Raw genomic sequence first — 57,671 nt, 5'->3', positions numbered from 1 at the left:
CCACACCTCCAGCGGGCTGAAGTCCGCCGAAGCTGAGGCGCTTGAGCATCTACCCGATGGCGATGTCAAGCGGGCTTTGCAGGATCTACCCGAGGACTTCCGGATCGCCGTCTATCTCGCCGACGTTGAAGGCTTCGCCTACAAGGAGGTCGCCGAGATCATGGACACGCCCATCGGCACTGTGATGTCACGGCTGCACCGCGGTAGACGCCAGTTGCGTTCCCTGTTGGAGGAGTATGCCGTCGAGCGCGGCATTCTCTCCCGGGAGCTACATGAGTCGGTGGCTGTCAGCGCCGACGGGGCGCATCGGAGGGACGAGGGATGAGCTGCGGGAAGCCGCACCGCACGCCGTGTAGTGAGGTGCTGGCGCGGGTCTACACCTATATCGACGGGGAACTCGACGAAGCCGATTACGCGCTGATCCGCGAGCATCTGCACGAGTGTGCTCCGTGCTTGGAGGAGTACGGGCTCGAAGAGGCGGTTAAGAAGCTGGTCGCTAAACACTGTGGCGAAGATCCGGTGCCAGAGGATTTGCGGGGCAAGGTGCTGCGCCGGTTGGAGGCGGCCCGAGCTGATCTCCAGATCCGCGAGACCCACGCCGCGGACTAGCCGTCCTGCTCGCCGCTGGCCGCATCTGCGGGGACGCTGCCGCCTGTGGGAGATGCCGGCCAGGACAAGGGGGTAAGGCTGTGCTGGCGCTCGCCAGAGGAACGCCACCGCAGGCATGGGGGGAGGACGCCGCGGGGCGTGACCTCAGGGGCGAGGGGACGCCCCGTGGGACAGTGTGCGCCCGCCCCGATCTGGTGCTCTACCGCCGGGCCTTCCACTACGGTGGGCGATCGCCGGAAAACGGCGGTCGCCCGTTTTTTTCTATTTGTCGGCGTTAGTGTGAATTGCGAAAACACTGGCCCGCTTTTCGGGGGGTGGGAATCTGAAATCCCTAGAGTGCTCCCCGCGACACGCCCGAGATGAAGTTGATTCTTCCGTCTTCTCGCCGGCGGCTTTTTTGACATCCGTATCACGCGGTTACCTAGGGTGACTGGTGATCACTGTGTTGGTGCGCTGGTAGCGCGGCAGTCGCTTATTTTTCCGGTTTTACGCTCCGGCTTCAAAAATAAATCTGGATGCAGGGGGTTATTCGGTCAGCCCCTAAGTGGATTCGTATTTCCGCATTTTGAAATTTTGGCTCGCCTTGGTGGTATAAATTCCCACTGCCGGTATGGCAGTGGGAGTGTGGCAATGAATCTTGCGCGAGTTGCCGTTAAACTGACCGCTATATCTACCGTATGAGGCAATTCGCGCCCCGCCTCCGCGGGCGATGCTGGGCGCGCAAAGCGAGAAGAGCCGGGGAGTTGAGAGCTTCGTTGCCGCGTGGCCGGTCGTGGAACACACTGTTGGTGTGTCCGTGCCGGCACCGTCCTCGCGCCGCCACGAGCATCCATAGTCGGCTGCGACGCTAGAGCGTAATCTCGGAAAGTCACGAAGGATTCGGTCGCCAAATGGGGCGGAGGGAACGTCATTGCAGACGCTTCCGGCTGTCGCACGGTTGTATGTATGCCTGGTCTGCCTGGGCGCCACCGTCACGATGTTGCTCGGACCCTACACAGGGATCGACCCGCGAAGACTGGTGCTTCTGGCCGTTCTCTTCGTCATCGCCGAGTCGATCAGCACAATGGTCGACAGCGGTAAGACCGGGATATCTCCCAGTTCGTCGGCGTCGCTGGCGGCCGTCGTGCTCGTCGGGCCGGTGGGCGCGGCCATCGTCGGTTTCTCTTCTTGCCTGGTGTTACGACGCCAAGGCGCAGTCAAGCGGCTATTCAACGGTGCCCAGTTCGCGCTGGCCGGTTACGCCGGTGGCCATGCTTTCCAGTTGCTGGGAGGCGGGCGTGGCGTGCCCGATCCGGACAGTTTCCCGTGGATCGTCCTGCCCTTCACCGTGGCCACTCTCGTCCACACGGTCGTCAACGCCCTCCTAGTCGCCGGCTTGATGTGGTGTCTCGGCGTGGTGCGCTTCCAACGGCCGCGCAAGGTGCGTTGGCGCCCCTTGGCCACGCTGGAGCTCTCCTCGATCGGCTATGGCATGCTCGGGCTGTTCATCGCCGCCATCTGGAACGCGGTCGGCGCCTTCGCCGTGCTGCTGGTGCTGTTGCCGCTGTTCATCGCACGGTGGGCCTTCGACCAGTACGTCGCTGAGCAGCGCGCCCACGACGCTACTTTGGCCACGCTGTGTCAGGCAGTGGAGACCAAGGATTACTACACCCGCGGCCACTGCGTTCGCGTGTCCAAGGCTTCGGTCATGATCGCGGAGGAGTTAGGGCTACACGCCGAACGGGTGCACACGATCCGCTACGCCGGGATGCTGCACGACGTCGGCAAACTGGGTGTGCCGACCAAGGTGCTGCAAAAGCCCGGCAAGCTCACCGAGGAAGAGTTCGCGGCCATCCAGTTGCACCCGATGCGCGGATTCGAGATCGTGCGCGAGATCGGCTTCCTCGACGAAGCCCTCGAAGGCATCATGCACCACCATGAACGTATGGACGGGCGAGGCTACCCCATGGGGCTGGCCGGCAAGGAGATTCCGGAGTTCGCGCGCATCATCTCGGTGGCCGACGCCTTCGACTGCATGACCTCGACGAGGTCCTACCGCAACGCCCGTTCCGTCGAGGAGGCTTTCGCCGAGCTTAGGCGCGGCTCGGGCCCACAGTTCGACCCGGAGATGGTCGACGCGCTGATCAGAGCAGTCGGCCGGGACGGGTGGACGACCCCGGACGTGGTGGAGCCGCCCGACGACGATGTCGCCGAAGTCGCCCAGCAGGACCACGATGACCCCAGCGCGCCGCTACGAGTGGCCGGGGAGAAGGAATAATGATCATCCAGGGAGCGCCGCTGGGCATGCAGTGGCGCCAGCACCACGCGAGTGGGCACCACGCCCAGCTCACGCAGGCGCTGCTGATCGTCGTTACCACGATCGTGGCCGCTGTGTCCCTCCTGTGGACGGTGTTGACCGGTTTCGCCGAACCGCGTGCGGCTTTGGCCTTTGGGGTCCTCATCGCGCTGGGAGAGTTGGCGCGGATCGCGCTACCGGGCCAACGGGAGGTGGCCCCCATCGCCTCCGCCGGCGCCATCGGGTACACGTTCCTGCTCACCGCCGGCGGTGAGACCGTCCACCACCAGGCGTGGCAGGTCGTGGCTGTGGTTGCTATGGGGATGGTGTTGGGCGAGCTTCCCCATATCACTGTGGGGCGGCCGCCGCGTTGGGGGGATCTCGCCCGGCGGCTGTTCATCATCGAGATCCTCGCCAACGCCTTCCGCCCGCTCGCGGCTTCGCTTGACCCCCGAGACACCCACTGGTGGCCGGGGCTGGGGATCATGGCGCTGCTCGTCGTAGCCGTGTGGCTGATCGATTCGGTGATCGCCGGCGCCATTCGGGCCGAACGGCTACGCACGCCCCTTCGCGTGGCCTTTCGCGACGAGATCCGCGCCCAGATCGCCATTGGTATGGCGATCGGTGCCTCGGGCGTCCTCATCGCCCTCGCCGGCAGCGTCATGGGGATCGCCGCGCTGCTGGTCTTCACAGCGCCGCTGCTGGTGACCCAGATCGCCTTCCGCCGGTTCGCTGAGATCCGCCTAACCTACCTACAGACGGTGCGGTCGCTGTCACGGGTCACCGAAGTCGGTGGCTATGTCGAAACGGGCCACTCGCGTCGGGTGAGCCGCCTTGCCCACGCGATCGGTTGTGAGCTGGCTATGCGCGAGTCCGAGGTCTTGGAGTTGGAGTACGCGGCGCTGATGCACGACATTGGGCAACTTTCGCTGCGCGACCCCATCCCCAGCGGCGCGACCGTTTTGGCGCCTCCCCGGGAACAGCGGCGCATCGCTGAGTTGGGAGCCGCCGTGATTCGCGAAACCGGTGTCCTCGACAATGTCGCCGAACTCGTTCGCCGCCAGTGCGACCCCTACGACGAGACGACCGACTCCCCACCGCCGCTGGGTAGCCGCATCATTAAGGTGGCCAACGCCTTCGACGACCTGGTGGGCGAGTCCACCGATCGCGACCGGATCGAAGCTGTGGTGCAACGCCTGCGGATGGATAGCGGCAGTGAGTACGACCCCCGGGTGGTCAACGCACTGGCGCGGGTCCTCGAACGGGAACGCACTGACGGCGAACGCACCGGCCAATTTCGGATAGTCCCTTAAGAACTGCGGTCGGTGATAGATCGCCTCCTAGAGAGCGAAGGGGCACGAGATGGCCGAGGTTCGTGCGGAGATGGCCGCCAACGTGTGGAAGGTGGCCGCGGCACCGGGAGACACCCTCAACGAGGGGGATGCCGTGTTGATCCTGGAGTCGATGAAGATGGAGATCCCCGTCGTCGTCGAGAACCCGGCGGCGGTGGTCAGCATCGAGGTCGCCGAGGGCGACGTCGTGCGGGAGGGAGACCTGCTGGCCGTCGTGGCGGAATAGTCGGCATCGCCGCTGCCGCGCCACCGTGGCCGACTCCGGTAGGTTGCCCCCCATGGCGATCAGCGCAGGACTGCATGGCAATGCCGATCTCGATGTCACCACCTCCGATACCGCTGTGGCACTGGGCAGCGGCGACGTTGCGGTGCTGGGCACGCCCCGGGTGCTGGCACTGGCCGAGGCCGCCACGGTCGCGGCCGTGGCTGGTCACCTGCCGCAGGGCTGTACCAGTGTCGGAACCCAGGTCGAGGTCGCGCACACCGCCCCCACTCCCATCGGCGCGCAGGTGCATGCCGAGGCAGTGCTGAGCCACGTTGCGGGGGAGCAGCTCACTTTCGACGTGACCGTGACGCAGCAGGAGCGCACGATCGCCACGGCGACGGTGCGGCGCGTCATCGTCGAGCGCGAGCGGTTCCTCGCCAAAGCCACGGCGTGACCTCCCCCGTCCCGGAGGGGACGCGCTGGGCGTGGCCGCGCCGCGTCTCACACCCCCATGGTCGCGCGGGGATAGACGTTCTCGGGGTCGGTGGCGACGTTGACCATGTAGGGAACACCGGAGTCGAAAGCGCGCCGCAGCGCCGGAGCGATCTCCTCGGGGCGGGTCACGAGTTCGCCGTCGCCTCCCAAGGCACGGACGACCTCGTCGTAGCGGGTCTGAGGCGTAAGGTCGGCGGCGACGTCATAGCCGTAGATCAGTTGCATGGGCGCCTTCTCCAACCCCCAGATGCCGTTGTTGCCGCACACCATCACGACCGGTAGTCGGTGGCGCACCAGCGTGTCGACGTCCATCAGGGAAAAGCCCGCGGCCCCGTCGCCCAGCAAGGTGACTACCTGCGCCGACGGTCGCGACAGTCGGGCGGCGATGGCGTAGCCCATGCCGGTGCCCAGGCAGCCGAAGGGGCCCGGGTCGAGCCAGTTGCCCGGCGCGGCGGGCTCGATGTACTTGCCCGCGTAGGAGACGAAGTCGCCGCCGTCACCGATGACCACAGCGTCGTCGGCGAGGATGCGGGTGAGCTCGCCATAGATTCGGGGCGGCTGGATCGCCTCGGCGTCGCTGCGCATCGCCTCGACGTCGGAGGCGGTTGCGGCGCGCACCGCGTCTTGGAGCAGTTGGCGCCACTGCGCTAAGGCGGAAGGGGGTTTGGCGGCGTCGCCGATGCCGCGCAGCGCCGCGGCCACGTCGCCGGTTACCGATCCCGCTAGCCCCAGGTGGGTGGCGAGCTGATCGGCGGAGTCGACCACGTGGGCGACCTTGGCCAGGCCTGCGCCGTTTTTGCCGCCGAACAGGCCATGCCCCAGCCGGAAGTCCAGGGGCGTGCCCACGACCACGACGAGGTCAGCTTGGCCAAAGGCTGTGCTCCGGGCGCGGTTGACGAGCAGTGGATGGCTGCCGGGGAGCACGCCGCGGCCCTGGCCGTTGGTGATCACGGGAATGCCGAGTTCCTCGGCCAGGGCGCGGGCCGTCTCCTCGGCGCCGTCCAGCCACACGTCGGAGCCGTACACCAGTACGGGCCGCTCGGCCTCGCTCAGCAGGTGCGCCACCGTAGCGACAGCGTCCGGTTCGGGGGTGCGGTCGGTGGAGGGGGCGGGCAGCGGTGGTTCGACGTCGGCGTGGTCGTAGAGCCGGTCCATGGGGATGTCGAGGAAAACCGGCCCACGGTGGGCGCTGTTGGCTAGGGTGAACGCCTCGTGCACCGCCGAGCCGACCCGGGAGGTCTCGTGTACCGTCCAGGCCCGTTTGGTCACCGGCTCCAGGATGGGCGGCTGGTCGAGTTCTTGCAGCAGCCCCTGGCCCCAGCGGCCGTCGGGGGCGCGTCCGCCTAGCACCACCATGGGCGAGCCGTTGAAGTGCGCTGTCGCCATGCCGCTGATCCCGTTGGTCACCCCCGGCCCCGCGGTGAGCACGGCCCAGCCCGCCGTGCGGGTGAGTTTGCCGACGCCTTCGGCTGCGAACACGGCCGTTTGCTCGTGGCGGACATCCAGCAGGTTCATGACCGGCTCGGGGCGGACCGCGCCATCGTAGAGCGGGAACACGTGTCCGCCCGAAAGGGTGAACATGGTGGTGACGCCGTGGTGTCGGGCGACGGTGACGGCGTGGGCGCCGGCGTGGCCGGTCAGACGGCCGCGGAAAGGGGACATGCTCATCAGGGGTTTTCGGCGTGGCGCCGGTGCTGGCTCGTGGGAGGGCGCCGCCGAGTCCTCCTCTCGATTCGACCATCGGGCGCACGTGGGGGCGTCGTGGTTAACGCGCCTGCTCCCCTAACTTACCAGCTAGTAATAGCGACTCATGTGATTTGTCTCATATCGCGGTGGCCGACGGGTGCCTCTCGCTCGTCGGCCACCGCGCGAGGCCGACGTCTCACTCGTGTGGAGGGCGTAGCCGGGTGACGAATTTGTACCGATCGCCCCGGTACAGGGAACGCACCCACTCCACCGGGTGGCCTTCGGCGTCGAAGCTGTGCTGGCAGTGCAACACCAGGGGCAGTCCCACGTCGACTCCAAGGAGCCGTGCCTCGTTGGGGGTGGCGAGCACGGTCTCGATCGTGGCCTCAGCTTCAGCCAGCCGAACCTCATAGGCACTGGCCAGCGCCTCGTACAGCGATGCGTATCGGTCGAGTTGGCGACGCAGGCCGGGGAATCTGCGGGCCGCCAGGTGGGCGGTTTCCACCGCCATCGGCTCGCCGTTGGCCAGCCGCAGTCGCTCGATGCGCAGCACGCGCCCACCGGAGCGGATGGCCAACAGTTCGGCGAGGCTGTCGTCGGCGTTGATGTAACTCACATCCAGGATGCGCGTGGCCGGGTGCAGGCCGTGTGATCGCATCTCCTGGGTGTAGCTGGTGAGCTGTAGCACCTGGGCAACTTTGGGCTTGGCTACGAAGGTCCCTTTGCCCTGAATGCGCAGCAGCCGCCCTTCGACCACCATCTCGGTCAGCGCCTGGCGCACTGTGGTGCGCGAAGTATTGAACTGGGTCGCCAGCGCCCGCTCCGGGGGCACCGGGTTCCCGGCCGGCATGGTTTCGATGAGATCCAGGAGTTGTCTTTTGACCTGGTAGTACTTAGGGACTCGCTGGCCGTCCTCGAGCGTTCGCTGGGCCGTCACGTCAGTTTCCTCCACCGCTTCCCACCCGTTCAGCATTGCCCGCATCTTGGCAGTAGCCGGGCCCTCCTTCCCAGTAGGAGTACCCGTTTTGGCCCAACTGGTCTGGACCACAGGTACACAGATGCGTTCCTTGAGTATGCCTTCCTTCGTGGGATGATTTGTGAGTGCCTCACCTCAGTGATCTAATCCGAAGGTATACAGCGCTCAAGACGGTGGACCTGGAGTGGCTGCACGCGCTGGTCTCCGACTGGCAGCTTCTCGCTGATCTCTCCTTCGCTGACCTGGTGCTTTGGGTGCGCCTGCGCGATGACACCGGCTGGGTGGCCGTATCTCAGATGCGACCTACGACCGGTCCCACGGCGTTCCAGGACGATCTTGTCGAGACCTTCCTGCGTGATCCACATCACGCGAATGGCGACTCGGAGCTTACCCAGTCGGCGACCAAACGGGGACTGCTCGACCGCGCTTGGACCGAGGGCCGTATCTGCCGTGAGGGTGATCCTGACTGGTCAGGCGGGGTTCCGGTGCGAGAGGAGACCATTCCCGTCCGGCGTGAGGGGTGCACGATCGCGGTGATCCAGCGCAGTACCAATCTCAGTTCGGCGCGCACTCCGAGCCGGCTTGAGCTCACCTACCTGCAAAGTGCCGGCGATCTGGCACAGATGATCTCCGAAGGCGAGTTCCCCTTCAACGACCAGGGGCCACTCATGGTGCGTTCACCCCGGGTGGGTGACGGCCTGCTACGGCTGGACCAGGGGGGTCGGGTGGTCTACGCCAGCCCCAACGCCCTTTCGGCCTACCGGCGGCTGGGGCTTACCGCGGACTTGGTGGGAGCCGACCTGGCGCGCACCACCTTGGAGCTCTCCGTCGCCGCTGACGCGCGCGACGAGTCGCTGACGTGGACCGCGAGCGGCCGGGTCCCCCAGGAAGCCGAGGTCGAGGCGCGCGGGTCGACGATCCAGCTCCGCTCGATCCCGTTGGTCATTGGTGGGGCACGCATCGGGGCCCTGGTCATGGTGCGCGACGTCACCGAGTTGCGCCGACGCGAGCGCGAACTCATGACAAAGGACGCCACTATCCGTGAGATTCACCACAGAGTGAAGAACAATCTCCAAACGGTGGCCGCTCTGCTGCGGCTCCAGGCGCGCCGGCTCCAGGTTCCGGAGGGGCGTATGGCCCTGGACGAGGCAGTGCGCCGGGTCGGCTCCATCGCGATCGTCCACGAGATGCTCTCCCACACGCCCGACGAGATCGTCGACTTCGACGACATCGCCGATCGTGTGATCGAGATGGCCGCCGAGGTCTCTTCGACCGAGTCCTCCTCGGTGGTGCCGCGTAGGGTGGGCAACTTCGGGCTGTTGTCGGCATTGGTGGCCACGCCGCTGTCCATGGTGCTGGCGGAACTGGTCCAAAATTCCGTCGAACACGGACTGGGCTACGGTCCCGGTGTCATCGAGGTCGTCGCTGACCGTGACGCCCCGCATCCCGGTGCGGAGGAGGACGGTACCAGGCTGCGTGTCGAGGTCACCGATGACGGCGACGGCCTGCCCCCCGATTTCAACATCGAGGGCTCGACCAGTCTTGGCTTGCACATCGTGCGCGCACTGATCGTGGGGGAATTGGGAGGGACGTTGGAGATCAAACCCAAGCAGGAGGGCGGGACGAAGGTCTCGATCGATCTGCCCATCGAACGCGACTTCCAGCCCCACACCTGAGCGCGCTAGGGCCCTTGGGCGTGAGAGAGGCCGCCGCGGGGGTACGGTCGCCCGGCCGACCGTAGGGCCCCACGAGTCTCAGACGGCCGTCCGCTGCCGGCTCACCAGCTTGCGGCGGCGCTTGAGAGCACGGCGCTCCTCCTCGCTCATGCCACCCCAGACCCCGCCGTCCTGGCCGCTTTGCAGCGCCCATTCCAAGCAGGAGTTCATGACCGAGCAGCGGTGGCATACCTCTTTGGCCTCTTCGATTTGGATCAGGGCCGGCCCGGAATCGCCGATAGGGAAGAAGAGTTCGGGGTCCTCGTCACGGCAGGCAGCGTGGTGGCGCCAGTCCATGCGGATTCACTCCTTTAACAGCGCACGATCTGCAACGGGTCTTTGTGAACGAATTCACGAATATGAGCGTGTGTTTCGGGTCCGCCTCTTCGCTGGTACCCGCTTTGCGGTGTGCCCACCTGGGGGCTTGTTACGGCTCCCGCTCCCGCTTGTGCGCGGGTACGAGCGCCCTGACCTTGGAACAGTCCGTTAACCCACCCGTAACGTGTGGCGACACTTTGAGCCTGACAGGCTTATGGGGTGCATGCAAGAGTTCGCGTCGCCCAGCGCCTTGAATGCCGTGTCGTGTGCGTCACAAGACGCTTTTCTCTGAACCCCGAAAAAGCATCAATAAACCACTCGTAATGCTTTTGGAATAGAACAGAAATCAATCTGTTTTCGTTCTCCCAGGTATTCCCCATCTATCTGGAAGGCCCGGGGATGCTCACACTCGACCACGAATCTCGGCTGGTCGTGCCACGAGAGGTGCCCTAGGCCCTGCTCCGGTACGCCGCGCGGGGACAGCATCTGTCCCACCAGGCGCGCCGTGGTCAGGGTGTCGACGTGGGTGAGCGCGAAAGCGTCCAGTCCGAGGTGGAATCTGGAGCGCGGCGTCGGCTGCACCGGGAAGGCGCCGGCGTAGGTCCACGGGGTCGTGTTGGTGACCAGCATGGCGTGGAGCCCACGCACCGGGTCGCGGTCGGGCAGGTGGACGGTGAGTGAGGGGTCGCGGACCCGGTCGCCCTTGTAGAACAGATTGAGCGCCACGCTCATATACATCCCGGGAGAGGCCCGGTGGCCGTGGTGGCGGCGACGCTCCACCTCGCGCACGACCTCGGCGTCCCAACCAAACCCAGCGCAGAAGGTGAAGTAGCGGCCGTCGTCGTCGGGGCCGCTGACACGCCCCAGACCGACCGTGCGCCGCGCTCCGGTGCGCAGTGCCTCCAGTACTGCCCCCGTAGCCTCAACGGGGTCACTGGGCAGTCCCAGTGCCCGGATGAAAACGTTGGCACTTCCGCCGGGCAGGGCGGCGTAAGCCGGCTGGGGAAGGTGTGAAGGAGTTGTCAGGATGCCGTTGACGACCTCGTTGACAGTGCCGTCGCCACCGAGGCTGATAACCAGCTCGTAGCCCTCTTCGGCGGCTTGGCGAGCGAGTTCTTTGGCGTGCTCGCGGTACTGGGTCTGGCGTACGTCCAAGGAGAATTCGCTGGCCATAGCCCGGAGAATGACGTCTCTGGCCCGCGTGGTCGTCGTGGTGGCCTGGGGATTGGCAATGAACAGGGCACGCACGCCGTCAGTCTACGGTCCCTGCGGGGGGCGGAGCGTAGCCGGCCGGGCAGATAAGCTCGATGGTGTGTCCCAACGTCCGCTGACCATTGTCCTCGCAACCGGCCTACAGAGCCTCATCGCTCTCGCTCTGCTGCTCGCCGGGGGGTACGTGCTCATTGAAGTACTGCTCGGACGCGCCACCGACGTCGGTTACGCGCTGCCGCTGACCGTGTTCGCGCTGGGCGCGGGCGCCGCAGTGGGGTATACGGCGTGGGGGTTGTTCATGCTGCACAGTTGGGCCCGCACGCCGGTGGTCCTCACCCAGATCTTCGTCTGCGTCATCGCTTACTACATGTGGACCAGCCAGCAGTACGCGATCAGTGTGGCTCTGGCCGTCGTCGCCGCCGCGGCGCTTGTCCTCGCACTCGCACCGTCCACCACGGCCAGACTCTTCCCTGGTGAAAGCGGAAGGCACGACCGGCAGTCGTGAGGAAACGGGGCATCGAGTCCGCTCCATGCCCCGGTCCATGGATCGGGGGGCGATCGTCGGGGTGATCAGTCGTCTATGGTCAGTGCCTGACGAAGCTGAGCCAGGGTGCGCGCGAGCAGCCGCGAGACGTGCATCTGCGAGATTCCCAGTTCCGCCGCTATCTGCGACTGCGTCATGTTGCCGAAGAAACGCAGCAGCAGAATGCGTTTCTCCCGAGGCGGCAGTTGTTCCAGCAGGGGTTTGAGGGACTCCCGATACTCCACTCCCTCCAGCGAATCGTCGACGATGCCCAGCGAGTCGGCCACGGCCGGGGCATCCTCGTCGCCACTGTCGGGAGCGTCGAGAGAAACCGTGGAGTAGGCGTTGGCCGACTCCAGGCCCTCCAACACCTCTTCCTCGGACATCCCCAGGTGGTCGGCGAGCTCGTGCACCGTGGGAGCCCGCCCCTCGCGCTGCGACAGGTCGCTGACCGCTTTGGTCAGCGACAGTTTCAGCTCCTGGAGCCGGCGCGGAACCCGTACCGCCCACCCCTTGTCCCGGAAGTGACGTTTGATCTCGCCCACGATCGTGGGCGTGGCATAGGTGGAGAACTCCACGCCACGGTCCAGGTCGAACCGGTCGATGGACTTGATCAGGCCGATCGTGGCGACCTGCGTGAGATCGTCGAGCCATTCGCCGCGGTTGCGAAACCGCCGCGCCAAGTACTCCACCAGGGGCAGGTGCAGCTCGACGAGTTCGTCGCGGATGCGCTGCCGTTCCGGCGAGTCGTCGGCGAGCTCACCCATCCGCTCGAACAACTCTCGTGCACGCTCCCGGTCGGGCACCGCGTGCTCCGTTTTCGCCGTCAGAGCGGGCCCCCTTTCACTCACGCCGACTCCACCACGTCACGGCGCTTGTGGAGGACGATCGTCACCCGATCGTCCGCGCCGACATTGGCGTCGACATCACCGGCCAGAGCCGACAGGACCGTCCACGCGAAGGTGTCACGGGCCGGCAACCGGCCATCGGCGGTCAGTACCGACACGGCAATGCGCATGCCGTCGCCGGTAAGTTCGAATTCGGTCGTGAGGTCTGTACCGGGCAGAGCCTGGGAGAGCAACATCGCGCACGCTTCGTCTACCCCGATACGCAGGTCCTCGATCTCGTCCAGGGTGAAGTCGAGCCGGGCTGCCAGGCCGGCCGTGGCTGTCCGTAGGACGGACAGGTAGGCGCTCTCGGCTGGCATACGCACGGTCACCGCGTCTCGGACTCCCAGTGCGTCCGTGGTCGGCACAGCGGTTTCTTCAGTCACGTCCCTCCTCCGGGAAGCGAGGTTGCCGCTTGACAGCAATGTATCTTGTTCGCCCCCGCCGCGGTGCACGCGAGCACTCCCGTGTTCCGACAATGGACGCAGGGACGGTTGCCGGGTCGCCTCATGACGGTGCCTCCTCGCTGTCCTCGCGTGCCGCGAGTCTGGCGAGACTGTCACCACTGACGCGAAACACCGTCCATTCGTCCATCGCCACCGCTCCCAAGGACGTGTAGAACTCGATGGCATCACGGTTCCAGTCGAGCACCGACCACTCCAGCCGCGAGAAGCCGTGTTGCGCGCAGGTGCGCGCCAACTCGGCCAAGAGCGCACGGCCATAGCCTCGGCCCCGTAAGTGTGGCCGGACGTAGAGATCCTCCACATAGATTCCGTGCCGCCCGGTCCAGGTCGAGAAATTGCGGAACCACAGGGCGAAACCCGCCACAGTGTGTTCACCCTCCGGCGTTATGTGTTCGGCTATATGGGCGAAGGCGGCAGGGTGCTCTCCGAACAGCGCCTCGGCGAAATCGGCCTCGGTGGACACGACCGCCTCCGGCTCTTTCTCATACTCGGCCAACTCGCCTACGAGTTGACGGATCGTCGCGACATCGCCGGGACGGGCGGGACGGATCACGGTGCTCCTCAACGCAAAAGCGGACGGTGTTCGCGGCTACCGGTATTTCTCTTCAATAAGCACACACTGGGCCGAATGAATTCCGCGACACAGCATCCACGGTAGCCGGTCATGGCTGTCACCCTGCCCCGTACCACAGCGCGTCGCCGGGGCGCACGCACCATGGGCGAGCCGGCCGTCCCGAGGCGGGCAGCGGCCAGTCCCCTGGCGACAGCAGGGAAAACCCTCGTGACGATCCTGTGGTTTCACAGTCGGCATGAGCGCGCGTGAATCGTTGTGAGATGATTGGATAACGGGTCAACCCCGTGACATCGACAGCGCTCCGCTCCAACAAGTTTCGTGGAGATCGACGCTCGCCATTCGGTTCTGGCCGACCGGAGGCGCAATCCGTCCCCTAGCACACCGTCTCCACGCGCTGTCCTTGCAGATACGGCCGTCCGCGCTATGGCCGTCGCGGACGCGCACTACTACTGAGGGGTTTTTCACGGTGACCACTGATTCTCACGCGCACCTCGACGAGGATCCCGCCTTCGCCCTGCATCGCGGTGGCAAGCTGAACGTGCGTTCCTCTGTTCAGGTCCGTGACCACGACGATCTGGCTCTGGCCTACACGCCCGGCGTCGCCCGGGTGTGCGGGGCCATCGCGGACAACAGCGAACTCGTCGACACCTACACCTGGAAGAGCGGTGTCGTCGCCGTCGTCACCGACGGCTCGGCGGTTCTGGGACTGGGCGACATCGGCCCCGAGGCGTCGCTTCCCGTCATGGAGGGCAAGTCCCTGCTGTTCACCGAGTTCGCCGGCATCAATTCCGTGCCGATCGCGCTGTCCTGTCGCGAGGTCGACGACATCGTCGAGACCGTGGCGCGGATGGCTCCCTCCTTCGGCGGCATCAATCTGGAGGACATCTCTGCGCCGCGCTGCTTCGAGATCGAGCAGCGGCTGCGCGAGCGCCTCGATATCCCGGTGTTCCACGACGACCAGCACGGCACGGCGATCGTCGCCCTTGCGGCACTGCGCAACGCGGCCCGTGTCACCGGCCGTAGCCTTGGCGATCTGCGCGCCGTCGTCTCCGGCGCCGGTGCCTCGGGGATAGCCGTTACCAAGATGCTCGTCGCCGGCGGTATTGGCGACATCGCCGTGGCTGACAGCAAGGGGTTGATCTACGCCGGACGTGGCGGCCTGACCCCCGCCAAGGACGAACTCGCCGAAATCAGCAACAAATCCGGTCTGACCGGGTCAATCGAGACGGCGCTGGCCGGGGCCGACGTCTTCATCGGTCTCTCGGCGGGCGAGGTCTCCGAGGAGATCGTCGCGACGATGGCCGACAACGCCATCATCTGCGCCATGGCCAACCCCAACCCGGAGGTTCACCCCGACGTGGCGCGCAAGTACGCCAGCGTCGTGGCGACCGGGCGCAGCGACTTCCCCAACCAGATCAACAACGTTTTGGCCTTCCCCGGCGTTTTCAAGGGCGCGCTGGAGGTTCGGGCCGCTGACATCACCGAGAGCATGAAGATGGCCGCCGCCAACGCGCTGGCCGACCTGGTGGGCGATGACCTCGCCCCGGACTACATCATCCCGAGTTCGTTCGACACCCGGGTTGTCCCCGCTGTCGCCGAAGCCGTCGCCCAACAGGCGCGCGCCGAGGGTGTCGCTCGATCGTAGGTGAATGATCGCTTAACGTGACCGATCTGGAGCGGGAACCCCCGCTCCAGATCGCCGCGTGCGGCACTTCCAGCTTCCCCGTTCTCGCCGCCCCTCCCGAACCGCGGGATTGCCGGGGCAGCCGGTTCAGGGCGTGCGCGCGGTGGAGTCAGACACCCCCGCTCACAGCTACAAGGACGAACGCGATCCAGGCCAAGTGGGAGAAGGCCAGGATCAGCCCCTCCCGGTCGGTGGAGTCACGTACGGCGACCCCGCTTTGCAGATGGGCGAACTCCACGCACTGGCCGCCCGCCGTTCCGCTGTAGGAGCTCGTACGCCACCCGGTATCCGCCATTTCCAACGCGGCCATGCCGCGCCCACCTCCCTAGTCATTGACATCCTCCGTTTCCCCCGACCGGACCCTCTGCTCCAATTCGGTGAGCAACTCCCGGGTCTCCATAGGGTGTAGCGCCGCGGTCCGCAGGTGTTCGAAGGCCACGGTGTAGAAACGAACCTCTTTTGCCTTTTCGATGTAGAGGCTGCTCGTCAAATTTTCCACATGGACAAGCCGTGGCGCATAAATGTCGGACTCGGTGAACTCAAGAATGTCGAATGATCCGTTGACGCCCGGGTGTGCGCCACGGTCAAACGGGAGGACTTGTAGTGTTATATGCGGTTTATCGCCCATCTCTATGAGATGGAGGAATTGATCTGCTGTAACCTTTTTTCCGCCGATAGGGCGGTGTAGGGCGGCTTCGTCGATGACGACCCATACATCCGGCGGATCTTCTCTAAATAGGACCTCCTGGCGTCGGATACGCAATTCGGCGCGTCGGTCGACCTCGCTGGGCTCCACCGGAGCCACGTGAGACTGGAGCAGGGCGCGGGCGTAGGCCTCGGTTTGGAACAGACCGGGAACGATCTGGTTCTGATAGAAGCGCAGCGTGCTCGCTTCTGGCTCTAGCCCCAGGTAGACCTCGAACCGCTCGGGGAGCACGTCGCCGTAGACGTGCCACCACCCGCGGCGTCGTGACTCGCGCGCCAGCATGATCAACGACTGACGCAGGCCGGGATCTGTCACCTCGTACAGCTCCAGCAGGTCACGAACATCGTCGGAGTTCGTCGCGACCTGACCGCGTTCGATCCGGGAGAGTTTGCTCCCCGACCACGACATGCGCTCGGCCGCTTCCTCTCCGGTCAATCCGGCGTGCTCGCGCAGGCGACGTAGTTCCACGCCGAGTCGACGACGGCGGACAGTGGGGTTATAGCCGGCGGCCACCAGAGCCTCCTTATGGCACGGGGGAGAGGCTGCGTCGGGAACGCAAGAAGATTACTTCACCCAGCCGAGCAGCCAGGTCACTCGACGACGGCTGGTGGCCTGCGGCGGAAGGGGTCCGGTCTCCCGAACGTTTCCGTGCGGCTCCCATGCGCGGCCACCGCCACTGCACACCAGCGGCCCGGAGTAGGTGAGAACCGACGCATGGCATGTATCGTCCGCGCCGCTCGATCCGAAACCTGCCGCTCCATCCCTTTCGTGGTTTCCGTGTTCCGTCCGTGGGCCACCCGGGGTGACATAGCGCATGTTTCGGGGACGACCTGCTGTGACTCTGGTTACGGTGCCTCGCTACTGTCGGGGCATGTTCGCTATCACTGCCGCGCGTATCGATCCCGCGGACCCGCTTTCCTGCCTCGAAGCAGGGGAACGTCCCGAACCTACCCCCACCCAGGGGTGGACAGTGGTCACCGTCAAAGCGGCCTCACTCAACCACCACGACCTGTGGAGCCTACGCGGCGTCGGGCTGAGTGCCGACCGGTTGCCCATGGTGCTGGGCACTGACGCCGCCGGCGTGGACGAAGAGGGGAACCCCGTCATCGTCCACGGCGTCATCGGCGACGCCACGGACGGGGCCGGCGACGAGACCCGCGATCCGCGCCGTTCCCTGCTCTCAGAGGTCTACGACGGTTCCTTCGCCGAGAAGCTGGCCGTTCCCCGGCGCAATCTGGTGCCCAAGCCTGAGGGGCTGTCGTTTGAAGAAGCGGCCTGCCTGCCGACGGCATGGCTGACCGCCTACCGCATGCTGTTCGAGAAGGCGCAGGTGGAGCCGGGCGCGCGTCTTTTGGTGCAGGGGGCCGGCGGGGGTGTGTCCAGCGCGCTGATCAGGATGGCCGCGGTCACCGGCTACCGCGTCTACGTCACGGGCCGCTCCGAGACCAAACGGGCCCGGGCCGTCGAACTCGGCGCCTACGCCGCGTTCGAGCCTGGCCAGCGCCTCCCCGAGAAGGTGGACGCCGTCTTCGACAGTGTCGGTGAGGCGACGTGGGGGCATTCGGTGCGGTCGCTGCGTCCGGGTGGGCGGATCGTCACCTGCGGCGCCACCTCGGGCGATGCCCCTTCAGCCGAGTTGACCAGGATGTTCTTCCTACAGTTGTCGGCTGTGGGGTCGGCGATGGGCACGCGGGGGCAGCTTGCCCGCCTGGCTGAGTTCTGTGTCCGTACCGGAGTGCGCCCCGAGATTGACCGTGTGCTGCCCCTGAACCGGGCGGCGGAGGGCTTCGCCGCGATGTACGAGGGCGACCTTTTCGGCAAGGTCGTCTTCACAGTGGACTGACGCGCCACGGTGGCCCCAGGTGTAGCCGGTGCCGCCGCGGCGCGGCGGCACCGTTGCGGGGACGCTCAGCGCGTGGTCGTGTCGCCTCCAGGGTCCGTTGTGCCGGGGTCGTCGTCGGCGGAGCCGGTGGCCGGTTGGTCGCCCTCGTCGTGTGTCACCGTCTGCCACGGATCGGAGGAGCCGCCCTCCGCGTGCGGGGGCTCCTCCCGTGGGGAGCGTTCGCCGGCCTGCTCCGAGCGTGCCGCGTCCCCGTGGTCTGGAGAGCCTGAACTGTCGCCGGTGGTGTCCGTGCGGCTCTCCTCGCCGCCCGGCCCCCAACCGGCCAGGTCACGCCGGATGACCTCGATGGTGTCGTCGAGGATGCGTCGCAGGTCGTTGGCTGCCGATTCGCCGACCTGCCCGGCCTCGCGCATGACGCGGCTGACCCGTTCGCTGAAGTCACTCAGTGTCCGGTCGAATTCGGGGCCGCTGCTTTCGTCCTCGTGGCGACCGTGCTTGCTCCAGGGCGGCCCCCACGTGCTGAAGCCGCGCGCGAACTTTTCCCAATCGCGTTCCCACCAGGCACCGGTGTCGCGCTTGTCCGATGTGGCGCGCTCGTCATTGGCGGCGCCCTCTTCGCCGGTGTCACGCTGTTCGCCGCCGCGCGGGCCGAACTTCAGCTCCGCACGCAGCGAGCTGATGGTGTCACGGACGTCCTCCTTGACCGCGCGGGCGATGTCGCTGACCGAAGCGGTCAGCTCGCGTTCCAGCTCGTCGAGGTCGTCGCTGTGGCGGTGGAGTTCCTCCCGCCCTTTGTCGGTGAGCCGGTAGACCTTGCGGTCGTTGACCTTCTCGTGGGTCACCAGCCCCTCCTCCTCCAGTCGGCTCAGCCGAGGGTAGATGGTGCCGGGGGAGGGCGAGTAGACCCCGAGGAACCGGTCGCGCAGCAGGCTGATGATTTCGTAGCCGTGCCGCGGGTTCTCGTCCAGCAGTTTCAGCAAGTACAGCCGGAGCCGGCCGTGGCCAAAGATCGTGCTCACGTTGTCCCCCTAGGAATCGCGGCCGGGGCGTCGGGTTGGCGGCGCAGCAGCGAGACGCCTCCGGAGACGCTGGTGGTGGTGACGGTGGCGGGATCGATCCCGTCGCCGATGTTTCCGCTCATAGTGCTTCGACCGCGCAGGTCGCGCCGGTCGAGCCCGAACGCGGAGTCCACTCGCCCCATAGCCGAGCGCAGTTCCACCGTGGCCGCTGTCTCGGCCGGCACGCGCAGGGCCACATCGCCCGAGACCGAGGCCAGCCGTACCCGGGCCGCCGCGGTCAGGTCGACGTCGGCGAGGAGCCGCCCCGAGCCGCTGCGCGCGGAGAAGTCCGAAACCCGGCCGCCGGCGACGGCGACTTGGCCACTCACGGTGTTGCAGTGCAAGCTTCCGCTGAGGTCGCGTCCGGCGATGTCGCCGGAGACCGTGTTGACGTCGATCTCGCCGTTGATGTCGTCTAGCGTCACGTCCCCGGATGCGCTGCGGACGCGGGTTTTGGCGCTGCCACCGGCGATGACGACCGGTGCCGAGACCGTGGTCAGTTCGAGCGGGCATTCGCGCGGTACCCGCAGGTCGATCATGGCGCTACGCCGCCCCACACCACGGTATTTGGACAGTTGTGAGGGCCGAAGCCGTTCCAGCAGCCCGCTGCGGGTGAGGTCGTCGTAGGTGATGGTGAGGATGCCGGCCTCTTGTGTGACCAGCAGCGGCTCACCGGAGATCTCGGAGATGTCGAAGGTCACCGGATCGTCGGTGGGAAGAATGTTGAGGTGACCACCGACGATGCGCACTCGTAGGGCCACGATTCCGTCGAGGGTGCGCGTCGCCGGCTGGTCGATGGTCCATTGTGCCATCGCAGTCCCTTTCGACTCAGTGTCCTAACGAGAGACACGATATGTCGCGAGAGCCGGCGACTCAAGATATGTCGCAAACTATCGGGGGTTCGTCAGGGATGCCCCTGAGGACCCCCCGTACCGTGGCTGCGGCACCTAACGCGAAAGAGGGCTCCGGGATCTCCCGAAGCCCTCTTTGGTACGTCACCCGCGTGGCGCGCCGCTTACTCCTCGTCCCCCTCGTCGTCGAGGCGGGCCAGCCAGGTGGCCAGCCGGTCGACGGGCGTCTCGAACTCTGGGTTGAGATCGGTGAAGGTGCGCAACTGGTCGGCGAGCCACGCTAGGGACACCTCTTCCTCGCCGCGGCGCTTCTCCAGCTCTTCGATACCACGATCGGTGTAGTACATCCGGTCCATTCCCCGCTTGACTCGTTGTTCTGGCTCCGCCGCCGCGCCGTCGGTCGCCGGCGCAGCGCCGGAGCCACCCCGCGCTGCTCTATTCGGCCGGCGGGAACACGGTGTTGACCAGGGCCTGCTGTTCCACGTCGTGGCGCTTGGCCGACCCGGCGGCCGGGGAGGAACTGGCCGGCCGCGACACCCGCGTGAAGGGGCGGTCGAGCTGTTCGGAGAAGACCAGCGCCACGAACGGCCACGGCCCCATGTTCGCCGGCTCCTCCTGGACCCACAGCACTTCGCCGGCGTTGGGGTAGGCGGCCAGTTGCTGGCGGATCTCGTCGATGGGCAGCGGGTAGAGCCGCTCCACCCGGATGACGGCGGTGTGCTGATCGTCGCCGCGGCTGCGGGCGTTTTGCAGGTCGTAATAGACCTTGCCCGAGCACAGCACCACCCGGCGCACGTCCTTGGGGTCGGGCGCTGCGGGGTCGGGCAGAAGCGGCTGGAACGACCCGGACGTGAAGTCCTGCGTTTTGGAGGTGGCCGCCTTCAACCGCAGCATCCACTTGGGGGTGAACACCACCAGCGGACGGCGGTAGGGCGACTTGACCTGCCAGCGCAGCAGATGGAAGTAGTTCGCCGGCGTCGTGGGCATCGCGGCCGTCATGTTCTCCTGAGCGCACGACTGGAGGAAGCGTTCGATGCGCGCAGAGGAGTGGTCGGGGCCCTGCCCCTCGTAGCCGTGCGGCAGGAGCAGGGTGACGCTGGAGCGCTGCCCCCACTTCTGTTCACCGGCGCTGACGTACTCGTCCAAGATGGTCTGGGCGCCGTTGACGAAGTCGCCGAACTGGGCCTCCCAGCACACCAGCGCCTCGGGGCGCACCGACGAGTAGCCGTACTCGAACCCCAGTGCCGCATACTCGCTCAGCAGCGAGTCGTGGACGTAGAACTTCGAGGTGCCCTTGTCGAACTGCTTGAGCGGGGTGTGGACCTCGCCGGAGTTGCGGTCGACCAGGGCCGCGTGGCGCTGCCCGAAGGTGCCGCGGCGACTGTCCTGGCCCACCAGCCGCACCGGGTGCTCCTCCAGCAGCAGCGACCCGAACGCCAGCGTCTCGCCCATGGCCCAGTCGATGGTGTCGTCCTCGACCATCTGGGCGCGGCGCTGCAACTGGGGCTGGAGTCGCGGGTGCGGAGTGAAGCCCTCGGGCAGGTTGAGCTGGGTGTCGACCACCCGCTTGACCACCTCGGCCGAGATGGCCGTCTCCACGCTGCTGTGGTCGATCCGCCCTTCGTCGAAGACCTCGGGCTTGGTCACCGCGCCCGGCTCGATCGGCTTCTTGCCCGCCTCGCGGGTCTCGGTGAAGGCGCGCTCCAACTGCTGCTGGTAGTCGCGTAGCGCCTGCTCGGCCTCCTCCACCGTGATGTCGCCCCGCCCGATGAGCGCTTCGGTGTAGAGCTTGCGGGTGGAGCGCTTGGTGTCGATCACGTCGTACATCAACGGTTGCGTGAACGAGGGGTTGTCGGCCTCGTTGTGACCGCGGCGCCGGTAGCACACCAGGTCGACCACGACATCCTTGTTGAAGGCCTGCCGGTAGGCGAAGGCGAGCTGGGCCACCCGCACGACAGCTTCGGGGTCGTCGCCGTTGACATGGAAAATCGGCGCCTGCACCATGCGCGCGACATCGGTGGCATAGACACTGGAGCGGCTGTCGGCCGGCGAGGTGGTGAACCCGACCTGGTTGTTGACGATCACGTGCACGGTGCCGCCGGTGCGGTAGCCACGCAACTGCGAGAGGTTGAGCGTCTCGGCCACCACGCCCTGGCCGGCGAAGGCGGCGTCGCCGTGGATGAGCAACGGTAGGACGGTGAAGCCGTGCTGGCCCTTGTTGAGCAGGTCCTGCTTGGCGCGCACGATCCCTTCGGCGACGGGGTTGACCGTCTCCAGGTGGCTGGGGTTGGCCGACAGGGAGATGGCGATCTTTTCGCCTTCAGCGGTCTCGAACGTGCCTTCGGTACCGAGGTGGTATTTCACATCGCCGGAACCGTGGGCGCTGCGCGGGTCGATGTTGCCTTCGAACTCGCCGAAGATCTGGCCGTAGGACTTGCCGCAGATGTTGGCGAGCACGTTCAGCCGGCCCCGGTGGGCCATGGCGATGACGACCTCGTCCAGCTCGGCCTTGGCGGCCTTGGTGATGACGCCGTCGAGCAGCGGGATCAGCGACTCGCCGCCCTCCAGTGAGAACCGCTTCTGGCCCACGTATTTGGTCTGGAGGAAGGTCTCGAACGCCTCGGCGCTGTTGAGCCGGCGCAGGATGTGCAACTGTTCGTCGCGGCTGACCTTCTCGTGCTCGCGCTCGACGTGGGACTGAATCCAGCTCCGTTCCTCCGGACTCTGGATGTGCATGTACTCGATGCCCACGGTGCGGCAGTAGGTGTCACGCAGCACGCCGAGGATGTCGCGCAGCTTCATGACCTGCTTGCCGCCGAACCCTCCGGTGGGGAACTCGCGCTCTAGGTCCCACAGGGTGAGGCCGTGTTCGAGGACGTCGAGGTCGGGGTGGCGCCGCTGCTTGTACTCCAGCGGGTCGGTGTCGGCCATCAGGTGACCGCGCACCCGGTAAGCGTGGATCAGCTCTTGGACGCGGCTGGCTTTGTCGAGCTGGTTACTGTGGCTGATGGAGATGTCCTGCACCCACCGCACCGGCTCGTACGGGATGCGCAGCGACTCGAAGATCTCGTCGTAGAAGTCGTCCTCACCCAGCAGCAGCCGGTGCATCTGACGGAGGAACTCCCCCGACTGCGCTCCCTGGATGATGCGATGGTCGTAGGTGGAGGTCAGTGTCATGACCTTGCTGACCGCCAGCCGGTCCAGGGTCTCCGGCGAGGCGCCCTGGAACTCGGCGGGGTACTCCATAGCCCCTACGCCGATGATGGCGCCCTGCCCCGGCATCAGGCGAGGCACCGAGTGGACGGTGCCGATACCGCCCGGGTTGGTGAGGCTGATCGTGGTGTCCTGGAAGTCGGCCACCCCGAGCTTTCCGGCGCGCGCCTTGCGCACGGTCTCCTCGTAGGCCGTCCAGAACTCTCGGAAGTTCATCTCGTCGGCGCGCTTGATGCTGGGCACCACAAGCTGGCGCGAGCCGTCGGACTTTTGCAGGTCGATAGCAAGACCCAGGTTGACGTGCTCGGGCTTGGCAATGCCTGGCTTGCCGTCGACTTCCACGTAGGAGTAGTTCATGTCCGGCATCGCCTGGAGCGCCTTCACCATGGCGTAGCCGATGAGATGCGTGAAAGAGACCTTCCCGCCTCGGCCGCGCTTCATGTGGTTGTTGATGACGATGCGGTTGTCGAACAGCAGCTTCACCGGCACCGCACGCACGCTCGTGGCGGTGGGCAGTGACAGGCTGGACTCCATGTTCGCCGCAGTGCGGGCCGGGGCGCCGCGCAGGCGCTCCTCACGCACCCCGGAACCGCCGGAGTCGCCGCCCTCGGGCGCGCCCGTACCGTTGGGCGAGGATGGAGTGGCCGGCTTCGCGGCCGTGCTCGCCTTCGTTGTGGCGCCATCGCCCGACGTAGCGGCGGTCTTCTTTTCGGAGGCGGTGGCGTTGCCGGCTGCCTTGCCGGGAGCCGCGGTCTGACCGCCGCTCTCAGTGCCATCGGTGGCCTTGGTGGACCCGGACTTGTAGTCCGCGAAGAAGTTCCACCATGCCTTGTCGACCGAGTTCGGGTCGTTGACGTACTTCTGGTACAGCTCGTCGACCAGCCACTCATTGGGCCCGAAATCTGACAGGGGTTGAGATGCCTCAGACGACACGGCGGAGATCGCCCTCTTCCGCAGCTCGCTTGTGAATGTGATGGAGAGATAGCCACAGCGCTGGACGCGCGTCAGTCGTGGCGGCCCACTTCGGTCGCGTTAACGCGCCCGGCTGGCGATCTCGTCTCATAGGCTACTTCTCCTAGCGTTCGGATGGGGCCCGCGGATGGTCACCCCGGTGGGATATACCTAACAATTATTCACATAATCGAGATCTCACAGTACGTCTGAGCTGCGGGGTGAGCAGTAAGAAACCCACGTTACGCCCTTATCGCCCCCTCACACCTTGGTTCCTCCGCTTGTGCGGGGAACCCGTGCCATCAACGCGACGTCTCAGCCGTGAATGCGCGGCCGAGCAGGACGGCTGGGCGCGTTCCGGCGGACCCCGGGGGCACCGCCGGGCCGTGTCCAGGCTCGGCCGCGCATACCGTGTGGGCCGCGTCTCCTATTCCGGTGGTGCCTGTCGTTAGAGTCGGAATGTCCCGCCCGCGTCGGGGTGAGCGGGGGCGCAAAAAGGCATCTGAGGAGGAGACATGAGCGACCTCCGGTTCGATGGGCGCGTTGCCGTCGTCACCGGCGCCGGCCAAGGTCTGGGCCGGGCCCACGCGCTCGCGTTCGCCGCGCGTGGCGCCAAGGTCGTTGCCAACGACGCCGGCGAGGAGGTCGACGGCACCGCCCGCGAAGAGACCGGTGATCGCGCCGCCGCGGTGGTCGCCGAGATCCAACGCGCCGGGGGCGTGGCGCTGGCCGACACCAACGACGTCGCCACCCCCGACGGGGCGCGCGGGCTCATCGAGGCGGCCCTCGACACCTTCGGTCGCATCGACATCCTGGTCAATAACGCCGGCATCCTGCGTGACAGGTCGTTTCAAAACATCACGGTCGAGGAGTGGGACGCCGTCCTCGACGTTCACCTGCGGGGAGCCTTCCTCGTCTCCCGCGCCGCGTTCGAGCACCTGCGCGAGCACGGCTACGGCCGCATCGTCAACACCACCTCCTCCTCGGGGCTGTTCGGCAACTTCGGGCAGAGCAACTACGCCGCGGCCACCATGGCTATCGTCGGGCTGACCAAGACCCTCGCGATCGAAGGCGCTAGTTACGACATCAGCGCCAACGCCGTGGCGCCGCTGGCCCACACTCGTATGACCAAAGACACCCTTCCGCGCGAGGGCGCAGCCAAGATGGCCCCGGAGCAGGTCACGCCCTTGGTGGCGTGGCTGGCCCATGAGGACTGCCCGACCACGGGCGAGATCTACTCCGCGGGAGGTGGACGCTTCGCGCGCGTCTTCATCGCTGAGGGAGGCGGGGTCGTGCTGCCCAACGCCTCCGTAGAGGACATCAGCGACAACTGGCCCGACATCAACGCCGAGCGCCCCTATGTGATCCCCCGCGACCGCAGGGAGCAGGTCGAGGCGCATATGCAGACCTTGAAGTAGTCGCTGCGTAACCGTACGGCTACGAAACGGCGGTCGCCTCCGTCGAAATCAGCGTCCGAACCCGGTAAAGGACGATTGTTCCGATTCCTTCGCCGTGGGTGCGGTGTGGATTCTGTGCGCTTGCTCGAATTCGGCCACGAGACGCCCGTTCTCCTCCCTAGCATGTCAGAACGCATGTGGGGGAGGTTGACAGAGGTGGGGAAGACGACCGTGAAAGAGTTCGGCGAGCTCGAATCCGCGATCATGGACAGCCTGTGGGAAGCCGACCGTCCACTGGTGGTGCGTGAAATACGCGAGCGGATGACCTACGACCGCGAGATCGCCTATACGACCGTGATGACAGTGACCAACATCCTGTATCACAAGGGGTTGCTCCACAGAGAGAAAGCGGGGCGGGCATGGCGCTACTGGCCACGGGAGTCCCGCGCCGAGCACACCGCCCGTGTGATGAGCGAAGTTTTCAGCGGCAGCGTTGATCGTGGGGCCACCATGGTGAGTTTCCTCGAACGTTTCAGCGACGAGGACATGGCGCGCCTCCACGACGTCCTTCGCGAGGTCCGTGCGCGGCGGGAGCTCGCCTCGTAGGCCCGCCGCAGCCACACCTGCCGCCGTTGTCTATGCTGGCGTGCTGTGGATGAACGGCTTGTCGCGCGCATGCGGGGATTCGGTGAGACGGTCTTCGCCGAGATGACCAGGCTCGCCACCGATACCGGCGCCATCAACCTGGGACAGGGCTTCCCCGATACCGACGGGCCTACCTCGCTGCTGGAAGGGGCGGCCCGGCGGATTCGAGACGGTGGCGACAGCGTCAACCAGTACCCGCCCGGGCTCGGCCGCCCGGAGTTGCGCGCGGCCGTCGCGGCCGACCGCTCGCGTCGCTACGGACTCGACTACGATCCCTCCGACGAGGTCTACGTGACCGTCGGTGCCACGGGCGGTATCGCCGCCGCTGTTCTTAGCACCGTCGAGCCCGGCGACGAGGTCGTGCTCTTCGAGCCGATGTACGACTCCTACCCGGCGGTCATCGCCATGGCCGGCGGAGTGCGGCGTCCGGTCACACTGCGCCCCACCGGCCCCGCGGGCCGGTTCACCTTCGACCCCGAAGAGCTGCGCGCGGCCGTGGGGCCTCGGACCCGCATGATCATCGTCAACTCCCCGCACAATCCCACGGGTACGGTCCTCACCCGCGAGGAGCTCGCGGTCATCGCCGACCTGTGCCATGAGCACGACCTCATCGCGCTCACCGACGAGGTCTACGAGCACCTCACCTTCGACGGAGCCGAACACGTCCCGCTGGCCGCCCTGCCCGGGATGCGTGAGCGCACGATCACCGTGTCGTCGGTGGGCAAGACCTTCTCCGTCACGGCGTGGAAGACCGGATGGGTGACCGGGCCCCGCGAGCTCGTCCGTGCGGTGCGTACCGTCAACCAGTTCCTCACCTTCAGCGCCAACGGGGCGCTGCAACTCGCGATCGCCGACGCGCTCAGCGACGTTAGCGGCGAGATGGGGTGGGTGGGCCAGCTCCGCGCCGCGCTCGCCGGCAAGCGCGACCGGCTTTCGGTCGGCCTGCGAGCCGCCGGTTTCGACGTCACCCACACCCAGGGCACCTACTTTGTCATGGCCGACATCGGCCCCCTTGGCGGCACTGACGGCATCGAGTTCGCCCGAGCCATGCCTCGGGAAGCGGGGGTCGCCATGGTTCCGGCCCAGGTCCTTTACGACCGCCCAACCGAAGCGCGACACCTGGTGCGATTCGCCTTCTGCAAGCGTGACGAAGTCCTGGACGCGGCGATCGCCCGGCTCGGCGAATGGTCCCGTACCGGCGCCCGCCCTTCCCGGGCCGCTCAAGGCTGATTCTCACCGCTGCCGGTTCCCGCCCGGCAGCGACGGTCCCATGCCCGCCACGGTCGCCACAGACCTATGAGACACGAGAGGGTGGTGTCACCGTGACCACGCCCCCCACCCCCGTGATGGATGAGCGGCTGCTGCGCGTGGCCGCCCAGACCAAGGGGTTCATGCCCGACGACGAGGGGCGCGCGCTCTTCGAGGCGGCGTTTGCCTACGCTGCGCTCGGCCCGGTGATGGAGATCGGCAGCTACTGCGGCAAGTCCACCGTCTATCTCGGCGCAGCCGCGCTGCATTCGGCGGCCACCGTGTTCACCGTCGACCACCACCGCGGTTCCGAGGAGCACCAGCCCGGGTGGCAGTACCACGATGCGAGCCTGATCGACCCGATAACGGGACGGTTCGACACCTTGGGGGCGTTCCGCCAGACCATGGCGGCCGCCGACCTTGAGGAGACCGTCATCGCCATCGTCGGGCGTTCCGCCACCCTCGCCGCGTTCTGGCGCACCCCCCTGGGGATGGTCTTCATCGATGGGGGGCACACAGAGGAGAGCGCCCAGGCCGACTACGCCAACTGGAGCCCACACCTGGTACCTGGCGGCGCGCTGGCCATCCACGATGTCTTTCCGAATCCGGCCGATGGGGGGCGTCCCCCTTACCACATCTACCGTCGCGCGCTGAGCTCTGGCGAGTTCGTCGAGGTCGCCCACCAAGGGTCACTGCGCGTACTGCGTCGCCGTCCCTGAGTGGGGTGCGTTCGTCCGCTACTGCGCAAACCCCGGGAGTCCGCTGGGACTCCGCTGAGAATCTTTAGGCTGTGTTCTCATGCTTACTTTCGGAGGTATTGGCGCTGATCGGCCGATTCGCGGCTTTCTCTCAAGGGAGGGCCGGCGGTACCGTCGCTGTCATCGCCCGAGGTCATGGCTTTTTCGCGTCGTGTGCCTCCGAAGTCGGTGTCTAGGCGCCCGCTACCTTGTGCAATCGCCTGCTGTGGCGGTGGAGCCGGGTATCGTGTGCCGAGGGTCTCGGCGTCCCCCCGACGCGCCGACCCGAATGGGATTCTGGTTAAACCAAACCGCCCCACCTTCGCGTCATAGTTATGGCAGCTCTATGGCAACCGCCGTATAGGGGGGAACGAGCACTCCAGGGGGCGAGGAACTGAGCGAGAGCACCTACGGCGGCGGCGACAACCAGCCGCGCCCTGAAGCTGAAACGTCTGACACCGGTAACTCTTCTGCGACGAGCGACGTGGATTCCAAGCAGCCTGAACCCAACGACCACACGGACGAGGGCAGCGACGCGCGCCCAACCACGCCTGGCGACACGAGCGCCGAGGCGACCTCGCGCGCCGTCAGCAGCGATGTCTTCGGAACCGACGAATCACCCGCCGACAGCGGCACCGGCACCGCCGGGCACCAGAGCCTCGGAGGAGAGGACGCTTTTGCCGCTCCAGCGAGCGGCACCGCCCCCCAACCTGAGTCAGCGCCCGGTGATGTGCATGACCCGGAGGCGAACCACGCCACCCAGTCCTACGACCATCAGACCTATGCCGGTTCCACCACCGGTTTCGACTGGTTCGGATCGACCGAGTCCTTAGGGGAGGAAGGCACCGAATCGACGGCTCAACGCGAGCCCTCCGAAGAAGCGACCGCTACCGATGACTCGCCCTACACCGGAGCGAGCGCCTTCAAGGACAGCGGCAGCTTCTTTCGGGACAAAGTAGCGCGCAACCTTGCTGAACAGTACGGCCTGACCCTGGACGAGGAAGGCCGCATCACCCAAGCGGAGGACACGGCAGACGCCCCCGCCTCCGCAGCCGAAACCTCCGTTGCTCCCGACGCCGCCGGCGAGGAGCCCGACGGCACGGCTTCCGACTCTTCCACTTCTTCAGTGTCGGGCTCGTCTGATCCGCAGGAGGAGACGGTTCGGCTGAGTCCCGGCGATGAGGCTGGTGGTGGGGAGGCTGAGCCGGTGGGAGTCGAGCCTGAGACGGTTCGGCTGAGTCCTGGCGGCGAGGCTGGTGAGGATGTTGATGCGACGGCTACGGCTTCTTTCGCGATTCCTGCGGAGTTGCGTGGGGAGTCGTCCTCGGATGTCTCTGGTGGGGATGCGGGGGTGGAGTCGTCTGATCCGCAGGAGGAGACGGTTCGGCTGAGTCCCGGCGATGAGGCTGGTGGTGGGGAGGCTGAGCCGGTGGGAGTCGAGCCTGAGACGGTTCGGCTGAGTCCTGGCGGCGAGGCTGGTGAGGATGTTGATGCGACGGCTACGGCTTCTTTCGCGATTCCTGCGGAGTTGCGTGGGGAGTCGTCCTCGGATGTCTCTGGTGGGGATGCGGGGGTGGAGTCGTCTGATCCGCAGGAGGAGACGGTTCGGCTGAGTCCCGGCGGCGAGGCTGGTGGTGGGGAGGCTGAGCCGGTGGGAGTCGAGCCTGAGACGGTTCGGCTGAGTCCTGGCGACGACGGCATTGCGGAGGCCGCGGACGAGGTCGGTGCGGTCGCTGCCGACCCTGCGGGAGCCGAGCCTGAGGCGGGTCAGCCACCCCCCGGCGATGAGGACGGCGTTGGGGGGACTGCGAGTGAGGTCGGTGCGGTTGCTGGCGACCCTGCGGGAGCTGATCCTGAGACGACGTGGCTGAGCCCGGCTGTACCGCAGTCGGAATCTCCCGCGGCCACAGCGGCCTTTGACGCGACGGAAAGTCCGCACTCACCGGCGAACGCACCGACTCCCGAATCCGGGCCGTCCGATTCCGCTGAGACCACGGTCCGGAGCTTCGCCGGTCAGGAGCCGACTGCTGAGCACACGGTCGCCGCAACGGGCGCCACGCCGGAGCCCGAGACTGACTCCTCGCGCTATGACGGCTGGGACCCGGAGGGCACGGCCGCCTTCACCCCTGTCTTCGACGACGCCGACGACGCCGACGACGCCAACGACGATGACGACGGCGAGCTGGCAGGCTCTCCGACCACTTCGCCCTCGGAAACTCGCCCGTCGCCCGACACCACCCCCGATCGCCGGCACGGGCCTCCCTCACGCGATGAGCCGACCGCTGGCTCCCATCCGTCAGCAGAGCCACCCGCGGCGGAGAGCGCGACGGCGACCTCGGGAGCGACCGACACCGAATCGCAGTTCGACGGCGCGGCGACCAGCGGTGCCGCTCCCACCGAAACCACCCTCTCGGGCATCCCCTCTCGGCCCGCAGGGCGGGGCGATCCCGCAAGCTCCCAACAGCGTCGAGACGAAACCATCGCTTCGCAACGGGCCGCGGGTGCCGACACCACCGAAGCGAGCTCTCCGGCAACGACCGCTGCCGGCGCCTCCCAGGGGCGAGGTGGTCCCCCCGAGCCGCCGTCTCCCACCCCCTCCGGTGGTGCCGACGACAACGGTTCCACCGCGTCGCTCACCAAGACGCGCCCCCCGAAGTCCGGGGGTACCAAAGCCGGCAAGAACGGCAAGCGCAAGCGTCCGCTCTGGTTCCGGTTGACCAGGGCCGGCATCTTCACGGTCGCGGTCATGTTCGTGTTGGCCACGATCGGTTTCGGTGTCGCCTACGCCACCATCCCGGTACCCAACGCCACCCAAGCCCAGGTCATGTACCAGGGCTCCACCTTCTACTACTCCGACGGCGAGACGGTGTTCTCCGAGCGCGGGGTCAACCGTGACCCGGTGGATCTGGAGGAGGTGCCCGAGCGGGTCCAAAACGCGATCCTCTCCGCGGAGAACCGGGGCTTCTGGGACGAGCCGGGCGTCTCCATTACCGGGACGATGCGGGCGGCTTTCTCCACGCTGACCGGGCAGCAGGTGCAGGGCGGGTCGACCATCACCCAGCAGATGGTGCGCAACTACTACGAGGGGCTGAGCCAGGAGCGCACGGTCAGCCGCAAGATGCGGGAGATCATCATCTCCCTCAAGGTCGACCGGTCCCAGCCCAAAGAGTGGATTCTGGAGCAGTACCTCAACACGATCTACTTCGGTCGCAACGCCTACGGCATCCAGGCTGCCGCCCAGGCTTACTACCACAAAGACGTCGGTGACCTGACCAGCTCCGAGGCGGCGCTGCTGGCGGCGGCCATCCAGCAGCCCACCAAGTTCGGGCTGGCCGACAGCGAGACCACACCGGAGATGGAGAACCGGTGGGGCTACGTAGTCGATGGACTCGTCAGCATGGGCACCATCTCCCAGGCCGAGGCCCAGGAGTACGAGTTCCCCAAGCCCAACGAGCAGATCCCACAGGAGGGCGTCGACCTCAGCGGCTACAAGGGCTACATGTTGCAGCAGGCCATGGCGGAGCTCAAGGAGCTCGGCTATGACGAGGACAGCATCAACCGCGGCGGCTACAAGGTCGTCACCAGCTTCGACAAGCGGCTTATGGAAGCGGCCAAGGAGGCGGTCAACACCCACGTCCCACCCGAGGACCGCTCCGAGGGGGTCAAGGTGGGCCTCACCGCCGTCAACCCGGCCAACGGCGAGGTCGTCGCCTTCTATGGCGGCGAGGACTATATGGCCAACCAGTACGACACCGCTTTCAACGGCACCGCCCAGATCGGGTCCTCGTTCAAGCCCTACGTCTTGGCGACGGCGCTCCACCAGGGCTACAGCCTCAACTCCATGGTCGACGGCTCCTACCCGCAGACGTTCAACGGTAAGTCGATCACCAGTCACGGGCCCAACCGTCCTATCGACCTGATCGAGGCCACCGCCTTCTCCAGCAACACCGGCTACATCAACCTCGGGTTGAACGTCGGGCTCAAGGAGGTCCGGCAGATGGCCTACGACATGGGCCTGCCCGAGGGCAGCATCAAGGACCACCAGCTCGTGCCGGTCATGCCGTTGGGGGTCTCCAGCGTCAGTCCGTTCGACCAGGCCAGCGCGTACGGGACCTTCGCCAACGGCGGGGTGCGCGTCGAGCCGCACGTCGTCCGCGAGGTCATCAACCTCGACGGTGAGAACGAGCGTCCCGAGGTGGGCAGCAATCGGGTGCTCAGCCAGGACGAGGCGGCAGACGCCACCCACGCCCTGGAGCAGGTGCTCAACTACGGTACGGCGGCCGGCAAGAAGCCGGGCCGTCCCGCCGCGGGCAAGACCGGCACCACCGACGGGAACGTGGCCGCGTGGTTCGCTGGCTATACGCCGCAGCTTTCCGCGGCGGTGGGCATTTACAGCGCCGACAACAAGTCAACGGTCTCGCTGCCCTACTACGGCCCTATCTCGGGAGGCAGCGCACCAGCCGATGTCTGGGAGACCTTCATGACCACCGCCCACGAAGGCAAGGAGGTCAAGGAGTTCCCCGATCCGCCCTTCGGCGGCGAGACGGAGTACTGGGCCGAGCCAGAGCCAGAGGAACCGGCCACGCCGGGCCCCCAGGAGCCGCAGCAGCCTGGCCAGCCCGAGCCCGGCGCCGGAACGGGTGAGCCGGGCACCGGCAACCCCGGTGACGGTGGCGGTACCGGTGATGGCGGTGACACCGGTGGTGACGGTGGCGGTACCGGTGACGGTGGTGACACCGGTGGTGACGGTGGCGGTACCGGTGACGGTGGTGACACCGGTGGTGACGGTGGTGACACCGGTGGTGACGGTGGCGACACCGGCGGTGGTGGTGGCACCGGCGGTGGTGGCGACACTGGCGGTGGTGGTGGCACCGGCGGCGATACCGGCGGTGACACCGGCGGAACCGGTGGTACCGGCGGTGAAACCGTCTCGGGTGCGAGCTCCGACTTCTGACCACGGCGCGGGGCGGTCTACCCAACGGGGGACCGCCCCGCGACCGGGTTCTGTTCTCGGCCGGCTGGGGTGTGGGCCGTGGGGGTGTTCTTCGTTCGCTCGTGCCTCGATCGCTTCGCGATCTCGGCAGCCTGTGGGGCGGCAGCGAAGGCGCCCGCCTCCTTCCACCCACCGCCGGCCCTCACCGCCCTTGCCAAAGAACAGAACCTGAACACAGGGCTGGCGGTCGTTTTGGGGCAGTGACAGCGCGACCGCCGGCCTAGAAGGTGGTTGGCCGACGCTCGTGCCTTCCTCGCTTCGCTCGCTCGGCAGCCTCACCGGGATGCGAGCGCGGGCGCACGTCATCGATGACGGGGGGCGTCGGGGGAGTTCTGAGGGCGCTGCGAGGCTGCCTCCGCGCGTGTCGTGGTCCCTCGGCCGCTCCGCGTCCCGTACCCGCCCGGTGCTCTTGCGGGCTGCCGAGATCGCGCAGCGATCGAGGTGGAAGTGAACGACGGCTCCCTCAGTCGCCGGCCACCAACGCTTCGCCCAGCGGTCGCATACCCGTGAAGGCCACGTCCGCCACCACCGTCGCGAACGACCGGTCTCGCGGGCGGCGCGAACGGCACCCGGCCCCACACCCGTACTCCTCCCGAGAGACAGAACTCAGCCCACGATGTCCCCGCACCCGCATGCCTCGGGCACGGAAAACGCCCCGTCCTGGCAGGGGACGCGGGTGAAGGCGGTCGCTCCCGCTGTTGTCTCGGTCAGCGCGTCCACAGCCAGGATGACCGCGGCTGCCGTCCAGGTGCTGCGTTCGACGGGCCACCGGACATCCTCGGCGAACTGGTAGCCGGTCCAGTAAGCGCCGTCGTCGGGGTCGCGTAGATGCTGCATGTCGGCGAGGAGGCTCGTGCCGCGGTCGCTTTCGCCCATGGCGGCCAGCGTCATCACGAGTTCGCAGGTCTCAGCTCCCGTGATCCACGGCTGGTCACTCACGCACCGCGTTCCCAGGTTCGGCACGACGAAGGTGTCCCACCGGTCGGCGACCCGTTCCTTGGCCTGTGCATCGCGCACGGCGCCGCCCAGAATGGGGTAGTACCAGTCCATCGAGAACCGGCCGCGGTCGGCGAACACGGATTCGTGATCGGCGACGAGGTGGCCCAGCCGCGCCGCCGCCGACTCCCACTCCTGCTGGGGCTGATCAAGGTGTCGAGCCAGGGCCGAAGCGCACCACAGGGCGTGGTGGATGCTCGCGCACGCCGTCAGAAGGGCGTGGTCGCCGGCAGTGCCGTCGGGGGAGCGGGACCATTGAATCTCGCCGCGGCGGGTGCGTAGCCCCAGCGCGAATTCGATCCCGCCGCGCACCGTCGGCCACAGCCGCCGCGCGAACGCCGTATCGCCGGTGACGAGGAGGTGCTGCCAGACCCCTACGGCGGGGTAGGCGGCGTGGTTGGCCTCGCGCAACGGGTTGATCACCGTGCCGTCGCGGATCTTGGCCGGCCACGAGCCGTCGGGCGACTGGGTGGCGGCGAGCCAGTCGTAGGCGCGCTCGGCGGCCGTGAGGTGCCCGGTGGCCGACAGCGCCATGGCGCACTCCACGTGGTCCCAGGCGTCCACATGCCCGCCGGGGAACCAGGGGATCGCGCCGTCGCTCTCCTGGCAGCCGCTCAGGTAGCGCGCGGTCTGGGCGATCTCCTCGGCGCTGAGCACACCGGGCAGTTCCAGGGGGGCCGGTTGTCGGGGGGTGGGCGGCGCCGTCACGTGCCGGCTCCCAGTCCCTCGTCTCCGCTGCCGGCCTTGGCGGGCTTGCGCAGGTAGACGACGACGCTTTTGCCGATCAGCGGGTTGAGGAGCCGTTCGGTGGCGCGGGTGACCTTGGGGGCGCGCAGGATGTCCCACACCAGGAGCCGGTGGTAGGAGGCGACGAGCGGATGCTTCTCGTTGGCGGTGCCGACGGCGCACTTGAGCCACCAGTAGGGGGTGTGCAGCGCGTGCGCGTGGTGGTGCGGGCCGATCTCGAAGCCGGCTGCCTTGAGTTTGGCTTCCAGTTCGGCCCGAGTGTAGATGCGGACGTGGCCGCCCTCGTTAGTGTGGTAGTCCTCCGACAGGGCCCAGCACAGTCGCTCCGGTAGCCAGCTCGGTACCGTCACCGCCGCGATCCCCCCGGGGCGCAGCACGCGGTACAGTTCGGCGATCGCCTGCGTATCGTGCGGGATGTGTTCGAGGATCTCGGCAGCGACGACCCGGTCGAACGTGCCGTCCTCGAACGGCATGTCGAGAGCGTCTCCTTTGACGGTGTCGGCCTGCGCGCCGGCCGGAGCCTCTCCGGCGGTGCGCATCGCGGAGAACATCGTGGCGACCTCGGCCAGGTCGTTCTCATTGTGGTCGAAGGCCACCACATCGGCGCCGCGGCGGTAGGCCTCGAAGGCGTGTCGGCCGTTGCCGCAGCCCACATCGAGGACCTGCTGCCCGGGGGTGATGGGAAAGAGGGTGAAGTCGACGGTGATCAGGGGGCACTCCTTTTCTCGGGCCTGACCGGCCGGTTCGTCGGGGCGCGACCACCCGCTGTGCGGGGCGGGAGCAGGCGCGCGACGACGGCGCTGTTACAGCGAGCTGAGGCTCGGCGACCGGTGGTGGGTCGTGGCGATCGTCGCGGCGTAGCGCTGCGCGGTGGCCGCCGCGACCGCTCGCCAGCTAAACCTTTCCCGCACGCGGGTCCAGGCCGCCTCTCCGAGCCGGGTGCGCTCCTTCTCGTCGTCGAGCAGCGCGGCGATCGTCGCGGCGAGCTCGGCCACGTCGCCGGGGGAGACAAGCCGCCCCGCCCCGCTGTCGCCGACGACTTCCGGCAGCGCGCCGGCGCGGCTGGCGATGAGGGGGGTCGCGCAGGCCATGGCTTCCACCGCCGGCAGGGAGAACCCTTCGTAGAACGAGGGGACGACCGCGATCTCCGCTGAGGCGAGCAGGTGGGCGAGTTCGGTGTCGTCGAGACCGTTGCGGAAGGTGACGTGCTCGCGCAGGCACAGTTCGTCGACGAGCCGCTCGACGGGGCCGTCCGGCCGCGGTTTACTGACGATGGTCAGCGAGATCCGCCGTTCGGTAGCCAGCTTGGCCGCAGCCCGCAGCAGGGTGGCCACCCCCTTGAGCGGGCTGTCGGCGCTGGCCACGCAGACGATGTGTCCGGGGAGGCGGGGGATATCGGGGCGAGGGTGGAAGAACCGGGTGTCGACGCCGAGGGGCACGACGTCGATGCTGGAGCGGCGCACGCCGAACTCGCGCACGATGTCGTCAGCGGAGGCGTGGGAGGGCACCAGGATCGAGTGGAGGCGCCGCGCCACGCGGCCCTGCATTCCGACGAAGCTGTACCAGCGGCGCTTGGACAGCTTCATCCAGCCTTGGGCCTCCTTGATCTCGATGCGGCGGTCCACGGTGATGGGGTGGTGGATAGTGGTCACAAGCGGGACCCCGAAGCGCTGCACGCCCAGCAGGCCGTACCCCAGGGTTTGGTTGTCGTGGATCACGTCGAACTCGCCGTGGCGCGAGCGCAGCGCCCGCAGGACCCGCAGCGAGAAGGTCAATGGCTCGGGGAAGCCCGCCGTCCACATGGTGCCGACCTCTAGGGCGTCGATCCAGTCGCGCCACTGCCGTAGCGGTGGGGTGGTGAAGGGAGCTTCGTCGTTGTAGAGATCGAGGCTGGGGACCGTTTCTAGTTCGACGCCTTCGTCGAGCTCGGGGTAGGGCTGACCGGAGAAGACCCGCACGTGGTGGCCGAGCGCGGCCAGCTCACGCGAGAGGTGCCGGACGTAGACGCCCTGGCCACCGCAGTGCGGCTTGCTGCGGTAGGACAGCAGGGCGATACGCAGTGGGTGATCGTGGTGCGGCATGTGGCTAACCCATCGGCGTCGGGACACGGTGAGCGGGAGATGTCGGCGGCGCGGTTGACGCGCGGCGACGAGGAGAATCGGGGGCGTGGCTTTTTGCCGGCAGAGCCAACACATCACCTCGTCTGTCGCTCGCTGGTCCCGCCACCGTTGGCGACTGAAGAGCCGGACGACCATGCCGCCTGCGCGGTCGACCGTTAGGCGGCATGGGGGGCACGTCCGGGTGATGCCCGCCCCCGTAGGTTACTGGCCAGTTTAATACCTGGCCGGTGGCGCCGAACTGCCGGTTAACGCTAACGAACCGCTGCGCAACGAGGCCCGGTTGCGTCGTGCTGGAGCCACCTCAGCCGCGGTCGGGGGAGTTGGGAAGCCGGTTCAGGAGAGCCTGGCAGCCATAGCGGGCTTCTCGGCGTGCCAGGGGCTGGCTGGGGCGCCAAAGCGTGCGCCCGGTGGCGAGGCGGGACCGGGCGGCCCCGTGGGGCTGGCCGGCCCTGCCTCGCCTGAACCGCTGCTCAGCCTGGCCGGTGCCTGCGATGGGCGCTCCTCTGCTCCTGTCCACCGGCGCCCGGTGGGCGGCGGCGCCTACAGCCGTGGGTGCGCTGCTCAACCGCTCCTGGCATTCGGCGCTGGGGAGGTCGGCAGCGAACCTGTGCCGGTGCCGCCCCACTGGCCTGGTTCAGACCTGGCTCAATCGTCTTGGAACAGGTCCAAGATGCCGCCGAAGAGTCCTCGGATGGGACCGTCGTGACGGTCCGCTTCACTCGCGCTGGGAGAGGGGGAAGCCGGTTCGGGGGAGTCGTCGCCGAGGTCGCCGCCGGTCGAGGCGGCGGTGCTGGGAGTAGCGCTCTGTTGGGAGGTGGGGGCCGCGGCGACGGTGGAGTCCTCTGGGGTGGGGTGGCCGGCTCTCTCGGGGCTGCCGCCGGCCGAGCTTTGCGGGCGCGGCGTCGGAAGGGAGCTCGCCTCAGCGACCGAGGCGGTCTCGACGTCGGTGGGGGGCTCGCTCGGCGAGATCTCGGTGGTGAGGGAGGCCGTTGAGGGGGAGGGGCTGGCGGGTGCGGTCGCCACGGGATCGGGGGGCGGCGAACCGGCGATCCTGATGGCGGGGCCGCCTGCCATCGTGCTGCCCAGCACCCACAGTCCCAGAGCCACGATGGCCGTCGCCAACCCAGCCAAGGCGGGGGTCAGCCAGCGTCCCCACCGCACGTGCTCCTCGTCGCCGCCGCCTTCCCCGCCCCCCACTTCGGCCACGGGCTCTGCGGCGTTCACGAGTGGGACGTCGGCGGTGGTGAGGCGGTCGCGGGGCAGTGTCTGGGTCTCCTCCGCCTCGCGCGTCGCGCCTTTGTCGGTTTCCTCAGCCAGGAGGCCTTCCCCGGCCAGCAGAGTTGCCCCGGCACCGCGTTCGCAGTGGAGCGGGAAACCGTCCGCTCCCAGCGGCGCCACGATCTCGGCAGCTCGTGCCCGCTCGTCAGCCAGTTCGGCGAGGCGGCAGCCGGCCAGCGTCTCGACCCGACACCCGGCCGGAGGGTCGGGTGGGTTCACGGTGGCCAGCAGCTCCGTGACGTCCATCAGCGTCCACTGGCTGGCACCGGGGCGGTCAGGGCGGGCCATGCGTTCTGACAGCAGGTCGACGACCCTGCGCAGGGCTGCTCGGCACAGTTCGCTCGCGGTTTCGGGAGCGAACCCCAGGATCAGCCCGATCTGTGACGGTGTCAGTTCCTGGCGTAGGTACAGCTCCAGCAGTTCGCGGTAGCTGGGAGGCAGTTGCAGCAGCGTCGAGACGGCGAGGCGTTCCTCGTCGGCGACCACCAATTCACCGTAGGGCGAGTGCGGAGCGAAACCCCGGTTTTGGCACGCGGTTCGCGCCAGCGAGAACAGCCAGGGGCGCAGCAGTGAACGGTCCTGTAGCCGGTCGATCAGCGTTACCGCCGCCAGAAACGTTTCGCAGGCAGCCGCGCCGGCGCCGTCACGGTGCTCGTGTGAGCCGGCGCCGATCAGTGTCCAGCAGTACCGGTAGACCCCTGGGGCGAAGGCGTCGTACCACTCCTCATAGCCGCGACCTTCGGAGACCAGCACGGCGAATTCGGTGTCGGTCGGTGGGGAGGAGCCCCCGCCCGGTTCTGGTCGCGCAGTCAAGATCCCCTCCTGAAACCCACTGCGGCGGTGCGGGCATCCAGCGGAGTGGAAAAGTAGAAAAGCCGGAGTCGCCCGAAACACCAGTGGTCATGTTTCCGCTAGCAGCGCAGATCCCCCCGGATTGCGGTCACGAGCATAGTCCTTTTACTCCTTCGATTAGGCGTATATGCCCGGTTTTGTAGAGGTAGCGCTGTGTAACTGCGGTTGTGTGGGGGTACCTGGATGTGACTTCAGACGGTTTTCGCTGGTAAGCGCGGCGTATTGGCGTCGGTGACGTGACGCGGATCTCGGGGACGCTGCGACCGGCGGCCGTGGGCGCGGGACCTTTATGTTTTTGTCCAGCGAGAGGGGGAGAGGGCGGCGTTCGCTCGCGCCTCGATCGCTGCGCGATCTCGGCAGCCTAAAGGGGGCACGGTGGCTGGGGGTACCACTGAGGCGGGCGGCCACCGGGGCGAGACAACGACGCTACATTTGGGGCACGACAAGGGGTGACACTCTCCCGGACACGGGGCAGGGTGCGCCGAGCCCTCCGACATCCTTCACACAGGCGAAGAAGGCGGGGCGGCGCCGGGACCGCATCCCCTTCCAGGCACAGGTCCTCCTGGGGCGGTTCACGGGGAAGGGCAGCGGTTTTTGGCCGTGGCCCCGGGGCGGCACCCGCTCCAGGCACAGCCCGCCCCTGAGGTCGCCGAGATCGCGCAGCGATCGAGGTACGAGCGGCGGGAAACCCCACCTGCCCTCCTCCCCCAAGGCCCCGCCCGCGGGGGCATACCAGGGACTCTTCGCCGGAGCGGACTCCTGGCGCGGGCCTGCTACGGGGCGTGCTCTCGTTGGGCGGGCCGACAGCGGAGAAGGGGCGGTCGCCGCGGTATCGCCCGGGAACGGCCAGGAGGGCAAAGGCGGCTTCAGCCGTGTCGGGGGCGAGCGCGAGGAGTAGGGCCGACGGGCGGTGCGGTCGCAGCGTGACCGCACCGCCCGGGTGGCTGATGGGGCGTGGGGGCGTTACTCGCCGCCGCGCCCAGGCGAGCCAATGGCAACCATGCGTTCGACCGAGGCGCGGGCGCGTTCGGCGACTCCGTCGGGGACGGTGATCTCCGTGGTTGCCGTGCGGAGCGAGTTGAGCAGCTTGTCCGCGGTGATCATCTTCATGTACCGGCATTCGGCGCGCGAGTTGACCGGTTCGAAGCTCGTGGTGGGGTTCGCCGCGCGCAACTGGTGCAGCATCCCGGTCTCGGTGGCGATGAGGACCTTGTCGGCCTTGGTGTTTTCGGCCGCGGTGAGCATGCCGCCCGTGGACAGTACCTTCACCCGGTCCTGCGGCACCGTGCCGGCGCCCACCAGGTACAGCGCGGAGGTCGCGCAGCCGCACTCGGGGTGAACGTAGAGTTCGGCGTCGGGCTCGGCGTCGACCCGCTCGCGCAGCGTCGCACCGTCGATCCCGGCGTGCACGTGGCACTCGCCCATCCAGACATGGATGTTGTCGCGCCCCGTGATCCGCTTGACGTGGGCGCCCAGAAACTGGTCGGGCAGGAACAGGATCTCTTGCTCGGCGGGGATGGAGCGGATGACGTCGGCAGCGTTGGACGAGGTGCAGCAGATGTCGGTTTCGGCTTTGACCGCCGCGCTGGTGTTGACGTAGGCGACGACGGTGGCCCCCGGGTGCTCGGCGCGCCAGGCGCGGACGTCCTCAGCGGTGATCGTGTCTGCCAGCGAGCAGCCCGCTTTGGGTTCGGGCAGCAGCACCGTCTTCTCGGGGGAGAGGATCTTGGCCGTCTCCGCCATGAAGTGCACGCCACAGAAGACGATCGTGCTCGCCTCCACCTGGGCCGCCAGTCGCGACAGGGCGAGGGAGTCGCCGGTGTGGTCGGCGACGTCTTGGATCTCGGGGCGCTGGTAGTTGTGGGCGAGGATGACCGCGTCGCGTTCCTTGGCGAGGCGGCGGACCTCCGTGGCCCACTCGGTCCCTTCGGGGCGCTCGTCGGGGGAAGGCGAGTTCGTCGATGCGATGGCCGTTGCCATGTGTGTTACTTCTTCCTTCGGCTGGTTCGCTCGCCGGCCGGCCGATCGGACCGGGCGCGGCGACCGGAGGTATGTGCCGCTGTGGTCACATCCAGTTTTTGTCTTGTAGGCAAAAACTGGTGGCAGCCTAACATGGGCGTAATGGAAGGTATAGAGGCAGGCATCGACCACGTGAGTGGGAACACGGCCGGCGCGCCTGCGCTGGCAGCGACGGCGCGTGACCATGTGGCAGCCCACGAGGTGCTCGCCGTCGTCTTCCAGGTTCGGGCCGATCGTCTCTGTGTCCTGGTGTGGCGGCGCGCCCGGCCGCCGTTCGAGGGCGACTGGGCGCTGCCCGGCGGACGGTTGGGAGCTTGGGAAGGACTCGACGAGTCCATCCGCCGGCAACTCGCCCAAAAAGTCGACGTGCGCGAGCTCACCCACCTGGAACAGCTCGAAACCCGGGGCGCCCCCGAGCGCCATCCGCACGGACGTGTCCTGGCCACCGCCTACCTGGGCCTCGTGCCGGCCGACAACGACCCGGTGACCCCCGCCGACACTCACTGGCACCCGGTGACGGATCTGCCCACGATGGCCTTCGACCACGCGCTGATCATCGGCTCCGGACGCCAGCGGCTGCGGGCCAAACTCTCCTACACCAACGTCGGCTTCGCCCTCGCCCCCGGCGAGTTCACCATGTCCCAGCTTTCCCGCTACTACAGCGCCGCCCTGGGCCACGAGGTGGCCGCCACCAACTTGCGGCGCGTCCTCCTGCGCCGGGGCCAGATCGAAGAGACGGGCGCGTTCGTGCCCTCAGGGCGCTCAGGCGGGCGTCCCGCCGCCCTGTTCAGATTCCGCGCCCGCCGACTGGAGATCACCGACGCCTTCGCGGTGCTTCGCCCACCCGAGTACAGGTGAGGGCACACGCGTGCGCAGCGGCAGAGAAGCCGCCATGTTAACGTCCTTTTTGTGCAGATCCGTAGCGTAGTGTTCGACGTCGGTGAGACGCTCATCAACGAGTCGCGTATCTTCGCCCGCTGGGCGGATCGGCTCGGCGTGCCGCACCTGACCTTCTTCGCCATCATCGGCGGGGTCCTCGCCCAAGGGCGGCCACTGGGCGACGCCTTCGACGTCATCCGGCCCGGCATCGACGTGAACGCCGAAATCACCGCCTGGCGGGCCGAGGAGCCGGAATCGCTGCGGGAGAACTTCGACGCCGAGGATCTCTACCCTGACGTGCGCCCCACCCTGCGGCGACTGCGCGAGACCGGCCTAGGGGTCCTGGTCGCGGGAAACCAACCCACCCGCGCCGAGCCTGCTCTCGTCGCGATGCGCCTGCCCGTTGACGCGATCCACGTCTCCGACGTGTGGGGCGTAGCCAAACCCGATCCCGCGTTTTTCGACCGCGTCCGCCACGAGGCCGACGTCAAGCCCGAGGAGATCCTCTACGTCGGCGACCGGGTCGACAACGACGTCCTCCCCGCCAAGGCCGCCGGCATGCGGGCGGCCCTGCTACGCCGGGGGCCCTGGGGCTACCTCCACGCCGAGCTTCCCGAAGCCGCCCACGCCGACGTGATCCTCGATGGGCTCGCCGAACTGCCCGCCTGGCTCGCCGACCATGCCCGATGAGCAGCCACCGCCGGGCAAGACCACGGCCTCGCCCGGTGCGCGCTCCAGCCGCCTCGGTTGACGTGGAATGTGGCGAGCGTGCGCGACGGCCTTTCGATCACCCGATCGAGGAGATCCCCCACCGATGAGGACATGACACGTTCCCATGATCACCTTTGAGGGAGTCACCAAGCGCTACCCCGATGGCGCGGTCGCTGTCTCCGGACTCGACCTGCACCTGCGAAGCGGTGAGATCACCGTCCTCGTCGGGCCCTCCGGCTGCGGCAAGACGACCTCGCTGCGCATGATCAACCGCATGGTTGAGCCCACCGAGGGGCGCGTAAGCATCGACGGCTCCGACGTCAACGACAGCGACCCCGTCCACCTGCGCCGGTCGATCGGCTACGTCATCCAACACGCGGGCCTGTTCCCGCACCGCACCGTCCTCGACAACATCGCCACCGTCCCCCTCCTGCTGCGATGGGGCAAGCGCCGCGCCCGCGGGCGCGCCCGAGAGCTCATGGAGATGGCCGGCCTCTCCCCCCAGCTCGCCCACCGTTACCCCCACCAACTCTCCGGCGGCCAACAGCAGCGCGTCGGCGTCGCCCGTGCGCTGGCCGCCGACCCGCCGATCCTGCTCATGGACGAGCCCTTCAGCGCCGTCGACCCGATCGTGCGTAGCAGCCTGCACGAGGAGCTGCTGCGATTGCAGGGGGAACTGCGCAAGACCATCGCGGTCGTCACCCACGACATCGACGAAGCCGTCAAGATCGGCGACACGATCGCGGTGCTGCGCCCCGGCGGCAGCCTCGCCCAGGTCGACCGTCCCGAGCGGCTGCTCGCTGAACCGGCCGACGAGTTCGTCGCCTCGTTCCTCGGCTACGACCGGGGAGTGCGGCGACTGTCTTTCTTCCCCGCCCACTCTCTACCGCTGCGCGGGGATACGGTGCTCTCCGCGGCGACCTCGGTCGAGGCCGCACGCGCTATCGCACTCGGCCAAGGGGAACCGTGGGTGTTCGTGGTCGATGAGCGCCGCCGACCGCGCGGGTGGGTCCATGTGACCGCGCTCGACGCCAGCGACCCCACTATGCGCCTCGAACAGCTCGAACTCGTCTCCTACGGCCACGTCTTCAGCGTCGTCACCGACTCGCTGCGCGCGGCGCTGGACGCGGCCGTGCTCTCCCCCACCGGCAGAGCGGTGGGGGTCGATGCCGATGGCAAGGTCGTCGGCGTCGTCGCCCAGTCCGAATTGGGCGCCGCCATCTCGTCTGTGGGCAACGACGCCACGCCCACCGTGCCTCCGGTCGGCCACGATGGGTGAGGCGCCGCTGATCAGTTGGGAGTGGATCGCCGCCAACCTCGCCGACCCCATCGGCACCCGCCTGCTGGAGCACCTGCAACTGTCGGTGATCCCGCTGCTGCTGGGCCTGCTCATCGCGCTACCGGTGGGGATCGCCTGCGTGCGTTGGCGGTCGCTGTATCCGGCCACGCTCACAGCGGTCAACGTCGTCTACGCGATCCCCTCTATCGCGCTGTTCTTCCTGCTGCTGCCCTACACCAGCTTCAGCCTGTGGACGGCCGTCATCCCGCTCACCCTCTACACGCTGGCGATCCTGGTGCCCAACGTCGTCGACGGCCTGCACCACGTGCCCGAGCACGTGCGCCAGGCCGCCACGGCCATGGGGTTCGGGCCGCTGCGCCAACTCCTGCGCGTCGAGCTCCCGATCGCGGTCCCGGTGATCGTGGCCGGCCTGCGCGTCGCGGCGGTCGCCACCATCAGCATGGTCAGTGTCGCCTCCCTCGTGGGGTTGGGTGGGCTCGGCCAACTCATCTTGACCGAGGGGTTCCGCCGCCAGTTCCCCACGCCGATCGTCGTCGGAACCGTCCTGTCGGTGCTGCTCGCCTTCTGCGCCGATGCGTTGCTGGTGCTGTTGCAGCGCCTGTTGACGCCGTGGCGACGCGAGCGTGCCGCCGGGCCGGTCGACGAGCCCGAACAGCCACGGTAGGGAGTCCAGACGATGGTGCTGTGGTTTTGGGAATGGTTCGCCGACCCGGCGCAGTGGAGCGGCCCGGCCGGTATCCCCGTGCGGCTGGCCGAGCACCTTGGCTACTCTGGCCTGGCGCTGCTGCTCTCAGCCCTCATCGCGGTCCCCGTGGGGCTGCTCACCGGCCATACCGGCCGAGGCGGGTTCCTCACCGTGTCCGTGGCCAACTTCGCCCGCGCGTTGCCCACGATCGGTGTTCTCATGCTCGTGGTGCTGGCCGCCGGTATCGGCCTGCTGCCGGTGATGGCGGCCTTGGTGGCGCTGGCCGTTCCTCCCATCCTCGTCAACACCCACGAGGGAGTGCGCGGTGTCGATCCCCGTGCGCGCGACGCCGCCCGGGGGATGGGGATGCGGGAGCGTCACGTGCTGTTGCGGTTGGAGGTCCCCGTCGCGCTGCCGCTGATCCTCCTCGGGTTGCGGACAGCCGCCATCCAGGTGGTCTCCACCGCCACGATCGCCGCCTACGTCGGCATCGGCGGGCTCGGCCGTTTCATCGTCGACGGCCAGGCCCGGCAGCGTTTCGAGATGGTCGTGGGCGGCGCGCTGCTCGTCGTCGCCCTCGCTGTGTTCGTCATCGTCGTCTTCGCTGCGCTGCGCCGCGCGCTGGTCGCGCCGGGGCTGCGGCAGTCGAAGGCGCGATGATCCCTCCCCGGTCCTCACGTGAGAGAAGGTACGCCATGCGCAGCCCCCGCAGACTCGCCGCCGCCACCGCCCTGCTGCCCCTCATACTGACCGCGTGCGGCAGCTCCGACCCCTACGAGGAGGGGGGAGGCGGGGGCTCCGCCGACCCGTCGCAGGAGGCGGTCGTCGTGGGATCGGCCAACTTCCCCGAGAGCACCCTGCTCGGCAACATCTACGCCGAGGCGATGCGGGCGCAAGGGGTGCCGGTGCGGACCCAGTTCAACATCGGCAGCCGCGAGGTCTACTTCCACCAGATCCAGGAGGGGGAGCTGTCGGTCTTTCCCGAATACAACGGTGCGGTCCTCTTCCACCTCGACCCGGAGGCCACCACCGGCGACACCGAGGCCACCAACGCCACCATCGAACAACAGCTCCCCGATAGTCTCGCCATCCTCGACTCCGCACAGGCGCAGAGCAAGGACTCGCTCACGGTCACAGCCGAAACCGCCCAACGCCACGACCTGGCGGCCATCCCCGACTTGGCGGACGTGGCCGGTGACATGGTTCTCGGCGCGCCCGCCGAGTTCGAGACCCGCCCCCAGGGTGTGCCGGGGCTGAGCGAGACCTACGGCCTCACCTTCGCCGAGTTCCGCTCCCTGGACTCCTCACTCGTCGCCCAAGCCCTTTCCGACGGCGATATCCAGGCGGGCAACCTGTTCACCACCAGTCCCGCCTTCGCTGTCAACGACTTCGTCGTCCTGGAGGACCCCGAGAACCTCTTCGGCGTCCAGAACGTGACGCCACTCATCCACAGCGACAGCGTCGACGACACCGCCCGCGACGCCCTCAACGCGGTCTCCGCCGAACTCACGACCCAGGCCCTGGTCGACCTCAACCAGCGGGTCAGCGTCGACCACGAAGACCCCGACCACGTCGCCACCGACTGGCTGGAGTCGGTAGGCCTGGTCTAGCCGCCGGGCGGGCGCTGGAATGTGGCACGGCACAGCACCGTAAGAGCCCCCACGCCGTTGCCACATTCCACGGAGGATGAGGCCGCTCCCTGGGCGGATCGCCGGGTGAGCGGCCTCGTTTTCGGTGCGAGGTCGCCGGGCGGACTAGGTCAAAGAATCGCGGCGAGCACGAGGCCGACCGCGATAATACCGAGGAACGTGATCAGGGCGTCCATGGCTCCATTCCACCCTCCCAAGCCAGGGCGAGTGAACTAACCACGCCGTGCGACTTCGGTTACCGAAAAAGTGCAGACCGTAAAAGGGGCTAGCTGAGGCTGTGGTACCTCCCGCCGTAGCGGATCAGCGGTGAACCAGGGGCAGACCCCCGCCCCACGGCGGGAAGCGCGGTTACCTCCCCCAGATAGGCCACGTGGTCGCCCGCGACCACACGCTGCGTCATCGAGCACTCCAGCGCCGCGATCGCCTCGTCGAGGATCAACGCACCGGTGCGTTCGCCCCGGTGGTGCGGCTCGTTGGCCAGCAGCAACCGCGCGCTCGGCCGGCCCTCGGCGGCGAACCGGCCGGCGATGGCCTTGTGGCGGGCGTCGAGCACGTTCACCGCCCACGCCCCCTGCCGGTCCATGACCTCGCTGAGGTAGCTCTCGGCGAGCACACTGACCAACACAATGGGCGGCTCGGCCGAGATGGAGGCGACGGCGCTGACCGTAGTGCCGATATCGTCGCGGTCGTCGCGCACGGTGACCACGGTCACGCCCGTGGCGAAGTGCGCCATGGTCTCGGTGAACTCAGTGGGGGCAACCAGCGGGTCGCCGTTCAACGGATCTCCCACGTCCCCGGCATGACCAGCGGGCCGGCAGCGGGCAGTCCGATCCGGGCCGAGAGCTCGGCCAACGGGCCCCACGAGCTCACGCGCAGCCGCGCCGCGGTCTTGTCCTCGCTGGACTCGGGCGGAACCAGCCGCTCCAGCGGATTCGGCTGCGGGAAGGGGCGCAGTGCGGTCATCGACGGCAGGCCGGCCCGTTTCCGGGCGATCCCGGCGGCGGTCTCCACCCCGCCCAGTTCGTCGACGAGCCCGTGCGTGTGAGCGTCGGCCCCCGTCCAGACCCGACCTCGGGCGACCTCGTGGACCTGTTCACGGGTCATCCCCCGCGCCTCGGCGACCTTGGCCGTGAAGTCGTCATAGACGTGGTCGAGCATCGCGTTGACCCGTTCCCACTCCGACTCGCTGAATTTGCGATCGGTGCTGTACATGGTCGCGTGCGAGCCGGCGTCGATGGAGTCGCTGGAGATCCCCAGCTTGCCCATCAGCTCCGACAGGACCGCCTTGACAATGAACACCCCGATGGAGCCGGTCAGCGTGCCCGGCTTGGCGACGATGCTGTCGGCTCCCAGCGCGATGAAGTATCCGCCCGAGGCCGCGACGTCCCCCATGGACACGACCACCGGCTTGCCGGCCTCCGAGGTCAGCTTGACCTCTCGGCGGATCACATCGGAGGCGGTGTAGGAGCCGCCACCACTGTCGACGCGAAACACCACGGCACGCGCCTTGGGATCGGCACGGGCGGCGCGGAAAGCCGCGGCGACGGTGTCAGACCCCATGGCGCTGCTGCCGCCCAGCGGAGAGCGCCGGCTGCGTCCGGGGATGATCTGGCCGATACCCGAGACGAGCGCCACGTACTCGCCGCGCTGCACCGCCGGAACCCGGCTGGCCAGCGTCTGGGCACGCTGGTAGCGCGACACGAACTGGAGCCGCGCCCCCTCGTGCTCGCTCTCTGGGCCGCGGAAGCGCCCCAGCAGTTCGCCGTAGATCTCGTCGCGGTAGCCCAACCGGTCGACCAGGCCGGCCTCCAGCGCCTCGTGACTGATGAACGGGCCGCGGTCGATGAGAGAACGCACGTCCTGGGCGCTGAGCCCACGCCCTTCACTGATCCCCTCGACCACCTGCTCGGTCAGGGAGGCGACAATGCGCTCGGTGGCCTCGCGGTGCGGTCCGGTGAAGTCGCGCTCGGTGAGCATGTTGACGGCGTTCTTGTACTCGTGGCGCGCGCCGATCTCGTAGTCGACCCCGAGTTTTTCCACCGCGTCGCGCAGGAAACGGTTGGTGACGCTGAGGCCGGTCAGGCCCACCGCCCCCGAAGGCACCAGGGCGATTTCGGAAAACGCCGTGGCGAGGTAGTAGGAGGCGGTGCCAGGGCCGAAGTCACCGAACGACTCGCTCCAGGCCAGAGCCGGTTTGCCGCTGGCGCGGAACACCCCCACGGCCGTGCGCAGCTCCTGGAGCTTGCCGAAGCTGATGGGGGCGGAACCGATCTTGGCGATAAGCGCCTTGACACGGGGATCGCGGGCACCGCGGCGGATGCCCTCCAGGATGTCGAACAGTCGCTGGCGACGCATAGCCAGCAGTTGGCCAAGCGGGTCACCGGGCGACTCGTCGGAGATGCCTTCAGTGAGGTCGAGTTCGAGGACGAGCGGGCCAGCGCGCCGCTGTCGCAGCTTGGAGACGGGTTCGAGCAGCTTCGCGACTTCCACCATACGCACAGGCTAGTAGCCGACCAGCCTCGCCGGGCACCGGCATCGAGGAGCCCGCAGTCAAGCTTGTGGATAACCCGACACTACTTTCTGTGATGTCTAAGGTTAATTGTGTCGTCGGGGCGATGTGATCGCCCCTCCCCTCTTCGTCCTCTTCGTCGCGGAAAAAGGAAGACCCATGGCTGCTCGCCCGCTGTCCGCTTCCCGCCTCCTTCCCTTCGCTGCCGTCCTCATCGCCCTCATCTGCCTCGTCGTCGGGGGTACCGCCGTACCGGCCCACGGCGGGCATCTCCCCTTTGGCGAGGAACACGTCATCACCTACCCCGTTGGTGCCTATGAGCACGAGTTCACCGGCCAGACCGCCGAGGTCGGATTCAGCGTCGACGTCGTCGGGCGGCGGGTCGCCGGCGCGTCGGCGGTACGAGTGGCCCCCCACACCGGCCGGCGCGGCGACTCCGCGGCGGGCGAGCCCATCGTCGTGTTCGCGCTAGCCATCCGGATGAGGGAGCCGATCGGTCGGGTGCTGGGCTTGACCCAGAGCCCGCTCACCTGCGCCGCCGATGGCGAGGCCGTGGCCAACGTCCTCGCTCCCGACCACGGCGCCGATCGCGTGACCGCCGGTGAGGTCGACACCTCGGTGACGGTGCGCTTCGCCTGTCTCTTCCCACCCGACGCCAGGAGGCTCACCGTGCGTTTCGAGCATCCCCGGCAGCCGGCCGTTTTCTCCGGCGCCGTGCCCTGAGTCCGGCCGTGGCGCTTCACGGCCGTGGAGGCCGGTGCGCCGGCACCGCTCCACCCGCCGGTCTCAGCGCTGTGCGGCGCGCATCGCTCGCACCAGCGAGCCCTGCCGGTCGTCGTTGTCCAGCGACCACAGGCTCATCCCGCCCAGCCCCCGCTCGACGACGTATCCGGCTTTGGTGCGTATCAGCTCCGGGTCGTCGTAGCTCCAGAACTCGTCGCCGTCGTAGAGCCACAGCGCGCCGTGGGCGCGGTCGCGGAACCGCTCACCGGGTCTGCGCGCCAAGGTGGCGAAGTCCTCGTCTCCGTCTTCCCAGGTGCCGGCCGCCACTCCGCGGGCGCGTTGGTACAGCCCGCCGTTGCCGGCCGGCACGCCGCGCCAGCCCCGCCCAAAGCCGGGGACGCCGACCAGCAGCCGCTGCGCGGCCACACCCAGCTTCAGGTAGTTGGTGACGCCCGTGTCCACGCTGAGCCGCTGCGGCGAGGGGTCGGCGGTGGGGGTGTAGAGCTGCGAGGCGTGGTTGGTCGTCATGTCCCAGTCGCCGTTGAAATCATAGCCCTGCACGATTCCGAAGTCGATGAAGTCGAAGAGTTCGGGCTCGATCCCGGCCTCGATACGGGAGCGCTCCGCCGGCAGGTAGGCGCTGATCTCGACGTGTCTGCCGGTGCGGCGGGTGAAGTCGTCGAGCTGCCGGCGGGTCTCGGCGACGATGCGCGTGAAGTTGCGTCGGTCCTTGCGACGGGTCACGTTGTGCTCGTTGCCGGCTGACCCTGGCCACTCCCAGTCGAAGTCGACGTAGTCGAAGATCGCCGCCGCCGCCCCGGGGCCGCCCTGGGGCTCGCCCGCCCGCACGGGCAGGTCGCCGTCGAAGTACAGCGAGATCAACGATTCCGCGAACGCCGCACGCGACTCTTTCGTGCGGGCCGCATTGGAGAGGTACTTCGAAGCGTTCCAGCCGCCGACCGAGATACCCACTCGCAGGTGGGGGTGGCGCGCCTTCAACGTGCGGAGCTGGCTGAAGTTGCCTGCCAACGGTTGCTCGTAGGCGTCGGCTACACCGTCGACACTGGCGGCTGCGCTGAACCGGAGCTGGTAGTCCGCCCAGGAGTCACCGGTGGCCTTTTCGGTCATGACACACTGGCCGCGCTTGTTCAGCTCGGCGAATGCATAAGTGAGGTGGGTGAGCTCTGCCGCCTGCCCGCTTGTGTGGACGTCGCGCAACAGGTAATGGCGGTCATAGATTGCCCATTGCGGAAAATAGCCGACGGTGCGCACCGGCACGGTCCTCTCTCAGCCCCCGGGACATGGCGCGAAAAGCCAGATTCGCCCGCTATCGTCGGTGAGGTCAAGCTTCACGCGAGAAGGGAAACGCATGTCTGGCATGCCCAGCCGATCGCGGTTCAAAGCCCCCAGGTTGGGCTTCGCAGCGGTGGCCCTCGCCGCGCTGGCGGCCGGGTGTAGCGGCTCTGGAGCCGCCGACGCCTTCTCCTCGGAGGGTGGCCCCAGTCCGCAACAGACCTATGACGGGGTCGTCGCCGCTGCAAAGGCACCGGGACCGGAAGGTTTCGTTCCCACAGAAATCGAGGGCGTCAAGATCAACGCTCCCGAAGGTTGGCAGGTCGACGACTCGGGCGACTCGTTGTGCATGCGCCCCCCAGGCCAGCAGAACTGCGACTTCGGTGCCGTCCAGGTCTTTCCGCACGCCGCCCAGCGCCATCCCGCCAACTGGCCGAAGAAAGACGACGCCTTCAACCAGGACAACGGGTGGGCGGCACAGCCCAACGCCTGCCGCAGCGCGGGCACGGCCCGGGCCGGCAACGTCGCGGTCACCGCGTCGACTCAGACGACTCAGGGGTTTACCACCCATGCCGACGGGCTGAAGTCCCATCACTCGGTCTGGCAGGTGGAGTGCGAGAACGGCGACACCTTCGAGGTGCGGATGTGGTTCCTGCCCAAGAGTGATGTGGTGGTCTACGTGTGGGCGGTGGACCCGCGCTACGCCGAGTACTACGACCAGATCGCCGCGTCGATGGACGTCACCGCCTACAACTCGTGACGCTCGGCTTCTCGAGACCATGGGGGTGTGGCCCCGGTGGTTCGGCACGTGCCGAACCACCGGGGCCGAACGTGTTCGGGGCCGAAGATGAGGGGGAGCCCCCGAGGCTTGTGGGCGGCGGCTCCCTGGCGATCCGGTTCGCCGTCGTGGGGCGCGGAGCCGGACAGATTCACGCCAGTTTGTCCTTCGGAGCGGGGGCTTAAGAGAACTGCCCGTTTTTAACGGAGGTAATGAAGAAAGCCCATTCGGCGGAGGAGAAACATAGTTTGCCCGTTTTGGGGTTTTTGGAGTCTCGCATCTCGTGCTTTTCGGGCAGATCGGCTACTTCAACGCAGTTTCCCTGGCTTCCGGTGTAGCTGGATTTCCTCCATATGCCAGCGCTGAGCAGCGGCTGAGTCCCCGTGGCCATGGCGCTTACCTCTTCTAAAGTTCCTTGATGACGTCCGCCAGCAGGGATTGAGCTAAGTTCCCACTCACCCCCGCCGATCGCAGTTTCTTGAAAGCGAGCTTATGGCGGGCGACATCCTCGTGACTGTCGAGGAAGAGGTTACTGGCCTGTCCCTCCAGATACACGGTGGAAAGACGAAAATCCGCCAAGGTCAGAATTACGAAGTTCGGCATTAATAGCCCGATGTGTACCCCAGCGCTGAACGGGATCACCTGGAGGGTCACCTTGGGGTGGTCAATCAGCTCAATGAGGTGCTGAAGCTGCTCGCGCATGATCTGGCGCCCACCGACGAGCTGACGGATCGCGGCCTCACCCAGGACCACGCACACCTCGGGGCCGTTCTCGTCGAGGACGCGCTGCTGGCGGGCTAGTCGCACCTCCACCTGCCCGTCCACCGGCTCTCCGGCTTGCAGCGTGCCGCGGATCACCTCCCGGGCGTAGTTGGGTGTGTGCAGCAGCCCGGTGATCACGCTGCTCTCGTAGATCTCAATCTCTGTGGCGTCGGCTTCGAGTCCGATGAAGGTGCCGTAGCGCTTCTCCAGGTCGAAGGATTGCCACCACCCACGCTTGCCCGCCTGGCGGCGCAGGTTTACCAGTTCGTCGCTCTCCTGGCTGCTCAGGTGGTAGTACTGTGCGAGCTGTTTGAGTTCCTTCTCCCGTGGCACCCTTTCCGCTGATTCCCACCGACTGACGCTGGAAACGGTTACTTCGAGAATTTTTGCGACTTCTGTCCGATTCATTTTGTGTTCGCTACGAAGCCGCTTCAGCTCTCGGGCGAGTTGCCACTGGGCGACCGTCGGGCTACCTGAGGTCATCGTTGTGGTTCCCACACAGAAATTCTAGGTCAATTTGACAATTCGGGTTGCTCGGGAGATAGCTCGACGGCACACTTTAACTATCGGCGTGGTTGTCTTGCTACGCACAGTTTTTGCGTCAGTTGGGACGATCATGCGGAAAACGCATAAAAATAAAGTGGCCCTGGTCAAGCGGGGCTAGCGCCTGACCAGGGCTCGAACCAACTCACCTGCCAGGACAGGGAGCTGAACCATGAACCACGTTATCCCCCCGCCCATGCAATTGCATCCGGGAAGGAAGTGGGGGGTACCGTCGGCATGCCGTAGTTTTACGGGAGACCCAACGGCCGTGCGATCGTGCCGGGAATTCGCCACCGAGGCCATCGGAGCATCCCGGTACCGCTACTCCGATGAGCTGCGCGAAAACCTCCGGCTGTGTGCCAGTGAGCTCGCAACCAACGCCGTTCGTCACTCCAAATCTGGAGAGGCGGGCGGCGTGTTCACTGTGCTGCTCCACCTCCGTCCCACGTGGATCGGGCTGGCGCTCCACGATCTCGGCCCCAAGGCCGGCGCCCCCAGCGTGCCGCGCGTGCTGCTACGGACACTCGACGACCCGTTATCCGCATCGGGGCGCGGGCTGGCCATGGTCAGCCTGTGCTCCCATGGCCGTTACGGGTTCATGGCCCCCCCGCAGTCGTCCCAGCATGTCGCCTGGTGCGAACTCGCCGCCTAGGTTGTTGTTTTTTGAACGGCTGAGGTGGGGGCCGTGGGGAGTGTTCTCCGTTCGCTCCTGCCTCGACCGCTGCGCGATCTCGGCAGCCTGCGGGGGCGCTCACCCGCGCGCCCACCGCCCGCTCTCGCCGCCCTTTTCAAAAAACAACAACCTCGTCCGGCCCGCTCCCGGCTCGGGCGCGGCTCCGGCGCCGGCATACCGCCCGGCGACGCGCCCGGCCGATGTCACCCGCTGGCCCTACTGCGCCTCGTAGGACAGCCACACGGTCGCCAGCGGAGGGAAGGTGAGCACCGCCGATGCCGGCTGGCCGTTCCACGGTTCCGCGGTGGCCGTCGCCCCCGCCGTGCTGGCCATACCACTTCCCCCGTAGCTGTGAGCATCGGTGTTGAGGATCTCGCGCCAGGTGCCGGCCCACGGCAGCCCCACCCGCCGGTGTTCGTGCGGCGAACCGGAGAAGTTGACCAGGCACACCAGCGCCGTACCGTCGTCGCCGTGGCGCATGAACGACAAGGTGTTGCCGCTGGCGTCCCCGCCGTCGATCCATGTGAAGCCCTCCGGGCCGAAGTCCTGGGTCCACAGCGCCGGCGTTGCCCGGTAGAGCCGGTTGAGTTCGGCGACCAGCCGCCGCATCCCCTCGTGGTGGGAGTAGTCCAACAGCCACCACTGCACGCCGGTTTCGTGCGACCATTCATCCCCCTGGGCGATCTCGTCGCCCATGAACAGGAGTTGCTTGCCCGGGTGGGCCCACATGAACCCCAGCAGCGTGCGTAGGTTGGCGCAGCGCCGCCATTCGTCGCCGGGCATCTTGTTCAGCAGCGAATTCTTGCCGTGCACCACTTCGTCGTGGGAAAGGGGCAGGATGTAGTTCTCGCTGAATGCGTACACCATCGAGAACGTGATCTCGTTGTGGTGGTATTGCCGGTACATGGGATCGCGCCGCAGGTACTCCAGCGTGTCGTGCATCCAGCCCATGTTCCACTTGAAGCCAAAACCCAACCCCCCGGAGTCGACCGGCCGCGATACCCCCGGCCAGGCAGTGGATTCCTCGGCGACCATGGTGATACCGGGGTTGCGGCGGTAGGCGGTGGCGTTGAGTTCCTTGATGAACTCGATGGCTTCCAAGTTTTCCCGCCCGCCGTAGGCGTTAGGCGCCCATTCACCCGAGCCGCGTGAGTAGTCCAGGTACAGCAGCGAGGCCACAGCGTCGACCCGTAGCCCGTCGATGTGGAACTCCTCCAGCCAGTAAAGCGCGTTGGCGATGAGGAAGTTCCGCACCTCGGTACGGCCGTAGTTGAAGATGTAGGTGCCCCAGTCGGGGTGCTCGCCGCGGCGCGGATCGGGGTGCTCGTACAGGGCTGTGCCGTCGAAGCGCGCCAGCGCCCAGTCGTCCTTGGGGAAGTGCGCCGGCACCCAGTCGACCAGCACCCCGATTCCCGCCTGGTGCAACCGGTCGACCAGCAGCCGGAAGTCGTCGGGGGAGCCGAAGCGGGCCGTGGGAGCGTAGTAGGAGGTGATCTGGTAGCCCCACGAGCCCCCGAAGGGGTGCTCGGCCACCGGCAAGAACTCCACGTGGGTAAATCCCATGTCACGGACGTAGGGCACGAGCTCATCGGCCAGCTCCCGGTAGGACAGCCCCGGCTTCCATGAGCCGAGGTGCACCTCGTAGATGCTCATGGGCTGGCGGGTCCAGTCGGCGATTTTGCGTTGGGACAGCCATTCGTCGTCGTGCCACTGGTGGGTTGAGGTGTGGACCACCGATGCCGTGTCCGGCGGGAGTTCGGTAGCGGTGGCCATGGGGTCGGCCTTGTCGCGCCACCGCCCGTCGGAGCCCAGGACCTGGTACTTGTAGTGCGCGCCGTCGCCCACGTCGGGGACGAACAATTCCCACACCCCCAGGGACCCCAGCACGCGCATCGGGTAGGCGACCCCATTCCAATGGTTGAAGTCACCGATCACGCGCACACCCTGGGCGTTGGGGGCCCAGACAGTGAACGAGGTCCCCCTGATCTCTCCTATAGCGGAGGGGTAGCGGCGGGTGTGCGCGCCCAAGGCCCGCCATAGTTCCTCGTGACGTCCCTCGCCGATCAGGTGGCGGTCGAGTTCACCGATCGTGGGCAGGTAGCGGTAGGGATCGTCGATGATGTGGGCTTCGTCGGTGGCGCTGTAGCGCACGGCCAGTCGGTAGTCACCGGCTTCGGCTACGTTCAGTGTGCCGGCGAATACGCCGCGGTGCAGGTGGGGCAGTTCTACCTGGTTGCCATCGGCGAGAACGGCGTGAACCGAGTAGGCCATCGGGCGTAGCGTGCGCACCGTGGCACCGTCAGGACTGGGGTGGGCCCCCAGGATCGAGTGGGGGTCGTGGTGGTGGCCGTCGACGATGCGGTCGATCTCGGCCAGGAGCGCGTTGCTCATAGCGTTTCCCGTGGTGTCGTGGAACAAAGTGTGCGAACAGGTTGGGTGGAGCTGTCACTCACCGCCGTAGTCCGGCCCCTGTGCCGGCGCGGCGGTGGGGCCACGTGCTCGTCCGCCCTGGAGCAGCGGCGATCGGCCGTGGCGGTGGCGCCGGAGCATCGCAGCGCCCTCAGCACCACCGGGGTGTGTCGCGTTCACTGGGTGGAGGGGGTGCCTCCCGCCAGTGCGGCGATCGAGTCGAGTGGAATACGCAGCCATGAGGGGCGGTGTCGCGCCTCGTACAGGACCTCGTAGACGGCCTTGTCGTACTCGAAGGCCCGCAGCACGGTCAGGTGTTTTTCCGGATCGATCCCTCCTGCCGCTGCATAGCCCGCGCAGAATGCGTCGCGGCTGCGCCGCGCCCAGGCGCGGGCCGTGCCGGTCAACTCCTCAGCCCTTGGGTGCTCGACCAACTGGTAGCGCGCCGCGTAGTCGAAGGAACGCAGCATCCCGGCGACGTCGCGTAGCGGGCTCGACAGGCGCTGGCGTTGGGCGACCGGAACAGCGGGCTCTCCTTCAAAGTCCAGCAGCACCCACCCCGCGTCGGTGCGCACCACCTGGCCGAGGTGGTAGTCGCCATGCACGCGCTGGACGGGCAGCGGCTCCTCCAGTTCTGCGAAGGCGTCGAAGGCCGCGCGCAGCCGGGCCGTGTACGGTTTCAGCTCGCCCACCTGGTCGGCTGCCGAGTGCAGCCGTTCGACCATGCTTTCGGCCAGTTCGGTGACCGCGCCCGGTCCCAACAGGTCGGTGGGTAGCGCGCGTGCCAGCTCCCGGTGCACGCTGGCCGTGGCGCTGCCCAACCGTTCGGACTCCCCGGCGAAGTCGCCGCCGGCGTCGCCCGGGGCGGTGTCGGGCATCTCGTAGAGGTCACGCACGCTCGTGCCCGCCAGCACCCACCCGTCGGTCGCGCTGCGCAGGAACTCTTGCAGCATCGCCAGCGTCGTGGGTACCGGCGTAGCCGTGTGTTCGTCGGTCAGGTCCACCTCAAGCCAGCCGTGCACCCGGGCGACGAACGGTGAGCCCGTCAGTGCCGCGGTCAACTCCAGATCCGGGTTGTGTCCTGGCCATAGCCGGCGGAAGACCTTCAGGACGTAGTCTTCGCCGTAGACCAGCGAGGTGTTGGACTGCTCGCCGCTGAGCACCAGGCTGCGCAGGCCGGTACGGATGGTGGTTTCGGGCAGCCGCCGGAACCGCACCGCGTTGGCGCTGGCTCCGTTCGGCGTGGAGCCGGCGAGGCGTTCGAGTATCTCCGCGGTCAGTTCTGGGTCGTGTGCGGCGTCGTAGAGGGCGCACCACTGCGGTTTTGCCCCGGCGGCGGTGTCGACCTCTGCCGTGCCGATCTCGGCGTGTGCCAGGTCAGCGCCGAGCGTTCCCGCCGGACGCAGGCCGAGGAGCACCTGGTAGCGGTCGGCCGCGCCCTCTTGACTGACCGCCACCACCAGTATCCGCAGCCCCGGTAGACCGGTGATGAGGACGTGCTGTGACTCCACTGTCAGCTCGTCGATTGGTATTCCTTTGCCGGCGAACCAGCGTTGGCGCGGTATCCACCCTGCCAGGAGCTCCTCTAGCTGCGTCATGTCGAAGCGGTCCGTTCTCCTTCTCAGTTACTGGTGGACGCGGGGGAGGGCCGAGGAGCCTGCCCTCGGTCACTCGGGGTGGTGGGGGTGGCTGCCGCCTCGGGCGATGCCACCGGTTCCGGGGTGCGTTCCTCTGGGGGCACGGGTGGCAACTGGAACCAGTAGAAACCGTGCCCAGGCAAGGTGAGCAGGTAGGACAGCTCCCCGATGGCGGGAAACCGGACGCCGCCGGTGCACTCGATGGGGGTGACGCCCTGGAATCGGCGCAGGTCGAGTTCGACTGGCTGCGGGAACCGCGAGAGGTTGTTGACGCACAGCATCCGGTCGTCGCCGTATTCGCGCACAAACGCCAACACGCTCGGGTTGCTGGCGTGCAGTTCGGTGAAGTCGCCGGTACCGAACACCGGGTGGCGTTTGCGGATCTGGATCATCTTGCGCATCCAGTTCAGCAACGAGCCGGGGTTGTCGCGTTGGGCTTCGACGTTGAGGGCCTGGTAGCCGTAGATGGGGTCCATGACCAGCGGTAGATA

General features: G+C 67.4%; 50 protein-coding genes (1 of these 50 running past the window's edge). 24 read left to right on the top strand and 26 right to left on the bottom strand.

The window, feature by feature from the left end; all coding sequences use genetic code 11:
• The 6 genes from ABD848_RS20055 to ABD848_RS20030 form a co-directional block, all read left to right on the top strand.
• On the top strand, window positions 1–325 hold the 3' portion of the coding sequence (locus ABD848_RS20055; protein ID WP_344974883.1) for a sigma-70 family RNA polymerase sigma factor. It extends 314 nt beyond the left edge of the window; only the last 325 of its 639 coding nucleotides appear in the window; its start codon lies off the left edge, out of view; its stop codon occupies window positions 323–325.
• Window positions 322–609, top strand: coding sequence for a mycothiol system anti-sigma-R factor (gene rsrA / locus ABD848_RS20050; protein ID WP_344974880.1), 288 nt, complete (start codon window positions 322–324; stop codon window positions 607–609). The genes ABD848_RS20055 and rsrA overlap by 4 nt, the downstream gene beginning before the upstream one ends.
• Window positions 610–1,585: 976 nt before the next feature.
• The gene (locus ABD848_RS20045; protein ID WP_344974911.1) at window positions 1,586–2,866 is read left to right on the top strand and encodes an HD-GYP domain-containing protein; all 1,281 of its coding nucleotides are present in this window, start codon (window positions 1,586–1,588) and stop codon (window positions 2,864–2,866) included.
• Window positions 2,866–4,197 carry an HD-GYP domain-containing protein gene (locus ABD848_RS20040; protein WP_344974877.1) on the top strand — a complete coding sequence of 444 codons (1,332 nt, stop codon included), beginning with the start codon at window positions 2,866–2,868 and terminating at the stop codon, window positions 4,195–4,197. The genes ABD848_RS20045 and ABD848_RS20040 overlap by 1 nt, the downstream gene beginning before the upstream one ends.
• 49 nt (window positions 4,198–4,246) lie before the next feature.
• On the top strand, window positions 4,247–4,462 hold the full coding sequence (locus ABD848_RS20035; protein ID WP_344974874.1) for a biotin/lipoyl-binding carrier protein: 216 nt from the start codon (window positions 4,247–4,249) through the stop codon (window positions 4,460–4,462).
• 52 nt (window positions 4,463–4,514) lie between these two features.
• The gene (locus ABD848_RS20030; RefSeq protein WP_344974871.1) at window positions 4,515–4,895 is read left to right on the top strand and encodes a thioesterase family protein; all 381 of its coding nucleotides are present in this window, start codon (window positions 4,515–4,517) and stop codon (window positions 4,893–4,895) included.
• Between the two features lie 47 nt (window positions 4,896–4,942).
• On the opposite strand, the gene ABD848_RS20025 is transcribed toward ABD848_RS20030, so the two are convergent.
• Both ABD848_RS20025 and ABD848_RS20020 read right to left on the bottom strand, forming a co-directional pair.
• Entirely contained in the window at window positions 4,943–6,604 is a 1,662-nt protein-coding gene (locus ABD848_RS20025) for an acetolactate synthase (protein ID WP_344974868.1), read from the bottom strand.
• 214 nt (window positions 6,605–6,818) lie between these two features.
• Window positions 6,819–7,559 (bottom strand): GntR family transcriptional regulator, encoded by a 741-nt coding sequence (locus tag ABD848_RS20020; protein WP_344974865.1) that lies wholly within the window; start codon window positions 7,557–7,559, stop codon window positions 6,819–6,821.
• 164 nt (window positions 7,560–7,723) lie between these two features.
• Here ABD848_RS20020 and ABD848_RS20015 point away from each other — a divergent pair, with 164 nt between their 5' ends.
• Window positions 7,724–9,274, top strand: a complete 1,551-nt coding sequence (locus tag ABD848_RS20015; RefSeq protein ID WP_344974861.1) for a histidine kinase N-terminal domain-containing protein — start codon at window positions 7,724–7,726, stop codon at window positions 9,272–9,274.
• A gap of 78 nt (window positions 9,275–9,352) precedes the next feature.
• Here the strand turns inward: ABD848_RS20015 and ABD848_RS20010 are convergent, their stop codons facing one another.
• Both ABD848_RS20010 and ABD848_RS20005 read right to left on the bottom strand, forming a co-directional pair.
• Window positions 9,353–9,610, bottom strand: coding sequence for a WhiB family transcriptional regulator (locus ABD848_RS20010; RefSeq protein WP_344974858.1), 258 nt, complete (start codon window positions 9,608–9,610; stop codon window positions 9,353–9,355).
• Between the two features lie 327 nt (window positions 9,611–9,937).
• On the bottom strand, window positions 9,938–10,879 hold the full coding sequence (locus ABD848_RS20005) for a diacylglycerol/lipid kinase family protein (protein WP_344974855.1): 942 nt from the start codon (window positions 10,877–10,879) through the stop codon (window positions 9,938–9,940).
• 64 nt (window positions 10,880–10,943) lie between these two features.
• On the opposite strand from ABD848_RS20005, the gene ABD848_RS20000 reads away from it, so the two are divergent.
• Window positions 10,944–11,348 carry a hypothetical protein gene (locus ABD848_RS20000; RefSeq protein ID WP_344974851.1) on the top strand — a complete coding sequence of 135 codons (405 nt, stop codon included), beginning with the start codon at window positions 10,944–10,946 and terminating at the stop codon, window positions 11,346–11,348.
• A 65-nt stretch (window positions 11,349–11,413) separates the two neighbouring features.
• Here the strand turns inward: ABD848_RS20000 and ABD848_RS19995 are convergent, their stop codons facing one another.
• The 3 genes from ABD848_RS19995 to ABD848_RS19985 all read right to left on the bottom strand — a co-directional run bounded on the left by ABD848_RS19995 (window position 11,414) and on the right by ABD848_RS19985 (window position 13,270).
• Window positions 11,414–12,145: an RNA polymerase sigma factor SigF gene (locus ABD848_RS19995; RefSeq protein ID WP_344974908.1), complete on the bottom strand. Its 732-nt coding sequence runs from the start codon at window positions 12,143–12,145 to the stop codon at window positions 11,414–11,416.
• A 68-nt stretch (window positions 12,146–12,213) separates the two neighbouring features.
• Entirely contained in the window at window positions 12,214–12,639 is a 426-nt protein-coding gene (locus ABD848_RS19990) for an ATP-binding protein (protein ID WP_344974848.1), read from the bottom strand.
• 121 nt (window positions 12,640–12,760) lie between these two features.
• On the bottom strand, window positions 12,761–13,270 hold the full coding sequence (locus ABD848_RS19985; protein WP_344974845.1) for a GNAT family N-acetyltransferase: 510 nt from the start codon (window positions 13,268–13,270) through the stop codon (window positions 12,761–12,763).
• A 487-nt stretch (window positions 13,271–13,757) separates the two neighbouring features.
• Between ABD848_RS19985 and ABD848_RS19980 the strand changes: the two genes are divergently transcribed.
• Complete coding sequence (locus ABD848_RS19980) at window positions 13,758–14,936, top strand: NAD(P)-dependent malic enzyme (RefSeq protein WP_344974841.1); 1,179 nt, start codon at window positions 13,758–13,760, stop codon at window positions 14,934–14,936.
• A 148-nt stretch (window positions 14,937–15,084) separates the two neighbouring features.
• On the opposite strand, the gene ABD848_RS19975 is transcribed toward ABD848_RS19980, so the two are convergent.
• Window positions 15,085–15,285, bottom strand: a complete 201-nt coding sequence (locus ABD848_RS19975) for a DUF397 domain-containing protein (protein WP_344974839.1) — start codon at window positions 15,283–15,285, stop codon at window positions 15,085–15,087.
• Window positions 15,286–15,300: 15 nt separating this feature from the next.
• Complete coding sequence (locus tag ABD848_RS19970; RefSeq protein ID WP_344974836.1) at window positions 15,301–16,194, bottom strand: helix-turn-helix domain-containing protein; 894 nt, start codon at window positions 16,192–16,194, stop codon at window positions 15,301–15,303.
• A 358-nt stretch (window positions 16,195–16,552) separates the two neighbouring features.
• Between ABD848_RS19970 and ABD848_RS19965 the strand changes: the two genes are divergently transcribed.
• Entirely contained in the window at window positions 16,553–17,524 is a 972-nt protein-coding gene (locus ABD848_RS19965; RefSeq protein WP_344974833.1) for a zinc-binding dehydrogenase, read from the top strand.
• A 65-nt stretch (window positions 17,525–17,589) separates the two neighbouring features.
• Here ABD848_RS19965 and ABD848_RS19960 read toward each other — a convergent pair whose 3' ends face one another.
• The 4 genes from ABD848_RS19960 to ABD848_RS19945 all read right to left on the bottom strand — a co-directional run bounded on the left by ABD848_RS19960 (window position 17,590) and on the right by ABD848_RS19945 (window position 23,579).
• Window positions 17,590–18,543 (bottom strand): PadR family transcriptional regulator, encoded by a 954-nt coding sequence (locus tag ABD848_RS19960; RefSeq protein WP_344974830.1) that lies wholly within the window; start codon window positions 18,541–18,543, stop codon window positions 17,590–17,592.
• Window positions 18,540–19,394: a DUF4097 family beta strand repeat-containing protein gene (locus tag ABD848_RS19955; protein ID WP_344974827.1), complete on the bottom strand. Its 855-nt coding sequence runs from the start codon at window positions 19,392–19,394 to the stop codon at window positions 18,540–18,542. Before ABD848_RS19955 ends, ABD848_RS19960 begins: the two co-directional genes overlap by 4 nt.
• Before the next feature lie 203 nt (window positions 19,395–19,597).
• Complete coding sequence (locus ABD848_RS19950) at window positions 19,598–19,780, bottom strand: DUF6104 family protein (RefSeq protein WP_344974824.1); 183 nt, start codon at window positions 19,778–19,780, stop codon at window positions 19,598–19,600.
• A gap of 88 nt (window positions 19,781–19,868) precedes the next feature.
• Window positions 19,869–23,579 carry a multifunctional oxoglutarate decarboxylase/oxoglutarate dehydrogenase thiamine pyrophosphate-binding subunit/dihydrolipoyllysine-residue succinyltransferase subunit gene (locus tag ABD848_RS19945; RefSeq protein ID WP_344974821.1) on the bottom strand — a complete coding sequence of 1,237 codons (3,711 nt, stop codon included), beginning with the start codon at window positions 23,577–23,579 and terminating at the stop codon, window positions 19,869–19,871.
• Window positions 23,580–24,112: 533 nt separating this feature from the next.
• Here ABD848_RS19945 and ABD848_RS19940 point away from each other — a divergent pair.
• The 5 genes from ABD848_RS19940 (at window position 24,113) to ABD848_RS19920 (ending at window position 32,578) form a co-directional block, all read left to right on the top strand.
• Complete coding sequence (locus ABD848_RS19940; RefSeq protein ID WP_344974818.1) at window positions 24,113–25,015, top strand: SDR family oxidoreductase; 903 nt, start codon at window positions 24,113–24,115, stop codon at window positions 25,013–25,015.
• Between the two features lie 210 nt (window positions 25,016–25,225).
• On the top strand, window positions 25,226–25,600 hold the full coding sequence (locus tag ABD848_RS19935; protein WP_344974906.1) for a BlaI/MecI/CopY family transcriptional regulator: 375 nt from the start codon (window positions 25,226–25,228) through the stop codon (window positions 25,598–25,600).
• Between the two features lie 45 nt (window positions 25,601–25,645).
• Window positions 25,646–26,869, top strand: coding sequence for a pyridoxal phosphate-dependent aminotransferase (locus tag ABD848_RS19930; RefSeq protein WP_344974815.1), 1,224 nt, complete (start codon window positions 25,646–25,648; stop codon window positions 26,867–26,869).
• 116 nt (window positions 26,870–26,985) lie between these two features.
• The gene (locus tag ABD848_RS19925; RefSeq protein ID WP_344974904.1) at window positions 26,986–27,606 is read left to right on the top strand and encodes a class I SAM-dependent methyltransferase; all 621 of its coding nucleotides are present in this window, start codon (window positions 26,986–26,988) and stop codon (window positions 27,604–27,606) included.
• 502 nt (window positions 27,607–28,108) lie between these two features.
• The gene (locus tag ABD848_RS19920; protein ID WP_344974812.1) at window positions 28,109–32,578 is read left to right on the top strand and encodes a transglycosylase domain-containing protein; all 4,470 of its coding nucleotides are present in this window, start codon (window positions 28,109–28,111) and stop codon (window positions 32,576–32,578) included.
• A 645-nt stretch (window positions 32,579–33,223) separates the two neighbouring features.
• Here ABD848_RS19920 and ABD848_RS19915 read toward each other — a convergent pair.
• The 5 genes from ABD848_RS19915 to nadA form a co-directional block, all read right to left on the bottom strand.
• Window positions 33,224–34,321 carry a prenyltransferase/squalene oxidase repeat-containing protein gene (locus ABD848_RS19915; RefSeq protein WP_344974809.1) on the bottom strand — a complete coding sequence of 366 codons (1,098 nt, stop codon included), beginning with the start codon at window positions 34,319–34,321 and terminating at the stop codon, window positions 33,224–33,226.
• Window positions 34,318–35,070: a class I SAM-dependent methyltransferase gene (locus ABD848_RS19910; protein ID WP_344974901.1), complete on the bottom strand. Its 753-nt coding sequence runs from the start codon at window positions 35,068–35,070 to the stop codon at window positions 34,318–34,320. The genes ABD848_RS19915 and ABD848_RS19910 overlap by 4 nt, the downstream gene beginning before the upstream one ends.
• Window positions 35,071–35,163: 93 nt before the next feature.
• Window positions 35,164–36,441: a glycosyltransferase family 4 protein gene (locus tag ABD848_RS19905; protein ID WP_344974806.1), complete on the bottom strand. Its 1,278-nt coding sequence runs from the start codon at window positions 36,439–36,441 to the stop codon at window positions 35,164–35,166.
• A gap of 684 nt (window positions 36,442–37,125) precedes the next feature.
• Window positions 37,126–38,571, bottom strand: a complete 1,446-nt coding sequence (locus tag ABD848_RS19900; protein WP_344974804.1) for an RNA polymerase sigma factor — start codon at window positions 38,569–38,571, stop codon at window positions 37,126–37,128.
• Window positions 38,572–39,573: 1,002 nt separating this feature from the next.
• Window positions 39,574–40,815 carry a quinolinate synthase NadA gene (nadA, locus tag ABD848_RS19895; RefSeq protein WP_344974801.1) on the bottom strand — a complete coding sequence of 414 codons (1,242 nt, stop codon included), beginning with the start codon at window positions 40,813–40,815 and terminating at the stop codon, window positions 39,574–39,576.
• Here nadA and ABD848_RS19890 point away from each other — a divergent pair.
• The 6 genes from ABD848_RS19890 to ABD848_RS19865 all read left to right on the top strand — a co-directional run bounded on the left by ABD848_RS19890 (window position 40,732) and on the right by ABD848_RS19865 (window position 45,814).
• Window positions 40,732–41,487 carry an NUDIX hydrolase gene (locus ABD848_RS19890; protein WP_344974799.1) on the top strand — a complete coding sequence of 252 codons (756 nt, stop codon included), beginning with the start codon at window positions 40,732–40,734 and terminating at the stop codon, window positions 41,485–41,487. The genes nadA and ABD848_RS19890 overlap by 84 nt on opposite strands.
• A 51-nt stretch (window positions 41,488–41,538) precedes the next feature.
• The gene (locus ABD848_RS19885; RefSeq protein ID WP_344974796.1) at window positions 41,539–42,198 is read left to right on the top strand and encodes an HAD family hydrolase; all 660 of its coding nucleotides are present in this window, start codon (window positions 41,539–41,541) and stop codon (window positions 42,196–42,198) included.
• Window positions 42,199–42,343: 145 nt separating this feature from the next.
• Entirely contained in the window at window positions 42,344–43,498 is a 1,155-nt protein-coding gene (locus tag ABD848_RS19880) for an ABC transporter ATP-binding protein (RefSeq protein ID WP_344974792.1), read from the top strand.
• Window positions 43,491–44,183 (top strand): ABC transporter permease, encoded by a 693-nt coding sequence (locus ABD848_RS19875; RefSeq protein ID WP_344974790.1) that lies wholly within the window; start codon window positions 43,491–43,493, stop codon window positions 44,181–44,183. The genes ABD848_RS19880 and ABD848_RS19875 overlap by 8 nt, the downstream gene beginning before the upstream one ends.
• 12 nt (window positions 44,184–44,195) lie before the next feature.
• Window positions 44,196–44,864, top strand: a complete 669-nt coding sequence (locus ABD848_RS19870) for an ABC transporter permease (protein ID WP_344974787.1) — start codon at window positions 44,196–44,198, stop codon at window positions 44,862–44,864.
• 35 nt (window positions 44,865–44,899) lie between these two features.
• The gene (locus ABD848_RS19865) at window positions 44,900–45,814 is read left to right on the top strand and encodes an ABC transporter substrate-binding protein (protein ID WP_344974784.1); all 915 of its coding nucleotides are present in this window, start codon (window positions 44,900–44,902) and stop codon (window positions 45,812–45,814) included.
• Window positions 45,815–46,118: 304 nt separating this feature from the next.
• Here ABD848_RS19865 and ABD848_RS19860 read toward each other — a convergent pair whose 3' ends face one another.
• Together ABD848_RS19860 and sppA are read right to left on the bottom strand one after the other, a co-directional pair.
• Window positions 46,119–46,586, bottom strand: coding sequence for a flavin reductase family protein (locus tag ABD848_RS19860; protein ID WP_344974898.1), 468 nt, complete (start codon window positions 46,584–46,586; stop codon window positions 46,119–46,121).
• 41 nt (window positions 46,587–46,627) lie between these two features.
• Window positions 46,628–48,346 (bottom strand): signal peptide peptidase SppA, encoded by a 1,719-nt coding sequence (gene sppA, locus ABD848_RS19855; RefSeq protein ID WP_344974781.1) that lies wholly within the window; start codon window positions 48,344–48,346, stop codon window positions 46,628–46,630.
• A 175-nt stretch (window positions 48,347–48,521) separates the two neighbouring features.
• Here sppA and ABD848_RS19850 point away from each other — a divergent pair, with 175 nt between their 5' ends.
• The gene (locus tag ABD848_RS19850) at window positions 48,522–49,085 is read left to right on the top strand and encodes a hypothetical protein (protein WP_344974776.1); all 564 of its coding nucleotides are present in this window, start codon (window positions 48,522–48,524) and stop codon (window positions 49,083–49,085) included.
• 63 nt (window positions 49,086–49,148) lie between these two features.
• Here the strand turns inward: ABD848_RS19850 and ABD848_RS19845 are convergent, their stop codons facing one another.
• A complete protein-coding gene (locus tag ABD848_RS19845; protein WP_344974772.1) occupies window positions 49,149–50,357 on the bottom strand; it encodes a glycoside hydrolase family 18 protein in 1,209 nt (402 codons plus the stop codon).
• Window positions 50,358–50,454: 97 nt separating this feature from the next.
• Here ABD848_RS19845 and ABD848_RS19840 point away from each other — a divergent pair, with 97 nt between their 5' ends.
• Complete coding sequence (locus ABD848_RS19840) at window positions 50,455–51,138, top strand: hypothetical protein (RefSeq protein ID WP_344974769.1); 684 nt, start codon at window positions 50,455–50,457, stop codon at window positions 51,136–51,138.
• Between the two features lie 199 nt (window positions 51,139–51,337).
• Here ABD848_RS19840 and ABD848_RS19835 read toward each other — a convergent pair whose 3' ends face one another.
• Together ABD848_RS19835 and ABD848_RS19830 are read right to left on the bottom strand one after the other, a co-directional pair.
• Complete coding sequence (locus tag ABD848_RS19835) at window positions 51,338–51,547, bottom strand: DUF397 domain-containing protein (protein ID WP_344974765.1); 210 nt, start codon at window positions 51,545–51,547, stop codon at window positions 51,338–51,340.
• Window positions 51,548–51,561: 14 nt separating this feature from the next.
• Window positions 51,562–52,416 (bottom strand): helix-turn-helix domain-containing protein, encoded by an 855-nt coding sequence (locus tag ABD848_RS19830; protein ID WP_344974762.1) that lies wholly within the window; start codon window positions 52,414–52,416, stop codon window positions 51,562–51,564.
• A 217-nt stretch (window positions 52,417–52,633) separates the two neighbouring features.
• Between ABD848_RS19830 and ABD848_RS19825 the strand changes: the two genes are divergently transcribed.
• Window positions 52,634–53,113 (top strand): ATP-binding protein, encoded by a 480-nt coding sequence (locus tag ABD848_RS19825; protein WP_344974759.1) that lies wholly within the window; start codon window positions 52,634–52,636, stop codon window positions 53,111–53,113.
• Between the two features lie 237 nt (window positions 53,114–53,350).
• Here the strand turns inward: ABD848_RS19825 and glgB are convergent, their stop codons facing one another.
• From glgB to ABD848_RS19810, 3 genes are all read right to left on the bottom strand, one after another.
• Window positions 53,351–55,525, bottom strand: coding sequence for a 1,4-alpha-glucan branching protein GlgB (gene glgB / locus ABD848_RS19820; protein WP_344974757.1), 2,175 nt, complete (start codon window positions 55,523–55,525; stop codon window positions 53,351–53,353).
• 194 nt (window positions 55,526–55,719) lie between these two features.
• A complete protein-coding gene (locus tag ABD848_RS19815; protein ID WP_344974754.1) occupies window positions 55,720–57,141 on the bottom strand; it encodes a maltokinase N-terminal cap-like domain-containing protein in 1,422 nt (473 codons plus the stop codon).
• A gap of 23 nt (window positions 57,142–57,164) precedes the next feature.
• The coding region (locus ABD848_RS19810) for an alpha-glucosidase C-terminal domain-containing protein (RefSeq protein WP_344974752.1) at window positions 57,165–57,671 on the bottom strand (507 nt) is incomplete at its 5' end.

This window comes from Salinactinospora qingdaonensis (genome assembly GCF_039539445.1).
In the GTDB taxonomy this organism is placed as follows: domain Bacteria; phylum Actinomycetota; class Actinomycetes; order Streptosporangiales; family Streptosporangiaceae; genus Salinactinospora; species Salinactinospora qingdaonensis.
The sequence above is the reverse complement of the archived record's forward strand: the minus strand, read 5'-3'. Positions and strand labels throughout refer to the sequence as shown.

Bases quoted from the DNA above. Each gene is read 5' to 3' on its own strand.
- ABD848_RS20030 (WP_344974871.1), top strand. From the start codon at position 4,515: ATGGCGATCAGCGCAGGACTGCATGGCAATGCCGATCTCGATGTCACC.
- ABD848_RS19905 (WP_344974806.1), bottom strand. From the start codon at position 36,441: ATGCCGCACCACGATCACCCACTGCGTATCGCCCTGCTGTCCTACCGC.
- ABD848_RS19825 (WP_344974759.1), top strand. From the start codon at position 52,634: ATGAACCACGTTATCCCCCCGCCCATGCAATTGCATCCGGGAAGGAAG.
- ABD848_RS19860 (WP_344974898.1), bottom strand. From the start codon at position 46,586: ATGGCGCACTTCGCCACGGGCGTGACCGTGGTCACCGTGCGCGACGAC.
- ABD848_RS20035 (WP_344974874.1), top strand. From the start codon at position 4,247: ATGGCCGAGGTTCGTGCGGAGATGGCCGCCAACGTGTGGAAGGTGGCC.
- ABD848_RS19880 (WP_344974792.1), top strand. From the start codon at position 42,344: ATGATCACCTTTGAGGGAGTCACCAAGCGCTACCCCGATGGCGCGGTC.
- ABD848_RS20045 (WP_344974911.1), top strand. From the start codon at position 1,586: ATGTTGCTCGGACCCTACACAGGGATCGACCCGCGAAGACTGGTGCTT.
- ABD848_RS19875 (WP_344974790.1), top strand. From the start codon at position 43,491: ATGGGTGAGGCGCCGCTGATCAGTTGGGAGTGGATCGCCGCCAACCTC.
- ABD848_RS19965 (WP_344974833.1), top strand. From the start codon at position 16,553: ATGTTCGCTATCACTGCCGCGCGTATCGATCCCGCGGACCCGCTTTCC.
- ABD848_RS19955 (WP_344974827.1), bottom strand. From the start codon at position 19,394: ATGGCACAATGGACCATCGACCAGCCGGCGACGCGCACCCTCGACGGA.
- ABD848_RS19975 (WP_344974839.1), bottom strand. From the start codon at position 15,285: ATGGCCGCGTTGGAAATGGCGGATACCGGGTGGCGTACGAGCTCCTAC.
- rsrA (WP_344974880.1), top strand. From the start codon at position 322: ATGAGCTGCGGGAAGCCGCACCGCACGCCGTGTAGTGAGGTGCTGGCG.
- ABD848_RS20010 (WP_344974858.1), bottom strand. From the start codon at position 9,610: ATGGACTGGCGCCACCACGCTGCCTGCCGTGACGAGGACCCCGAACTC.
- nadA (WP_344974801.1), bottom strand. From the start codon at position 40,815: ATGGTCACGCGCCGTCGCTGCCAGCGCAGGCGCGCCGGCCGTGTTCCC.
- ABD848_RS20040 (WP_344974877.1), top strand. From the start codon at position 2,866: ATGATCATCCAGGGAGCGCCGCTGGGCATGCAGTGGCGCCAGCACCAC.
- ABD848_RS19850 (WP_344974776.1), top strand. From the start codon at position 48,522: ATGGCTGCTCGCCCGCTGTCCGCTTCCCGCCTCCTTCCCTTCGCTGCC.
- ABD848_RS19870 (WP_344974787.1), top strand. From the start codon at position 44,196: ATGGTGCTGTGGTTTTGGGAATGGTTCGCCGACCCGGCGCAGTGGAGC.
- glgB (WP_344974757.1), bottom strand. From the start codon at position 55,525: ATGAGCAACGCGCTCCTGGCCGAGATCGACCGCATCGTCGACGGCCAC.
- ABD848_RS20025 (WP_344974868.1), bottom strand. From the start codon at position 6,604: ATGAGCATGTCCCCTTTCCGCGGCCGTCTGACCGGCCACGCCGGCGCC.
- sppA (WP_344974781.1), bottom strand. From the start codon at position 48,346: ATGGTGGAAGTCGCGAAGCTGCTCGAACCCGTCTCCAAGCTGCGACAG.
- ABD848_RS19950 (WP_344974824.1), bottom strand. From the start codon at position 19,780: ATGTACTACACCGATCGTGGTATCGAAGAGCTGGAGAAGCGCCGCGGC.
- ABD848_RS19865 (WP_344974784.1), top strand. From the start codon at position 44,900: ATGCGCAGCCCCCGCAGACTCGCCGCCGCCACCGCCCTGCTGCCCCTC.
- ABD848_RS19835 (WP_344974765.1), bottom strand. From the start codon at position 51,547: ATGGCCACGGGGACTCAGCCGCTGCTCAGCGCTGGCATATGGAGGAAA.
- ABD848_RS19925 (WP_344974904.1), top strand. From the start codon at position 26,986: ATGGATGAGCGGCTGCTGCGCGTGGCCGCCCAGACCAAGGGGTTCATG.
- ABD848_RS19840 (WP_344974769.1), top strand. From the start codon at position 50,455: ATGTCTGGCATGCCCAGCCGATCGCGGTTCAAAGCCCCCAGGTTGGGC.
- ABD848_RS19940 (WP_344974818.1), top strand. From the start codon at position 24,113: ATGAGCGACCTCCGGTTCGATGGGCGCGTTGCCGTCGTCACCGGCGCC.
- ABD848_RS19815 (WP_344974754.1), bottom strand. From the start codon at position 57,141: ATGACGCAGCTAGAGGAGCTCCTGGCAGGGTGGATACCGCGCCAACGC.
- ABD848_RS19890 (WP_344974799.1), top strand. From the start codon at position 40,732: ATGGAAGGTATAGAGGCAGGCATCGACCACGTGAGTGGGAACACGGCC.